This is a genomic window from Pantoea sp. RCC30.1, assembly GCF_058148845.1.
In genome coordinates this window covers 1-42,380 of sequence record NZ_JBXUHX010000031.1, presented here as the reverse complement: position 1 = coordinate 42,380, position 42,380 = coordinate 1, and the positions used below count along the sequence as shown (strand labels likewise).

Here is a 42,380-nt window from a genome sequence, read left to right as displayed (position 1 = left end):
TATTTTTTACGTCCGGAGACGCTGATATCAATCCTGCGAGTGCCCACACAGATTGTCTGATAAATTGTTAAAGAGCATGCCGCGATTTACTGCGGCGCGGGCTGCGTATATTACGCTTTCCGCATTGTAAGTCAAGCATTTATTTTCGCTTAACTCACTGGTTCGTATGATTTCGAACCTACTCAACCCGGCGCTTCGTAAACCGTTGTGCCGTGTCAGTGGAGGCGCATTATAGGGAGTTCTCGGAGGCTGACAAGAGCTAATTTCAAATAAAATTCCGAGTGCTTCTTTTTTCAGCTAAAAGCCGCTAAAGCGTCAGTTTTTCCAGCAACGGGAAGCCATAACGCTGTAAAACGGGTGATAATTGTACCGCTTCGCCATCCAGATCCGTGCAGAATGCGACGTTCTGTTGCGAAGAATTTACTTCAGGCGCGTCATGCTCCAGGAGCCAGGCAGTTCGTCGGGCAATTGCCGCACCGGAATCAATCAGACGCGTCCCTTCAGGTAACACCTGCTGCAGCTCCTCGCGCAGTAAAGGGAAGTGCGTACAGCCTAAAACAACCGTGTCCGGTGGTTCAGCCATCCGCAGCCACGGCTGAACAATACGGCGCACCTCATCCAGTGCAACCTCAGCACCGTGTAGCTTAGCTTCGGCCAGTTCCACCAGCTCCGCAGATCCCAGCATCTCGATGTTGCAGGAACCGGCAAATTGCGCCACCAGCTCATGGGTATAAGGGCGGCGCACCGTAGCCCGCGTCGCCAGCAACCCGACCACACCATTTCGCGTCAGGCGCGCGGCAGGTTTAATCGCCGGAACCACACCCACGACAGGAAACGCAAAACGTTCACGTAAAGCGGGCAATGAAACCGTGCTGGCCGTATTGCAGGCGATAATGACTAACGAGAGAGGATAGCTGCGGGTAATGGCCTCAACGATAGCGACCACCCGATCCACAATGAAGCTTTCGCTTTTCTCGCCGTAAGGGAATCCAGCGTTATCGAAGGCGTAGAGATAATGAAGATCCGGCAACAGCTGACGGACCTCATCATAGACAGAAAGCCCACCGACGCCAGAATCAAACACCAGCACGGTGGGACGCAAATCAGAAGTTGTAGCTGCCGCTGAGGTAATACTCTCGTCCTGGAGTCTGATAGCCATACACTGTCTCGTAATCTTTATCGAACAGGTTGGCAATTCTACCACGAACCGTGAGTTGTGAAGTGACAGGATATGAGACGGCGAGATCCCACAGGCTGACGCCACCTAACTCCACGCGACGGCTGGGCGTGCTGTTGAAGTCGGTATCATAACGGTCACCCAGATAGTGATAAGTCACGGACCAGTCAAACTCATACAGCGTCCAGTCGAGCTGATACTTCACCTGCTGCTTAGCCCGGCGAATAAGTGGCTGATCGGTACTGCCATCCCGCGCATCGACATAATCATACGAGAGCTGATGCGTCAGCGGCCCGGTATCGAATCCTGCCGTGGCTTCAACGCCTTTAATACGTGCCTGCTCAATGTTGTAGTAACGGGAGGTCAGCGGATCACCTTCAATCAGATTATCGATGTCGTTGCGATAGCCCGATACCCGCCAGTTCACCGGCCCGCTCAGGCCTTCAAAACCCCCTTCCCACTGCTTACTTTTTTCAGGATCGAGGTCACGATTACCGTAGTCCGGGCTGTAAAGCTGCGACAGTTTGGGTGCTTTAAAGGCGGTGCCATAAGAGGCGAACGCGCGGTAGCCGGAGATAAATTCCCAGGAGGCCGCCGTCTGCCAGGTGTTATGCCAGCCGAACTGATTGTTATCGTCACCACGTACCGCTCCTTCAAGGGTGATGCTGCCAAACTGTTGCTGACCGGTCAGGTAGAGGCCGGTATTACGCTGTTCATAGCCTTCTGATAAATAGTTCGTACCCGGTTCAGTTGTCTCTTTCTGCCAGTCAACACCCGCACTGATGGCGCCCTTCCCCACCTGCACGGTATTGCCCCACTGCAGATTGTACTGAGTGACATCATCAAAGGTCGACGCAGCACCGTAGCGGCCATTGCGCGGATCGTAGTTAATGTCTTTGGTATGGCCATAACTGGCGATGAGCTGGGTAGAATAAAAGTCGCGGTTGAAGCGTAACCCGGTGTCCCATGTCTGGCTATAGAGCTGACGGGTATCCGCCAGACCGATGATATTAGTGAAGCTGTCATCATAGGTGTATGACCCATCGTAGGCGGTACGGTTATCAAAGCCATAGCCGCGCACAAAACCACTGACCTCATCGCTGAACTGATGCTCAAGGTTGCCATACAGGGTTTTGCTCATGAAGCCGTCGCGATCGTGCTGCGCCGGACCATAGTCATTGGGATAACCCGCTACTACGTCATACCCTTTGGTATAGGTGTAGTTGCCTGCCAGGGTAAGCTTTGTCGCATCGCCCAGCATCTGTTGGGTGGAGCCGTCGTAAGATTGATAACCGTTGGACCCCATGCCCGCCGTCAGCGTGCTGCCCGATTGTGATCGACCCGTAATGATATTCACTACGCCGCCAATCGCGTCAGAACCGTAAACCGCAGAACGCGCGCCGCGAATATATTCGATGCGCTGTACCAGCGACAGGGGGATCTGACTGAGGTCCGACGAACCGGTGATACCCGCCTGATTAAGCCGGATACCATCAATCAGGATCAGCACATGACTGGACTCGGTGCCCCGAATAAACAGCGAACTCTGCTGCCCTAACCCGCCGCTTTGCGTGACATCGACACCCGGCAGACGGCGCATTACATCCGTCAGGCTTTTGGCCTGCCAGCGATCGATTTCATCACGCGTGACGACGGTAGTGGGAGCCAGCACCCCGGAAACAGGTTCGGCAAAACGGTTGGCGGTGACTATTTGCGTATCATCATTCCCCTGCGCAAAACCGTTTTGCGCCCAGAGAGAAATCGCCGTTGCGCTCAGAGCGAACAGCGATGCCGTTTTTTTTGTCATTTTTAATCGCATCCATAAGACGAAGCAGGATGCCGCAGGCCGACAATCAATAGCACGCGATGATTGTACGAGTAGCGACGTTACACCGGCAGGTCTTCGGGCTGGGAACCATAAATGATGATGACTTCCCATCCCGGAGGACAGTGTCTGCAATTGCACTCATCACGACATTCCTTACCGCTGCGCGTCAGCTCCAGATTCACACTGGATTCCCTATTAACTCGGGCTTGAGGCCGGCGTCTGCAGTCTACGGAGTGGAGATACGGAAGTCCAGACAGCCGCTGCAGGACTGGACATCAGCAAGTGAATGCCTACAATCGCCCGCTGGTAAGCTATTAATCAGGATTGCTCATGACACCCGAACATCTCCCCATTGAAGACTATGACGCACAGCTGGCGGAAAAAGTCAGTCGTTTAGAGACGATAATGACGCCGTTTGCTGCGCCCGACGTGGAGGTGTTCCGTTCGCCGGTCAGCCACTATCGGATGCGCGCCGAATTCCGCCTGTGGCATGACGGCGATGACATCTATCACATCATCTTTGATCAGCAGACACGCGAGCGGATCCGGGTTGATCAGTTCCCGGCGGCCAGCCAGTTGATCAATCAGCTGATGCCAAAGATGGTCGCCGCGATCCGTGATAACCGCACCCTGCGTCATAAACTGTTCCAGATCGACTATCTGTCGACCATGAGCAATCAGATTGTGATTTCACTGCTCTATCACCGCAAGCTGGATGATGAGTGGCAGCAGGCAGCCGCGGCGCTGCGTGACCAGCTGCGCGCGGAAGGGCTGGATGTGCAGCTGATTGGCCGTGCGACTAAGACCAAAATCTGTCTGGATCGCGACTATGTGGATGAGTGTCTGCCGGTGGCGGGTCGCGAGATTATCTATCGTCAGGTCGAGAACAGTTTTACCCAGCCTAACGCGGCGATGAATATTCAGATGCTGGAGTGGGCGCTGGATGTGACCCAGGACTCACAGGGCGACCTGCTGGAACTCTACTGCGGTAACGGCAACTTCTCGCTGGCGCTGGCGCGCAATTTCCGCCGCGTTCTGGCGACTGAAATCGCCAAGCCCTCTGTTGCGTCGGCACAGTACAACATTGCCGTGAACCAGATTGATAACGTGCAGATCATTCGCATGGCGGCGGAAGAGTTTACTCAGGCGATGAATGGCGTGCGCAGCTTCAATCGTCTGGAAGGAATTGATCTGACCAGCTACGAATGCGAGACAATATTTGTCGATCCGCCGCGCAGCGGACTGGATGAAGAGACGGTGAAAATGGTGCAGGCATATCCGCGCATCCTTTACATCTCCTGTAACCCGCAGACCCTGAGCGAAAATCTGCAGACGCTGTCAGAAACGCACGATGTGACACGGCTGGCGCTGTTTGATCAGTTCCCTTATACCCATCATATGGAATGCGGCGTTCTGCTGACGCGTAAAGCGTAAACAAAAACGGGAACCCTGAGGTTCCCGTTTTCATTTATCCCTACTGATTACGCTTGCGCTTAAACCGCGTCGCAATCCAGAACACCAGCGCCACCATCAGAACGGTGGGAACGAAGTTGGAGCCAATGTCCGGGTATTCTGCCCGCACCAGCGCGCTATAAACCAGAATCCCCAGCAGGAAAAACGCCGCCGCGAGTCCTGGCATGCCGTCCGGCATATTGGTGTTGAGATAACGCTGATGCAGAGACCAGGCCGCCAGCCCCAGCGCAATCAGCGGAAAAATCGAAAAGGGAACAAAGGCGCTAAACAGCACAGAAAACGAGCCGTTAATCGCTAAGCCGGTAATAAAAGCCAGTGCCAGAGTGCTTTTATCGCGGGTACCTGGGTGGGTCATGGACTAATCCTTACTCATTGCTCTTCGGGTTTTTCCAGGGTGACCGCCAGTCGTTCCTGCTCACGGCGGTACCAGTAATAAGCGCCTTTGGCGATCATACGCAGCTGTAACACCAGCCGATCCTCAAGCTTACGTCGCTGCTCAGTATCAACATCCAGTGCTTCTGCACCGGCGCTGAAAACAATGGTCACCATCGCTTCAGCCTGCGCTTCGGTAAAACTGCGCGGCATGCGATTTTCGACCTCAAGATAATCGGCCAGTTCAGCGATAAAGTGCTGAATTTCGCGCGCCACGGCAGCACGGAAAGCGGCAGAGGTGCCGGAACGTTCACGCAGTAACAGGCGGAAGGCGTTGGGATTGTTGCCGATGAACTCCATAAAGGTCGACACCGACGTCTTAATGATGCTGCCGCCTTTAGCGATACGCTGGCGCGCCTGGCGCATCAGCTGTCGCAGCATCAGCCCGCTTTCATCTACCATCGTCAGGCCAAGCTCATCAACATCCTTGAAATGACGATAAAAGGAGGTAGGTGCAATACCAGCTTCACGGGCAACCTCCCGCAAACTCAGACTGGCAAAACTGCGCTCGGCGCTGAGCTGACTGAAAGCTGCTTCAATCAGTGTACGTCGTGTACGTTCTTTTTGTTGCGCTCTGACGCCCATTCTCTCTGCCTTTAGCGGTGTTGTGCAGGCACTATAACAAAATTTTCAGCGTACAGATTGGCAATCTTTGTCACCGCCTGTGAACCTCACTCTTTGTCAAAATGTGATGAAAATCGCTGATAGAATTCAGAAGTGCGCGACGAGATGTTAGAATCTCGTTGTAAAAATGTATAAATAATAGGACGTATCGGTATGCAAAAGTCTTACGATTACGATGCCATTGTGATTGGCTCAGGGCCCGGCGGTGAAGGGGCGGCGATGGGGCTGGTAAAACAGGGAGCGCGCATCGCCGTGATCGAACGCTACCACAACATCGGCGGCGGTTGTACGCACTGGGGCACCATCCCTTCTAAAGCCCTTCGCCACGCTGTCAGTCGCATTATTGAATTCAACCAGAACCCGCTTTATAGCGATCATACCCGACTGCTTCGCTCCTCTTTTGCCGACATTCTCAATCACACGGAAAGCGTGATCAGCCAACAGACAGCCATGCGTCAGGGCTTCTACGAGCGTAATCGCTGTGAACTTTATCAGGGTGATGCGCATTTCGTTGATGCCAATACCGTTGAGATTGAGCAGCCTGATGGTACGCGTGAGACGCTGACGGCAGAGAAGTTTGTTATCGCGTGTGGTTCACGACCTTACCATCCTGACGATGTCGACTTTACCCATCCCCGCGTTTATGACTCCGACTCTATCCTCAACCTGCACCACGAACCAGGCCACGTCATTATTTATGGCGCTGGCGTGATTGGCTGTGAATATGCGTCGATTTTCCGTGGTCTGAACGTCAAGGTTGACCTGATTAACACCCGTGATCGCCTGCTGGCTTTCCTTGATCAGGAGATGTCAGACTCTCTCTCTTACCACTTCTGGAACAGTGGCGTGGTGATTCGTCACAACGAGGAGTTTGAGAAGATCGAAGGCGTGGAAGATGGCGTTATCATGCATCTGAAGTCGGGCAAGAAAGTCAAAGCGGACTGCCTGCTTTACGCTAACGGCCGTACCGGTAACACCGATTCGCTATCACTGGAAAATGTCGGTCTGGAAGCGGATGGTCGTGGCCTGCTGAAAGTGAACAGCATGTATCAGACGGCTCAGCCGCACATCTATGCTGTCGGTGATGTGATTGGTTATCCGAGTCTGGCCTCAGCCGCCTACGATCAGGGCCGTATTGCCGCGCAGGCGATTATCAAAGGGGAAGCCACAGCGCACCTGATTGAAGATATCCCAACCGGTATCTACACCATTCCGGAAATCAGCTCCGTAGGTAAAACCGAGCAGCAGCTGACGGCAATGAAGGTGCCTTACGAAGTGGGACGCGCGCAGTTCAAGCATCTGGCGCGGGCGCAGATCGTGGGTATGAACGTCGGCAGCCTGAAGATCCTGTTCCATCGTGAAACCAAAGAGATCCTGGGGATCCACTGCTTTGGCGAGCGTGCCGCCGAGATCATCCACATCGGTCAGGCGATCATGGAGCAAAAAAATGGTGGCAACACGATTGAGTACTTCGTGAATACCACCTTTAACTATCCGACCATGGCCGAAGCCTATCGCGTTGCGGCGTTAAACGGCTTAAACCGCCTGTTTTAACGCAGCGTCAAAATAGTGCTGCATGTGGGTCTTAATCGCCTCTGCCAGCTGTTCATAACGGCTGCGCAGAGGTGAACCCGGACGATAGACCAGCGCAATCGTGCGCTGTGGCACCGGTTTGTAGCAGGTGAGATAGCAGACACCATCGCGAATACGCTCTGGTGGAACTGCCAGCGCCGGTAACAGCGTAATGCCGCTGCCTGCCGCCACCATATTGCGCAGCGTCTCAAGGCTGGTCGCGCGGAAATGGGTATCTTCATCGGCACCCGCCTCAAAGCAGAATCCCATCGCCTGGTCACGCAGACAGTGCCCATCTTCCAGCATCAGCAATTTCTCGCCGGCCAGATCGGACATTGGCACACGGTCACGATCGCACCACGGATGATCGGCATAGACTGCCAGCTTCATCGGTTCATCAAACAGCGGCACTTCGATAAAGGCCTGGCTCTCTTTGACCAGCGCGACAATCGCACAGTCCAACTTGCCGCTGTCGAGCTGCGCCAGCAGCTGCTGCGTCTGCGCTTCGTGCAGATACATCTCCAGTTTCGGGAATGTCTGGTGCAGCGTCGGGATAATCTGTGGCAATAAGTAAGGCGCGGTAGTCGGGATGAGGCCGATATGCAGCGGACCTGACATCGCTTCCCCTTGCTGACTCGCCATCTCTTTCAGCACTTTCACTTCACGCAGCACCGTTCGCGCCTGATCCACCAGCAGCAAACCTGCCTGCGTGAACAGCACTTTACGGCTGGTGCGCTCCAGCAGCATCACACCCAGCTCATCTTCCAGCTTCCGGATCTGCCCGCTTAACGTCGGCTGACTGACATGGCACGCATCCGCAGCACGTCGGAAATGACGGTGTTCAGCAAGCGAAACCAGATATTCAAGATCACGAATATTCATTATTACCCTCCAAACCACGATAGCCCGTGGCGATAGATAGAATAGCAATGAACGATTGGCCCTATCAAGGGTGGTTAGGAATAATGCGCGCATCAAAAGGAACGTGGTATCTCAGGAGAAAAAAATGTTTGCAAGTCAGGAAGGTAAAGCTATTCCGCCAGTGATTTTTCACACGCGTCAGGGCGATCGCTGGGTCGATGTCACCACCGAAGCGCTGTTTAAAGACAAAACGGTGATTGTTTTTTCACTGCCGGGTGCCTTTACACCCACCTGCTCCTCCAGCCATCTGCCACGTTATAACGAATTAGCGAGTCTGTTTGCTCAGCAGGGCGTGGACAGTATTCTGTGCGTCTCGGTGAATGACACTTTTGTAATGAACGCCTGGAAAGCAGAACAACGCGCCGACAACATTACCTTTATCCCTGATGGCAACGGTGAATTCACCCGTGGCATGGAGATGCTGGTTGAGAAAGCCGATCTCGGCTTTGGCCCGCGTTCATGGCGCTACTCGATGCTGGTACGTAACGGCGTGGTAGAGAAAATGTTTGTGGAGCCGAACAAGCCGGGCGACCCGTTTGAGGTTTCCGATGCCGATACCATGCTGCGCTATCTGGCGCCGGAGTGTAAAGCCCAGGAGTCGGTTTCCATCTTTACTAAGCCAGGCTGCAGCTTCTGCACCCAGGCAAAACAGATGCTGATGGATCATGGCATCCAGTATGAAGAAATTGTGCTGGGACAGGATGCGACAACCGTGAGTCTGCGCGCCGTTTCAGGCCGGGCAACGGTACCGCAAGTCTTCATAGGCGGTCGTCACATTGGCGGTAGTGAGGATCTGCAACAATACTTGCTGTCAGCCTAAAAGAATCTGAGCGTCGGCCGGGAGAGCGGGCGCTTTGATGATGTGCCTATAAAAAAAGTAGTAATTCTGAAGCTAGAGGTTGGCGGGCATATAATGTGCCCGCTTTTTTTTACCTGCTGATTACGCCAGACGCTGCTTAGCGTCACCGATGGCACGCGCAACCTGCTGTGGCGAGACACCGCCCTGCGCATTACGCTTATCCAGGCAGGATTGCAGCGCCAGGATCGGATAGACATCCTCACCAATCACCGCACTGAACTGCTGCAGCTGCGCCAGCGACAATGCTTCCAGCGCCACGCCCTGCCCGATAGCGGCCACCACTACTTCACCGACGATATGGTGTGCTTCACGGAACGGCACGCCTTTGGCGACAAGATAGTCGGCCAGCTCGGTGGAGTTTGCGTAGCCCTGTTCAGCCGCTTCCTGGCAACGCGGACGTTTAACCTGCAGGCCATCCAGCACCAGCACTGACATATGCAGGCAGTCGAGCCAGGTGTCGAGCGCGTCAAACAGCCCTTCTTTGTCTTCCTGCATATCTTTATTGTACGCCAGCGGCAGACCTTTGAGGGTCATCATCATGCCGGTCAGTGCACCCTGCACCCGACCACACTTGCCGCGAATCAGCTCCAGCGCATCCGGATTTTTCTTCTGCGGCATCAGCGATGAGCCGGAGGTCACTTTATCTGACAGCTCGATAAAGCCCGCTTCGCCAGTGTTAAAGAAGATCATATCTTCGGCAAAGCGCGAAAGATGCACCATACCGATAGCCGCGTCAGAGAGCAGCTCCAGCACGTGATCGCGGTCTGATACGGTATCCAGACTGTTGCGCGTGGCGGAAGCAAAGCCCAGCCAGCCTGCCAGCTGCTGACGATCGATCTCGTAGGCAGTACCGGCCAGTGCGCCACAGCCCAGCGGGCTGACATCAAGCCGCTTCAGTGTATCCTGCAGACGGCTCTCATCACGCGCCAGCATTTCAACGTAGGCCAGACACCAGTGTGCAAACGTCACCGGCTGCGCACGCTGAAGGTGCGTGTAACCTGGCATCACGGCATCCTGATTGGCTTCAGCAGTCACCACCAGCGCCTGCTGCAGTTCACGTGAGGCACCCAGCAGCGCTTCAATTTGCACCTTGCACCACAGTTTCAGATCGGTCGCGACTTGATCGTTACGGCTACGGCCGGTGTGCAGCTTTTTACCCAGCGAGCCGACTTTGTCGATCAGCTTGCCTTCAACCCAGCTGTGAATATCTTCGGCGTCGCTCTGGAGGATCTGCTCAGGATTCTCACGTACTTCATCCAGTAACGCATTCAGAGCTGCTTCCAGTTGCTGCTGCTCATCCTGAGTCAGGACATTGACCGTCACCAGCGCTTTGGACCAGGCAACAGAGCCAATGATGTCCTGCTCTGCCAGGCGGTAATCGAAGCGCAGCGAGTCATTAAACTGTTTAAAACGCTGATCCGCTGCCTGAGTAAACCGTCCACCCCAAAGTGCCATGTGAAAACTCCTCTGAATCGTTAAACAAGAGGCGACATAAATGCCGCCCCTGAATTAAAACTGTGAGGCGAGGCGCACCCCGCCTGAAAATTACTTCTTCTGCTCGTTCAGGGCGCGGATACGCGAAGAGAGCGAGAACAGACGGATAAAGCCGCCCGCGTGACGGTGATCGTAAACTTCATCTTCACCGAAGGTGGCGAACTCTTCCGAGTAGAGGCTGTTCGCAGAACGCTTCTGGGTGGCAGTCGCCTGGCCTTTGTAGAGCTGCAGCACCACTTCACCGTTAACTTCTTCCGCCAGTGATTCGGCAGCAGCCTGAATCGACTTACGCAGCGGGGCAAACCAGCGACCGTCATAAACCACGTAAGACATCTCGTGCCCCAGCTGCTCACGCCATTTGAAGCTATCGCGATCCAGCACCAGCTGCTCAACCGCACGCAGCGCATTAACCATGATGGTGCCGCCAGGGGTTTCGTAGCAGCCGCGGGATTTAATGCCCACCAGACGGTTTTCAACGATATCGATACGGCCGACGCCATGTTTTGCGCCCAGCACATTCAGTTTTTCCAGACACTGGAACGGACTCAGTTTTTCGCCGTTAACCGCCACAACCCGACCTTTCTCTACGGTCACTGTCACCTCTTCAGGCTGGTCAGGCGCTTCCAGCGGATCGACAGTCCAGACCCAGCAATCTTTATTGGGTGCATTGGCCGGGCTTTCCAGCACGCCGCCTTCGGTGGAGATGTGCCAGGCGTTTTCGTCACGGCTGTAGATTTTTTCCAGCGATGCGGTGGTCGGGATGTTGCGCTCTTTCAGGTAGTCCAGCAGCGCTTCACGTGAACGCAGGTTCCATTCACGCCACGGTGCCACCACTTTCAGCTGTGGTGCCAGCGCGGTGTAGGTGGTTTCGAAACGCACCTGGTCATTCCCTTTACCGGTTGCGCCATGACACAGCGCATCCGCGCCCACTTTCAGCGCCAGCTCAACCTGCGCTTTAGCAATGATAGGACGCGCCATAGAGGTGCCCAGCAGATAGGTGCCTTCATAGAGTGCGCCGGTCTGCAGTACCGGATAGACGTAGTCGCTGATAAACTCTTCACGCAGGTCAACCACATGGCATTCAGATGCGCCAGACTGCAGAGCTTTCTTCTCCACACCTTCCAGATCGCCACGCTCCTGACCGATGTCCGCTACGAATGCGACCACTTCACAGCCGCCGTAGTTCTCTTTCAGCCATGGAATGATGGCCGAAGTATCAAGACCACCGGAGTAAGCCAGAACGATTTTTTTGATGTTTTGCGTATGCATTTCGTAATCCTTGAATCAGAGTCGTTAAGCGAGAATCCGGGTGCCAATCGACACGCCGTTAAACAGGTCAGGTAGCCGCTCAGCGTGACGCCAGCTGGCAATATCCACCGGACGGCCCAGCGTACGCGCCGCATCAAGCGCAGCGTGCACTTTAACAATCATGCCATCGGTAATAATGCCCTGGGTAATCAGCTGTTCAGCTTTGTCGGCGGTCATCTCTTCGATGCGCTGACCTTTGCCGTCAAGAATACCACTGACGTCTGACAACAGAACCAGATCAGCGCCCAGCGTTGAGGCCAGTGCGGTCGCCGCCTGGTCAGCGTTGACGTTCATCAGGTCGCCGCTGTCAGTAATACCAATAGAGCTCACCACCGGCATGTAACCGGCCGCCAGCAGGGTGTTCAGCAGCGCCGGATCGCCCGGCGTTGCATGGCCAACATGGCCGAGTTCTTCATCAAACGGGGCGACATTGACGATGCCCGCATCGCCCAGGCAGAGGCCGACCGCGTTGATGCCCGATTTTTTCGCCCAGGCCAGCAGTGTTTTGTTGGCGGTTCCCGCCAGCGCACCAGTAATAATGTCGATCTGGTCGGCTGGGGTGACGCGCAGGCCATTTTTCTTCATCACCGGCAGCGCCAGCTTTTTCATCAGTTCATCCACCAGGCAACCGCCGCCGTGGACAATGATCAGCGGACGCTGATGAGCGCTACGATAGTTCAGCAGCGCTTCAAACAAGCGGGCCAGCGCTTCTTCGCTGTCTAACAGCACACCGCCCAGCTTAATAATCAATGGATTGGTCATGGTTTATTCGTCCGTTAAATCAGTGACTGCGTTTCAGGGAAGCCGAACCGGATGTTCAGGCACTGTACCGCCTGCGATGCCGCGCCTTTCAGCAGGTTATCTTCGGCTGCGACGACAATCAGATGCTCGCCCTGTACTTCAAAACCGATATCACAGTAAGGCAGGCCCACCACGGCTTTCAGCGCCGGTACGCCCTTTTCATAGAGCCGCACCAGTGGCTTGTTGTCATAGGCGTGATGGAAAACGGCGGCGATATCTTCACGGCTGACACCCGCTTTCAGACGGCAGGTAATCGTCGCCAGAATACCGCGCGGGAAGTTACCCAGATGCGGTGTGAAGATCACCGGTGTACCGAGGTGCGCGACGATTTCCGGGTGATGACGGTGATTGAACAGGCCGTAAGGCTGCAGGCTCACTTCGCAGAAGCTGGTGCCGACATTGGCTTTACGTCCGGCACCGCTCACGCCGCTGGTGGCGTTGATCACTGGCCACTGCGCCTCGTTTAACAGTCCGGCATCCACCAGGGGCTTCAGTGCCAGCTGAGCAGCGGTCGGGTAGCAACCTGGCACAGCCACAAGCTGCGCCTGCTGAATTTTCTCATACTGATATTCCGCCAGGCCGTAAACGGCTTTATCCAGCCAGTCACCATGCTGATGGGTGAAGCCATAAAAGCGAGTGTAAAAATCAGCGTTATTGACGCGGAAAGCGCCAGACAGGTCGAACACCACACAACCGGCCTTGAGAAATTCCGGAGCCAGATCGTGACTGACTTCATGGGCTGTCGCCAGGAACACCACATCCACTTTATCTGCCCATTCGGCCGCGCTGCTCAGCGGCTGCAGCGGCAAATCCACCACGCCTTTCAGCTGCGGATGAAGATCGGACAGGCGCTTGCCGGCATCAGGGCTTTGCGCCGAAACCGCCAAAGCGGTTATGTTGATATGTGGATGGCGATTCAGGAAGGTGGCAAGCTCTACACCAGCATAACCACTGGCACCAACGATCAGCGTATTCAACATCAGGCTGTAACCCTTTTTACAGTCGCACGTTCCGGGTCGCGGCCTTGCCCCGTTACCCACCCTGTCATCTGCAGTGATTTATGGTTCCCTTGCAGAGGACGTTAATGTATTTTTATTCACTATTACTGCATGAATATGGATACATCCTAACCCAAGGACCGCCAACAGTGAAGACAAAATTACCGCCTTTTATTGAACTGTACCGCCAGTTAATCGCCACACCGTCGATCAGCGCAACCGATGCCGCACTGGATCAGAGTAATGAAACTTTAATCAATTTGCTGGCCGGCTGGTTCCGCGACCTTGGCTTCAGCGTTGAAGTGCAACCGGTGCCCGGCACCCGCAATAAATTTAATATGCTGGCGCGAACCGGCACCGGTGCGGGCGGTCTGCTGTTAGCCGGCCATACGGATACCGTTCCCTTTGATGATGGCCGCTGGACGCGCGATCCCTTTACCCTGACTGAGCACGACAACAAGCTCTATGGCCTGGGTACAGCAGACATGAAAGGCTTCTTCGCCTTTATTCTTGATACGCTGCGCGATGTGGATGTCAGCACGCTGAGCAAGCCGCTCTATATCCTCGCCACGGCCGATGAAGAGACCACTATGGCTGGCGCCAAATATTTCTCTGAATCGACGCAACTGCGTCCCGACTGCGCCATCATAGGTGAACCGACTTCGCTTAAACCGGTGCGCGCGCACAAAGGCCATCTGTCGAATGTGATTCGTATTGAGGGGAAATCGGGCCATTCCAGCGATCCGGCGCGCGGCGTCAACGCCATTGAACTGATGCATGAGTCGATCACCCATCTGATGCAACTGCGCACGACGCTACAGGAACGTTATCACCATGACGGCTTCGCTATCCCCTATCCAACCATGAATTTCGGCCATATTCATGGCGGAGACGCCGCTAACCGTATCTGCGCCTGCTGTGAACTGCATATGGATATCCGTCCGCTGCCGGGCCTGTCACTGAGCGATCTGGATGGGTTACTGAACGAGGCGCTGGCACCGGTGAGTGCACGCTGGCCGGGCCGTGTTACGGTGGCCGAACTGCATCCTCCGATTCCGGGCTATGAGTGTCCGGCAAACCATGAACTAGTGAGTGTGGTTGAGAAATTACTGGGGACGCCAACCGAGGTGGTGAACTACTGCACCGAAGCGCCGTTTATTCAGCAGCTCTGCCCGACGCTGGTCCTGGGTCCGGGTTCCATTAATCAGGCACATCAACCGGATGAATTTATCGATACGGCATTTATTAAGCCAACACGGGCGCTTATCAGTCAGGTTGTGCAGCATTTTTGTCACTGATTGACAGCAAATGGGGCATTTCACTGTATTAACAGCAAAATGCCCCCTCATTCTGCGGGATTTAACAATAAGAATAACTTATCCCGCTTCCTTCCCGATAAATTCTTCGAATTTCCGTTAGTTAGCTGCATCTTCAGTGCACTTTAACGCATTTGACGAACGCAACATTACGTGGCTAGATAAAAGACGATGTTATGCCCACCGGGTGATTATCCAGAACGTTTCAGAATGCGGACAGGCGGCAACGGAGCGGGTTCCCTGTAGATTATCGGGAACACAATGTTGTTGATTTTTCTGCTGCCTGAAAGGTCGGGTGTAGAAGTTTTTCAAGACGATAAGGGTGTCAGGGTCCAATGAACGAACAATATTCCGCAATGCGAAGTAATGTCAGTATGCTCGGCAAACTGCTCGGGGATACGATTAAGGATGCACTGGGAGAGAACATCCTCGACCAGGTGGAAACCATCCGTAAGCTCTCCAAGTCATCCCGTGCAGGAAATGACACTCATCGTAAAGAACTGCTCAATACGCTGCAGAACCTCTCCAACGAGGAGCTTCTGCCGGTTGCACGCGCTTTTAGCCAGTTTCTGAACCTCACCAACGTAGCTGAGCAGTATCAGACCATCTCGCAGAGTGGCGAGGGTGAAAACCATCCTGAACTGCTGAAAAAGACCTTTGATACCCTGAAGCAGCAGAAAGATATCAGCGAAAGCGACATCCTTGCGGCTATTGAGTCACTGTCACTGGAGCTGGTGCTGACTGCGCACCCGACCGAAATCACCCGTCGTACGCTGATTCACAAGCTGGTTGAAGTTAACAGCTGCCTGAAACAGCTCGATCACAGCGATGTCTCTGACTACGAACGAAACCAGATTATGCGCCGTCTGCGTCAGCTGGTGGCGCAGGCGTGGCACACCGATGAGATCCGTAAATATCGCCCGACCCCTATCGACGAAGCCAAATGGGGCTTTGCCGTCGTAGAAAACAGCTTGTGGGAAGGCGTTCCTGCTTTCCTGCGTGAGCTGAACGAGCAGGTCGAAGAGGCGTTTGGCCTCAAGCTGCCGGTCGATTTCGTGCCGGTCCAGTTCACCTCATGGATGGGTGGCGACCGCGACGGTAACCCGAACGTCACGGCGTCGATTACCCGCCATGTGATGCAGCTTAGCCGCTGGAAAGCCACAGACCTGTTCCTGCGCGATATCGGTGTGTTGATCTCCGAGCTGTCGATGTCCGAGTGCAGTGACGAGATCCGCGAACTCAGCGGCGATCCGGAAGCGCTGGAACCTTACCGTGTGATCCTGAAACGCCTGCGCAGTCAGTTAATGACGACCCAGTCCTTCCTTGAACGCCGCCTGAAAGGCGAACGTCTGCCGCGTCCGGCCGATCTGCTGGTTTCCAACGATCAGCTGTGGGACCCGCTATTTGCCATCTATCAATCACTGCAACAGTGCGGTATGGGCATTATCGCTAACGGTCAGTTGCTCGATACGCTGCGCCGCGTGAAATGCTTCGGCGTGCCGCTGGTGCGTATCGATCTGCGGCAGGAGAGCACCCGTCACAAAGAGGCGATTGCTGAAGTGACCCGCTATCTGGGCCTCGGCGATTATGAAAGCTGGTCTGAAGCGGACAAGCAGGCGTTCCTGATCCGTGAACTGAACTCCAAGCGCCCGCTGCTGCCTCGTACCTGGGAGCCCAGCGATGAGACGCGTGAAGTGCTGGAGACCTGTCGCGTCGCGGCAGAAGCTCCACAGGGTTCTATCGCCGCCTATGTTATTTCGATGGCGAAAACCCCTTCTGACGTACTGGCCGTACATCTGTTGCTGAAAGAAGCCGGTATCGGCTATGCCATGCCGGTTGCCCCGCTGTTTGAAACGCTTGATGACCTGAACAACGCGAACGACGTGATGAGCCAGCTGCTGAGCATTGACTGGTATCGCGGCCTGATTCAGGGCAAACAGATGGTGATGATTGGCTATTCTGACTCGGCGAAAGATGCCGGTGTGATGGCCGCCAGCTGGGCGCAATATCAGGCGCAGGATGCCCTGATCAAAACCTGTGAGAAGGCAGGGATTTCACTGACGCTGTTCCACGGACGCGGCGGCAGCATTGGTCGTGGCGGCGCGCCCGCCCATGCCGCACTGCTGTCACAACCGCCAGGCAGCCTGCGCGGCGGTCTGCGTGTGACTGAACAGGGTGAGATGATTCGCTTTAAATATGGCTTACCGGCCGTGACCATCGCCAGCCTGTCGCTCTACACTGGCGCGATTCTGGAAGCGAACCTGATGCCGCCGCCGGAGCCAAAACGCGAATGGCGCGACATCATGGATCAGCTCTCTGCTGACTCCTGTGCGATGTATCGTGGTTATGTGCGTGAAAATGCGGACTTCGTGCCCTATTTCCGTTCGGCGACGCCAGAGCAGGAGCTGGGTAAATTACCGCTGGGCTCACGTCCGGCCAAACGCCGGCCTACCGGCGGCGTAGAGTCGTTGCGTGCGATTCCGTGGATTTTCGCCTGGACGCAGAACCGTCTGATGCTGCCCGCCTGGCTGGGTGCCGGTGCCGCATTGCAGCAGGCGATGGCAGCCGGTCATCAGGATCAGCTGGAAGCGATGTGTCGCGACTGGCCATTCTTCTCGACCCGTCTGGGGATGCTGGAGATGGTCTTCTCGAAAGCCGACCTGTGGCTGGCGGAATATTACGATCAGCGTCTGGTCGATAAGTCACTCTGGCCGCTGGGTAAACAGCTGCGCGAACAGCTTGCTGCGGATATCAAAGCGGTACTGACCATTGCCAATGACTCACATCTGATGGCTGACCAGCCATGGATTGCTGAGTCGATTGCACTGCGTAACGTCTATACCGATCCGCTAAACGTACTCCAGGCAGAACTGCTGCATCGTTCACGTGCGCAGGAAGCGCGTGGCGATGAGCCGGATGCCCGCGTTGAGCAGGCGCTGATGGTGACGATTGCGGGTGTGGCGGCAGGCATGCGCAATACCGGTTAATCGTGGCCGGGCGCTGATCATTCTCAGCGCCACCCGTCTGCAAAAACAAAAAAGTCGGGACTTTCCCGACTTTTTCATTGGCTGACACGGAGTGATTAAGCCGCTGCTGCGGAAGGACGTACGCCTAAAGTGTGGCAGATGGCGTAACTCATTTCGGCACGGTTCAGCGTGTAAAAATGGAAATCTTTCACCCCTTCACGTGACAGGATTTTCACCATGTCCATCGCAATATTAGCGCCCACCATTTTGCGCGTTTCCGGGTCATCATCCAGACCAGCAAACATCGCGCTCATCCAGCCCGGCACACGCACATTGGTCAGCGTGGCAAAGCGTTGCAACTGTTTAAAATTAGAGACCGGCAGAATGCCCGGCACAATTTCCACGTCGATGCCGGTTGAAACACAGCGATCTCGGAAACGCAGATAGCTTTCGACGTCGAAGAAGAACTGGGTGATCGCCCGGTTGGCACCGGCATCAATTTTTCGCTTCAGGTTAATCAGATCGGCCTGGGCGCTTTTCGCTTCGGGATGGACTTCCGGATAGGCAGCGACGGAAATATCAAAATCGCCGACCTCTTTCAGCAGCGACACCAGATCGCTGCCGTACATTTCTGGCTTACCACTGCCAGGAGGCAGGTCGCCACGCAGCGCCACAATGTGACGAATACCGTTGTTCCAGTAATCCTGAGCGATGGTGCGCAGTTCATCACGCGTGGCATCGACACAGGTCAGATGAGGTGCAGCCTCCAGACCGGTGCGGTCTTTAATGCCTTTGATAATGCTGTGAGTGCGATCGCGCTCACCTGAGTTCGCGCCGTAGGTCACAGAAACAAATTTCGGCTTCAGGCTGCTCAAACGATCGATGGAGGTCCACAGGGTCTCTTCCATTTCGCTGGTACGAGGCGGGAAGAACTCAAATGAAACATTAATTTGCCCGTTCAGCTCAGCCAGGCTCTGGTTTAGCGCTTCGCGCTGATTGGCATGAAAGAAACTCATCCTGCATCCTCATCGATTAATAATCGGCCTTCGAACATCTACACGTTTAGACGTCCAGATGTTCAAAATGACGTAATCCGGGTATGCCGTCAACTTAAAAACGGTCAGCAGCCGTGATTAATTTTCAACCAACATGAAGGAGATTCAACAGGAGAGAGATAAGGCATTGAATAACAGGCGCCGAAGCGCCTGAGGAAGAGAAATTACAGCAGTTGGGCGAGGCGATTAATATCTGACTGGATGGCACCAGCGGTGACATCCCGTCCAGCACCCGGCCCACGGATCACCATCGGATTATCGCGGTACCAGCGACTCTCAATCGCAAAGACGTTGTCGCACGGCAGCAGCGAGGCCAGCGGATGTTCCGGACGCACCGCTTCCACACCCACGCGCGCCTTGCCGTTGGCATCAAAACGGGCAACGTAACGCAGCACCAGGTCCATCTCCTGCGCGGCTTCCAGTCGCTGCAGCATCTGCTCGTTCAGTTCTTCGCCATTTTCAAAGAAGTGGTCGACGGATCCCTGCTGACAGTTATTGGGCACCAGCGATTCAACCCGCACCTGATCCGGCTCGATGTTGTAGCCTGCTTCACGCGCCAGGATCACCAGCTTGCGCATCACATCCTGACCCGAAAGATCGGCGCGTGGATCAGGCTCGGTCAGGCCCTGCTGCCAGGCCTGATCCACCAGCTCGGTAAAGGGCACCGTGCCATCAAACTGCAGGAACAGCCACGACAGCGTGCCGGAGAAGATCCCGCTGATCGCCAGAATGGTATCGCCGCTGTCACGCAGATCGCGCACCGTGTAGTTGATCGGCAGGCCTGCACCAACCGTGGCGTTATAAAGCCAGTGACGCCCGGTTTTGGTAAAGGCATCACGAATCTGCCGCCAGGTCTGACTGTCTGACGCACCCGCGACCTTATTAGCGCTGATCACGTGAAAACCGTGGCTGGCGAAGTCGAGATACTGCTGCGCCAGCGGTGTGCTGGCGGTGACATCCAGCACCACCAGGTCATCAAACGGGTGAGCACGCATCCACAGGAACAGCGACTCTTCATCGCGTTCCACCGCTTCATCATCAAAGAAGGCGAGTGCCCGGCTGGCATCCAGCCCGTCATAGCTCAGCAGGCTGCGACGGCTATCCGCGACGCCCGCCAGCACAAATTCAAAGCCGGTTCGCGCTGACAGCGTTTCCTGATCGCGGGCAAACAGCTCCAGCCAGCGTGAACCGATATTGCCTTTGCCAAACAGCATCAGGCCGATGCGCTTTTCTGCCCGGAACAGCGACTGATGCAGTCCCTGAATCAGATGCTGAGTCGGGCCGACGCGCAGCACCGCGACTACGCTGATATGCTCTTCTGACTGCCAGATGAACTCAACTGGCTGATCTTTTAACTGCTGCCAGAAACGATGGGTATGCAGCGGATTGCGGGTAACGCCTGCACCCACCAGCGCCACCAGCGCCAGTCCGTCGCGCAGCTGCAGATGGCCCGGTAAACCGGCATCCTGTAGCAGCGTAAAGGCGCTGTTGACCACTTCGGAGGTATAACAGAGCTGCAGTAGTTGACGGTCAGGATGAACGCCAAACGCCAGCGGACGCAGCTGCGCGCGCTTCAGCAGCAGGTCGATCTCTTTGTGCAGGATGGCGAAGTCATGCTGCTCTGGCAGCTGAATCTCAATCAGGCAAACATCATCATGGCTGGTGACGATACGCGCGCCCGTCCCGGAGGCCAGCACGCGTTCAATTCGGGTTGAGCCCTGCTCCGGCTGATAACTGCAGCGCAGTTGCAGGTCGATATCACTGCCGGAAACCGGCTGCAGAGTACGCGTATGCAGCACCGGTGCAGCCAGACGCGCCAGCTCACTGGCTTCATCCAGCCTTAACAACGGCAGCAGACAGGCATCAGAGACCTTGCGGGGATCGGCACTGTAGACACCCGCCACATCGCTCCAGATCGTCACACGTCCGACACCCGCCAGCGCACCAATCTGCGTAGCGGAATAGTCGGAGCCGTTGCGGCCAAGCAGGACGGTTTCACCGGCGTCGTTGCGGCTGATAAATCCGGTCACCACGATGCGCTTGTGTGGATGCTGTGCCAGCAAAGTCTGCAGCAGCGGCCAGGATTTACCTTCATCCACCTGCGGTTGAGCAGCACGTTCAGCGCGCAGAAACTCACGCGCATCCAGCCAGCAGGCCTGCAGGTCACGCTGGCTCATCACCGCTGACATCAGGCGTGCCGACCAGACTTCACCGTGCCCGACCACTTCTGCATAGACCGCATCGGTGATCGGCGCATCCAGCAGGGCAGCCAGCTTTTCGAGATCGCGGATAAACGCGGTAATTAAAGGTTCGGCGATCTCAGCAGGCAGCAGCGCACTGATCAGTTCGCTCTGGTAGCGCCGTAAAGCCTGTTGCACCTGGTGCGCGGAGAGGCGATCGTTCTGGCTCAGCTTCAGCCAGCTAATCAGCTGGTTGGTGGTTGAGCCTGCCGCAGACACCACCATCAGATCGCCCGGCTGGCTATAGTCCGCCATAATGCTGGCAACGCGCTGATAGCAGCGTGCATCGGCCAGGCTGCTGCCGCCAAACTTATGCAACTGCCTGGTGTTCGGCGTTCCCGCGCCTGCTGAAATCGTCATGCTTAACCCTCGGCTGCGACCCGGAATGCATTATCCAGATCGGCAATTAAATCTTCGTGATCTTCAATACCGACAGAAACCCGTAGCAGCGTATCGGAAATGCCCGCTGCCGCACGTGCTTCTGCCGACATCCCGGCGTGCGTCATGGTGGCGGTATGGGAGATCAGACTCTCTACTCCGCCCAGCGATTCCGCCAGCGTAAATAGCCGCAACGCTTTCAGGAAGCGGCGCAGCAGCGCCTCATCACCATCAACTTCAAAACTCAGCATGGCACCAAAGCCACGCTGCTGACGTACGGCATGTTCGTGTCCGGCGTTTTCCGGCAGCGAAGGATGATACAACTTTTTCACCAGCTTCTGCTTCTTCAGATACTCAACAATCGCGAGTGCGTTGCGTTGTGCGGCTGCAATGCGTGGCGACAGCGTACGAATCCCGCGCAGCAGCAGATAACTGTCAAACGCCGCGCCGGTCACACCAATATTATTCGCCCACCAGGCCAGGTCGGTTGCCAGTTGCGGATCTTTAGCAATCACCGCACCTGCTACCACATCGGAGTGGCCATTGAGGTATTTGGTACAGGAATGGATCACCAGATCGGCACCCAGCGCCAGAGGGTTCTGCAGCGCCGGACTCATAAAGGTATTGTCCACCACGCTGATGGCACCTGCCGCGCGGGCAGCGGCGCAAATCGCGCTGATATCCACCACGCGCAGCAGCGGATTGCTGGGGCTTTCAATCAGCACCAGTTTAGGGTTTTCATCCAGTGCAGCCTGCAGCGCCACCGGGTCGCCCTGATCGACAAATTTCACCCGATACGCGCCGCGCTTGCTCAGGCTGTCAAACAGCCGATAGCTGCCGCCATAACAGTCGTGTGGCGCAACCAGCAGATCGCCAGGCTTCAGGAACACCGTCGTAACCAGGTGAATCGCCGACATCCCGGTATTAGTTAATACCGCGCCCGCTCCTCCTTCCAGTTCGGCCAGGGTACGCTGTACGACATCACGTGTGGGGTTGCCACGACGGGAGTAGTCATGCGCACGAGGCTCATTGAAATCCAGGAAGTTATAGGTCGTTGAGAGATGAATTGGCGGGACAACGCAGCCATATTGCTCGTCATCATTCAAACCGCTGCGCACTGCAATGGTTGCTGGTTTACGCGTCATGAGCAAATTGTTCCTGAAGAGTGAATAAAATGTAGGCCACAGGATATCATCCTCTAATTAGACGTCAATACATCTGGACATCTAAATGTCTTTGCGTATAGATTGAGCAAAAACGCAATAACCGCTAAAATTATGCGTCATCGCCTGGCGTTCCCCTCTGAGATGCAGAGGCAGTGAGCGAAGAAAACCCGCCATATCAGGGGTCAGGCAGGAAAAAATCAGGCATAATCCGCTGATTTCCTAACATTTAACGTTTATTAATTAAGGTAACCCATGGCTGAATGGAACGGCGAATATATCAGCCCGTACGCTGAGCACGGTAAGAAGAGCGAGCAGGTCAAGAAGATCACAGTATCTATCCCATTGAGCGTGCTGAAGATTTTAACGGATGAGCGTACCCGTCGTCAGGTGAACAACCTGCGTCACGCCACCAACAGCGAGCTGCTTTGCGAAGCTTTTTTACATGCCTTTACGGGCCAACCGCTGCCGGATGACGTCGATCTGCGCAAAGAGCGCAGTGATGAGATTCCGGAAGAAGCAAAAGCAATCATGCGCCAGATGGGTGTCGACCCGGATACCTGGGAGTATTGATCTTTCAGCCATAAAAAAACCCAGCCGAAGCTGGGTTTTTTCTTGCCGCCGAACCCGCAGGTTCAGGTGCCTTTTAATCTTATTTTTTAGCGCCTGGCACGCTGAAACGCTTGTTAAAGCGGTCAACACGGCCACCAGTTGCCACTTCACGCTGCTTACCAGTATAGAACGGGTGGCATTTGCCACAAACGTCCAGGTTCAGTTCGTGAGTCAGTGTTGAACGGGTGTGGATCTCGTTGCCGCAGGTACATTTGATAGTAACTGCTTCGTATTTCGGGTGAATACCTTGTTTCATGGGAAACCTCATAGAAGGCCGTGTCGCTCTCCGTGCCAGGCGTTAACCTGCACAGCACCACACGCGGTTGAACATTATAGGGTGTACTCCGGCCAGATCTTTCTCACCGAAGGCGGCATATTATACAGGTAAGTTTCGATTGCTGCAAATATATGCTGAGATACCCGCCATCAGGGTCAGCGTGTACACTAGCTTCCCTGATGATTGAGCCGGAAAGAGAGAGTTATGCCCGTAGTCCAGGTTGCCCTGCCCATCCCCTTGCCCCGCCTGTTTGATTATCTGCCGCCCCAGGGTGCGCAGCCGGTCATTGGCGGTCGTGTGAGTGTGCCCTTTGGCAATCGCAGGATGATCGGGATTGTGGTCGCCTTTCGTGACAGCAGCGATCTGCCGGAAGCGCAACTCAAACGCGTGATCGAGGTGCTGGATAGTGAGTCACTCTATCCACCCTCGCTGTGGCGCATTCTTAACTGGGCCGCCAGCTATTATCACTCGCCGCAGGGCGAAGTGCTGAGCCACGCGATTCCGGTGCTGCTGCGCCAGGGCAAAGCGGCGCAGGACAATCCCCTGTGGCGCTGGGAAATTACCGAGCAGGGCCGGGCGACGGCACCGGAAACGTTAAAGCGGGCACCGAAACAGCAGCAGGCGCTGGCTGCTCTACGTCAGCAACCGCTCTATCGTCATCAGGTCACTGAACATGATCTGACAGAGGCGACGCTACAGGCATTGCGGGCCAAAGGGCTATGCGAACTGCATGAGCATCAGCCGCAGATGCACGACTGGCGTACTACCTATGCCGTGAAAGGCGAACGTCTGCGACTGAATACGGATCAGGCGATGGCCGTAGGTGCGATTCGGGCAGATGATGAACATTATGCTGCGTGGCTGCTGGCGGGCATCACCGGCTCCGGAAAAACCGAAGTTTACCTTAGTGTGCTGGAAAATGTGCTGGCACGCGGTAAACAGGCGCTGGTGCTGGTGCCTGAGATTGGCTTAACCCCGCAGACTATCGCCCGCTTTCGCGAACGTTTTGATGCGCCCATTGATGTGCTGCACTCCGCCCTGAATGACAGTGAGCGGCTGGCGGTGTGGTTACGTGCGCGGCGAGGCGAAACAGCGATTGTGATTGGCACCCGATCTGCCCTGTTTACACCAATGGCACGTCCTGGCGTCATCATTATTGATGAAGAGCATGACAGCTCCTATAAACAGCAGGAAGGCTGGCGCTATCAGGCGCGCGATCTGGCCGTTTTCCGTGCGCATGAAGAGGATATCCCGATCGTGATGGGATCGGCGACACCCGCTCTGGAGACGCTGCACAATGTTCGCAGCGGCAAGTATCGCCAGCTCGACCTGACAAAGCGTGCCGGGAACGCAAAAACGGCACTGCAACAGCTTATCGACTTAAAAGGCGTGCAGCTGATCGGCGGCCTGGCACCGGGCCTGATTGGTAAAATGCGCCAGCACCTGCAGGCCGATAATCAGGTGCTGCTATTTCTCAACCGTCGCGGCTTTTCGCCTGCTCTGCTCTGTCACGATTGCGGCTGGATTGCCGAATGTACCCGCTGTGACCGCTACTACACGCTGCATCAGCATCATCGCCAGCTTCGCTGCCACCATTGCGACAGCCAGCGTCCGCTGCCTAATCAATGCCCGCAATGTGGTTCAACGCATCTGCTGCCGGTAGGCGTCGGGACTGAGCAACTGGAGCAGCAACTCGGCACACTCTTCCCTGGCGTGCCGGTGTCGCGAATCGATCGTGATACGACCAGCCGCAAAGGTGCGCTGGAGCAGCATCTGGCTGACGTCCATCGCGGTGGCGCACGTATTCTGGTCGGCACGCAGATGCTGGCCAAAGGTCACCACTTCCCCGATGTCACGCTGGTGTCGCTGCTGGATGTCGATGGCGCGCTGTTCTCAGCCGATTTTCGTGCGGCGGAACGCTTTGCTCAGCTCTATACCCAGGTCGCCGGTCGCGCTGGCCGTGCCGGCAAACAGGGCGAGGTGCTGCTGCAGACGCACCACCCGGAACATCCGTTATTGCAGACGCTGCTGCATCAGGGTTATTCAGCGTTTGCTCAGCAGGCACTGCTGGAGCGACAGGCGGTTCACCTGCCGCCCTGGACTCGCCATGCGCTGTTCCGCGCAGAAGATATGGATAACCAGCAGGCGGCGGAATTCCTGCAGCAACTTCGCAATTTGCTGGAAGCGAGCCCGCTGAATGACAAGGCGATGTGGTTTATGGGTCCGCTGCCTGCCCTGCAGCCCAAACGCAGTGGACGCTGGCGCTGGCAACTGCTGCTTCAGCATCCTTCCCGTCAGCGTCTGCAACAGCTGCTGAGCAGTTCATTGCCGCTGGTTTCCACGCTGCCCGCCGCGCGCAAAGTGAAATGGACGCTGGATATTGATCCGACAGAGAGCTGATTTTTTCTGACACTGCGAGCCAGATCGAAAAATGTCGCATAAGTCACAATTTTTATGCAAATTAAGTAACAACCAGCCGGGCAATCGTTAACAATGTTGCCCGGTTTGCTTTCAGGTCAGGCAAAAAACAGAATCGAACGCGCCATAACGCGTCAGGAGCATGTGTTGGAGCAGAATCAACAACCGCCCGCCGCCACGATGAAGGATGTCGCGGAACACGCGGGCGTCTCAACCGCCACCGTATCGCGTGCGCTGATGAATCCGGAGAAGGTTTCTGCGGCCACCCGCCAGAAAGTCGAGCTGGCGGTTGCTGCCGTCGGCTATGCGGCACATGGCCCCACGCGCAACGCGCGTCGTAATGAGACGCGTACCATCCTGGTCATTGTCCCTGACATCTGCGATCCCTTCTTTAGTGAAATCATTCGTGGCGTCGAAGTCACGGCAGCCGAAGAGGGCTATCTGGTGCTGATTGGCGACTGCGCCCATCAGAATCAGCAGGAGAGAACCTTTCTCAACCTGATGGTTACGCGACAGATCGATGGCATGGTGCTGCTCGGCTCACAACTGCCTTTTGATGCCAGCATTGACGAGCAACGCAACCTGCCACCGATGGTGATGGCGAATGAGTTTGCGCCGGAAATGTCACTGCCCACAGTCCACATCGATAACCTGACCGCCGCATTTGAAGCGGTAAATCATTTACTGCAGTTGGGTCACACGCAGATCGCCTGTATCGCCGGGCCGGAAGAGATGCCACTCTGCCAGTATCGTCTGCAGGGGTATGTGCAGGCGATGCGCCGCAGCGGGCTGACGGTCGACCCCACCTATATTGTGCGCGGTGACTTTACATTTGAGGCGGGGGTTACCGCCATGAATCAGCTGATGACCCTGCCGCAACCGCCGCGCGCCCTCTTCTGCCACAGCGATATCATGGCGCTGGGGGCGATGAATCAGGCCAGACGCTGTGGATTGCGGATACCTGAAGATCTCTCGGTGGTCGGATTCGATGACATTGAGCTATCACGTTACTGCGAGCCGCCGCTGACCACAGTCACCCAGCCACGCTACCAGATAGGCCGGGAAGCGATGCTTCTGTTACTGGATGAGTTAAATGGCAAACGAGTGATCAGCGGGTCACGGCTGCTGGATGCCGGTTTAACCATTCGTGGCAGCACAGCGCGAGCAAAAAAGCGTGAAAAATAAGCGTATTCGTCTGATCTTTTCAGTAGATTCTTAAAGCGAACACTGCTGGTCAAAGTTCCGACCCTTAAGTAACATGGCGGACTCCTTGCCGGGCGCGTAAAAATCATCATTTCGCCCATCTGGCACTATTTTTGAAGGGTATAAGAACGAGAGTGGCACAAAAAGATTACGTAGGCCGCGGGCGTTCAACAGGGACGCGTCGCAAAAAAAGCCCCAGCCGTGGCAAGAAGAGCAAAGGCGGTTCGGGAACATCTAAGCTGATGATTGTACTGGCGGTCGCAGTGTTGGTGACCTTTGCCGGTGGTTTATGGTTCCTGGCGCATCACAAGAAAGAAGACGTGCCGGTCATTACGGATCATAAAGCCAACGGCAATGGCTTACCACCGAAGCCTGAAGAGCGCTGGAAATATATTAAAGAGCTGGAGAACCGTCAGGTTACTGTGCCGACGCCTATCGAACCCTCTTCGGGTGGCGAAGTGAAGTCGCAGACACAGCTGACCGACGAGCAACGCCAGTTGCTGGAACAGATGCAGGCTGATATGCGTCAGCAGCCAACGCAGCTCAACGAAGTGCCGTGGAATGAACAGACGCCGGCGCAACGTCAGCAGACGCTGCAGCATCAGCAGCAATTGCAACAGCTGCAACGTCAACAGCAGCAGGTTCAGCAGCAACAGACACAGCAACAACAGCAACAACAGCAGCAACAACGTCAGCAGTTGCAGGCTCAGCAGCAACAGCAACGCCAGCAGCAGTTGCAGCAACAACAACAGCGCCAACAACAGCAGCAATTGCAACAACAGCAACGTCAGCAGCAGCAGCAGCAGCAAAATGTACAGCGCCAGTCGCAACCTGCGCCGATAACGCGGGAACCGGAAGTGGAGTCAAAACCGCAGGAGACCGCGAAGGCGAAACCGGCGGAGAAAGCCTCTTCGCAGCGCTGGATGGTGCAGTGTGGTTCGTTTAAAGGCACTGACCAGGCTGAATCGGTACGTGCGGGCTTAGCCTTTGAAGGGTTTGAAAGCCGCATTACCACCGGTGGCGGCTGGAATCGTGTTGTTATCGGTCCGTATAAAGATCGTGCATCCGCTGACAGCACCCTGAAACGTCTGCGCAGTTCCGGACACTCCAGCTGTATTCCGCTCTCCGTCGGGGGTTGAAACCCGTTAAACCCGCCCCATATCTGTTGCATGATACTCCGCGGCCCATGCGCGGAGTCCTTTTCCGACAGCAACAAGGGGTCTGCCCGTGACAACAATAGTAAGTGTACGACGCAACGGCCAGGTAGTGATTGGCGGTGATGGCCAGGCTACGCTCGGCAATACCGTGATGAAAGGCAACGTTAAAAAAGTGCGTCGTTTATACAACGATAAGGTGATTGCCGGATTTGCTGGCGGCACCGCAGACGCCTTCACCCTGTTTGAACTTTTCGAACGTAAACTGGAAATGCATCAGGGCCACCTGGTGAAAGCAGCGGTGGAGCTGGCCAAAGACTGGCGTACTGACCGTATGCTGCGTCGCCTTGAAGCTTTACTGGCCGTCGCAGATGAGTCAGCCTCACTGATCATCAGTGGTAACGGTGACGTCATCCAGCCTGAAAACGATCTGATCGCCATCGGCTCCGGTGGGCCTTTCGCCCAGGCAGCGGCACGTGCGCTGCTGGAGAATACCGAAATGGGCGCACGCGACATTGTCGAGAAGTCGCTGAATATCGCGGGTGATATCTGCATCTACACTAACCACAACGTTAATTTCGAAGAATTAACGTCTAAGGCGTAAGGGTATAAATATGTCTGAGATGACTCCACGCGAAATCGTCAGCGAACTGAACCGTTTTATCATCGGCCAGGATAGCGCTAAACGCGCCGTAGCTATTGCACTGCGCAACCGCTGGCGCCGCATGCAGCTCGACGAAGAGCTGCGCCATGAAGTGACCCCTAAAAACATTCTGATGATCGGTCCGACAGGTGTCGGTAAAACCGAGATCGCGCGTCGTCTGGCTAAGCTGGCCAATGCACCGTTCATCAAAGTAGAGGCGACGAAGTTTACCGAAGTCGGTTATGTCGGTAAGGAAGTGGACTCTATCATTCGTGACCTGACCGATTCGGCCATTAAGATGGTGCGCAGTCAGGCGATTGAAAAGAACAAATATCGTGCCGAAGAGATGGCCGAAGAGCGCATTCTTGATGTGCTGATTCCACCAGCGAAAAACAACTGGGGCCAGTCAGAACAGAGCGCTGAACCGTCAGCGGCGCGCCAGTCGTTCCGCAAGAAGCTGCGCGAAGGCCAACTGGACGATAAAGAGATTGAGATCGATCTGGCTGCCAGCAGTCCAGGCGTCGAAATCATGGCCCCTCCAGGCATGGAAGAGATGACCAGCCAGCTGCAGTCGATGTTCCAGAACCTCGGCGGCCAGAAGCAGAAAGCCCGCAAGCTGAAGATCAAAGAAGCGATGAAGCTGCTGATCGAAGAAGAAGCGGCAAAACTGGTTAACCCGGAAGAGCTTAAGCAGGATGCGATTGAAGCGGTCGAGCAGCACGGTATCGTGTTCATTGATGAAATCGACAAAATCTGTAAGCGTGGCGGCCAGAATGCGGGCGGCCCGGATGTTTCTCGCGAAGGCGTTCAGCGCGACCTGCTGCCGCTGGTTGAAGGCTGCACCGTCTCGACCAAGCATGGCATGGTGAAAACCGACCACATCCTGTTTATCGCCTCAGGTGCGTTCCAGGTTGCCAGCCCTTCCGATCTGATTCCGGAACTTCAGGGTCGTCTGCCGATTCGTGTTGAGCTGCAGGCGCTGACCGTCAATGATTTCCAGCGCATCCTGACCGAGCCGAATGCCTCGATTACCGTGCAGTACAAAGCACTGATGAATACCGAAGGCGTGAACATTGAGTTCACCGAAGAGGGTATTCGCCGGATAGCTGAAGCCGCATGGCAGGTTAACGAAACCACCGAAAACATTGGTGCGCGCCGCCTGCATACCGTGCTGGAGCGTCTGATGGAGGATATCTCGTATGACGCCAGCGATCGTCACGGTGAATCCTTTACCATTGATGCTGACTATGTGGCTAAACACCTGGATGAACTGGTGGCTGACGAAGACCTCAGCCGCTTCATTCTCTGATTCACTGATTCAGCTCTTTTTAGAAGCCCAGCCCACCCGGCTGGGCTTTTTTATGCATGTTCTTGATCGAACGATGCTTTTTTCATACTGATGATTTTGCCAACAATCTGCATATAGCGATATACTTACCCTTCCTGTGGCAAACAGACGAAACCCTTATGAAATACGATACATCTGAACTCTGCGATATCTACCATGAAGAAGTGAATGTTGTTGAACCGCTTTTTTCAAATTTTGGTGGGCGCACTTCATTCGGTGGTCAGATTACCACAGTGAAATGCTTTGAAGACAACGGCTTACTCTACGATCTGCTGGAAGAGAATGGCCGGGGTCGCGTACTGGTGATTGATGGTGGCGGCTCAGTGCGTCGTGCGCTGGTCGATGCGCAGCTGGCACGTCTGGCGGCCACCAACGAGTGGGAAGGCCTGGTGATTTACGGTTCGGTACGTCAGGTTGATGAACTGGAAGAGCTGGAGATTGGCATTCAGGCCATTGCCGCGATTCCGGCAGGCGCTGCAGGTGAAGGAATTGGCGAAAGCGATGTGCGCGTCAATTTCGGCGGTGTCACCTTCTTCTCCGGCGACCATCTCTATGCCGACAACACCGGTATCATTCTGTCAGAAGATGCGCTGGACCTCGAATAGGCCAGATATGAAAACGGGTGCCAGAGCACCCGTTTTTCACATCAGCTGAGGCTTCAAACCTCTTCCATTTTTCCCAGCAATGCACGCAGACGTTCCTGCCACACGTGTTGCTCTTCTTTCAGGTGCTGATTTTCGCGCATCAGCGCATCGTGGTTGCCCGCGACTTGTTGCGCATCGTTACGCAGTGAGTTGTTCTGCTCTTTCAGCTCTTCGATTTCCATCTGCAACAGGGTGATGGTATCAATCGCCTGCTGTACTTTCGCTTCAAGTTTCTCAAATACTTCAAATGACATCTTTCTGACCTCTCCTAAATTCCTGCAAGGCGTTGATGATGCCAGCTTAAGCCAGCAACGTTGTCCCGATTGTATGTAGCCTCACCCCTCAAGTCCAGCAACGCGGCCGCTACGGGCGTAGTCTGTAACACTTTTCAGCCAATCCCTGAATTTACGCTGCGCTTACGGCGGTTCCTTTCCGATACTGGTCCGTCCTCCCGATAATCAGGCGCGAATATGGGCTAAGGAAAGCCAGAATACGCGAAAACGCGCATTTTTATGACGCAGTACACAAAAAACGATTTCGCTATTTCTCGTTTATGTTCGTTAACGATAAATTCACATCAGCCCTACATTAAAGCTGGGTGCCTCATGGACTGAGAACAAAAACTGATAAAATTTAACCTCGCTTCAGGAACCACTATTATGAGTCAGACAACTAACACGCTCAAAGGTCAGTGTATTGCCGAATTTCTGGGGACAGGCTTGATTATTTTCTTTGGTGCAGGCTGCGTGGCTGCACTGAAACTCGCCGGTGCCGCCTTCGGTCAGTGGGAAATCTGTATCATCTGGGGTCTTGGCGTTTCCATGGCCGCCTACCTTACCGCAGGCATTTCGGGCGCGCACCTCAACCCGGCAATTACCGTTGCACTCTGCCTGTTTGCTAATTTTGAAGGACGTAAAGTTCTGCCTTACATCGTATCGCAGATTGCCGGTGCCTTTTGTGCCGCGGCGCTGGTATACGGTCTCTACTACAGCCTGTTTATTGATTATGAGCAGAGCCACCAGATGGTGCGCGGCACGGTTGAAAGTCTCGACCTGGCAGGCATCTTCTCAACCTACCCTAATCCACATATCGGTGTCGGCCAGGCCTTCCTGGTTGAGATGGTCATCACTGCGGTATTAATGGCGGTCATTATGGGTCTGACGGATGACGGCAACGGCATTCCACGTGGCCCACTGGCTCCACTGCTGATTGGCCTGCTGGTTGCGGTTATTGGTGGCTCAATGGGCCCTCTGACCGGCTTCGCCCTTAACCCGGCTCGTGATTTCGGACCGAAGATCTTCGCATGGCTTGCAGGCTGGGGTAACGTTGCCTTTACCGGTGGTCGTGACATCCCTTACTTCCTCGTGCCGATTTTTGGCCCGCTGGTCGGCGCCTGCCTGGGGGCAGTAGGTTATCGCACACTGATTGGCCGCTACCTGCCAGGTACCGCCCAGGAACCTGCAAGTGTTCCAGCAGAAAAACCGGTTGCACGCGCTCAGCAGCGTAAAGCGTAAGTTTCACTTTTTATCATCAGGACTGAATTTATGACTACCACAGATAAAAAATATATTGTCGCGCTCGATCAGGGCACAACCAGTTCGCGTGCCGTCGTTCTCGACCACGACTCCAATATCGTCGCGGTATCGCAGCGCGAATTCACCCAGATCTACCCGAAAGCGGGTTGGGTTGAACATGATCCGATGGATATCTGGGCTTCACAAAGCTCAACGCTGGTTGAAGTGCTGGCCCATGCCGACATCCGCTCTGATGAGATCGCGGCAATCGGTATTACCAACCAGCGCGAAACCGCTATCGTCTGGGAAAAAGAGACCGGCAAGCCGATCTACAACGCCATCGTCTGGCAGGATCCCCGCACCGCTGACTACTGTCACAAACTGAAGAAAGAGGGTCTGGAAGAGTATATCCAGCACACGACCGGTCTGGTGATTAACCCCTACTTCTCTGGAACCAAAGTGAAGTGGATCCTGGATCACGTTGAAGGCTCGCGTGAGCGTGCAAAACGTGGCGAGCTGCTGTTCGGTACCGTCGATACCTGGCTGGTCTGGAAAATGACTCAGGGACGCGTGCACATCACCGACTACACCAACGCCTCCCGTACCATGATGTTCAACATTCACAAGCTGGAGTGGGATCAGCGCATGCTGGATATCCTGGATATCCCGCGTGAAATGCTGCCAGAAGTGAAGTCCTCTTCTGAAGTCTACGGTCAGACCAACATCGGTGGTAAAGGCGGTACACGTATTCCTATCGCCGGTATCGCCGGTGACCAGCAGGCTGCGCTGTATGGCCAGCTGTGTGTACAGCCTGGCATGGCGAAAAATACCTACGGCACCGGTTGCTTCATGCTGATGAACACCGGTACTGAAGCGGTGACCTCAACCCACGGCCTGCTGACCACCATCGCCTGTGGCCCGCGCGGTGAAGTGAACTATGCGCTGGAAGGTGCCGTGTTTATCGGTGGTGCTTCTATTCAGTGGCTGCGTGATGAAATGAAGCTGATTAGTGAAGCGGCTGACTCTGAATACTTCGCGATGAAAGTGAAAGACACCAACGGCGTTTATATGGTGCCTGCTTTCACCGGCCTGGGCGCACCTTACTGGGACCCGTATGCCCGTGGCGCGATCTTCGGTCTGACGCGCGGTGCGAACTCTAATCACATCATCCGTGCGACACTGGAGTCGATCGCTTATCAGACGCGTGACGTGCTGGAAGCGATGCAGAACGATGCCAACACTCGCCTGCAGGCGCTGCGTGTGGATGGTGGTGCGGTGTCCAACAACTTCCTGATGCAGTTCCAGGCTGACATCCTCGGCACCCGTGTTGAGCGTCCGGAAGTGCGTGAAGTGACCGCGCTGGGTTCTGCGTATCTGGCGGGTCTGGCTGTTGGCTTCTGGCAGGATCTGGATGAAGTGCGCTCTAAAGCAGTTATCGAGCGTGAGTTCCGTCCAAGCCTGGAAACCACCGAGCGTAACTTCCGTTATGCTGGCTGGAAAAAAGCCGTTGCCCGCGCACAGGCGTGGGAAGAACAGGAGTAATATTAAAGCCCGCGACGCTGGCCGTCGCGGGCCTTTTCCCCGCCCTTCTGCCCCGCTGTGTTACACTGCCTGCCGGTTTTTTGTCAGGTAGATGCCATGAAACGAGAACTTGCCATTGAATTTTCCCGCGTAACCGAAGCTGCCGCTCTGGCAGGCTATCACTGGTTAGGACGCGGCGACAAAAATGCGGCTGACGGTGCGGCTGTCCATGCCATGCGTCATGTCCTGAACTCCATTGAAATTGACGGTCAGATTGTGATCGGTGAAGGCGAAATCGACGAAGCTCCAATGCTTTATATCGGTGAAAAAGTCGGTACCGGTCGCGGCGATGCGGTCGATATTGCCGTCGATCCGATTGAAGGTACCCGCATGACGGCGCTTGGCCAGGCGAATGCGCTGGCTGTGATGGCCGTGGGCGATAAAGGTAGCTTCTTGCACGCCCCCGACATGTACATGGAAAAACTGATCGTTGGCCCGGCAGCACAGGGCGCGATCGACCTCGACCTGCCGCTGGAAACCAACCTGCGTAATATCGCGATAGCGATGAACAAACCGCTGTCGCAGCTGACCGTGTCGATTCTGGCAAAGCCGCGCCATGATGCGGTGATCAGCCAGTTGCAGCAGCTGGGCGTGCGGGTGTTTACCTTCCCGGATGGCGATGTCGCCGCCTCAATTCTGACCTGCATGCCGGACAGCGAAGTGGATGTGATGTATGGCATTGGCGGCGCACCGGAAGGCGTGGTCTCTGCGGCAGTGATCCGCGCGCTGGACGGCGATATGGAGGGCCGGTTGCTGGCACGTCACCACGTTAAAGGCGATAACGCTGAAAACCGTCGGCTCGGCGAGCAGGAGTTGCAGCGATGTGCAGAGATGGGAATTGAAGCGGGTAAGAAGCTAACGCTAGGTGAGATGGCGCGCAATGACAACGTGGTGTTTGCCGCCACCGGCATTACCAGTGGCGAGTTACTGAAAGGCATTACACGTCAGGGAAATATCGCCACCAGCGAAACCCTGCTGATTCGCGGTAAATCACGCACCATTCGCCGCATCCAGTCGATTCACTATCTCGACCGTAAAGATCCGGCGCTCCATCCGTTTATCCTGTAACCGGCTGGTTGCCGCGCTCCGGCTGACGTGAGAGCGGCAACCAACAGAGCAGCATCACCAGCGCCGTGAAGAACATCAGCATGCCAAGGCTGAACTGATCGCGCTGCGGCATCATGGCTGACAGCCACGCCACCAGGCCCGATCCCAGGTTCTGCATCCCGCCAATCAGTGCTCCCGCGCTACCTGCCAGCCAGGCATACGGCTCCATTGCCCCTGAAGTCGCCAGCGGGAACAGCATGCCAGCGCCAAAGAAGAACAGCGCGGCAGGCACCAGCAGCGTCCAGATATTCATTACGCCGAACCATGCCGGGATCCACATCAGGATGCCCGCCAGCAGACAGCTATTCACGCCCCACCACATCAGGCTGTGCCATGAGCCCTGCTCGCGCCCGGCGAACCAGGCACCGAAGAACGCCGCCGGAATCGGCAGGATGAACAGGATGCTGACGGTCAGGCTGTGCAGGCCGAGCACGCCGCCGAGCAGCACGCCACAGCTCGACTCAAATACCGCAATCCCGGCCAGCGCGCCAATCAGCAGCACAATGTAGCGAACAAAATTCGCATCGCTGAGCAGGCGGGCGTAGCGTTTGAAGAACGGTGTCACTTCCGCGCTCTGTGGCCGGGTTTCCGGCAACCAGCGCGCCATAGATACGGTGACCGCCAGACAGAGCAGCAGCAGAAAAGCGAAACAGGCGTGCCAGCCAAACAGCTGGGTCAGCAGCGCGCCAATCACCGGTGCCAGCAGCGGGCTGACCAGAATACCCATATTAAGTAAGCTGTTAGCACGGCGCAGCGCGTGCCCCTCATAGAGATCACGCGGCATAGTACGAGCCATTACGCCAGCCACGCCGGTTCCAAGTCCCTGAATAGCGCTGCCGAACACCAGCATATCGAGTGAGGTCGCCATCAATGCCGTGATTGCGCCGATCATAAAGATCATCATGCCTGCCAGGATCACCGGACGCCGACCGACGCTGTCTGACAGCGGGCCGTAGATCAGTTGGGATCCGCCATAGGTCATCAGATAGGCCGCCATCACACGCTGCAGCGCGCCATCCCGCACATTCAGAGCGTCCGCCATCACCGACATCGCCGGGACGTAGATGGTCTGTGCCATCTGCCCGACAGCCACCAGCACAATGAGCATCACCAGCAGAGGGCGATTTTCCAGTTTACTAATCATGATTATGCAAAATTTCTTTCTATGAAATGAGGTTAAAACAGCGGTTCACCCGCCAGTCATCATGTTATGGCGGGCAAAATATCAGGATTAGATGACAAAGCGAGAGGCAGACCGAAAGGTCCCGGCTTGCGCCTGTCAAGTTTATGCGCCAGCCTGTAAAGACAAAGCAACAGTTTGTCGATTAGAGCCTTTGCCAGGGCGCAGGCTGGCATTCTCACCGCCTAGTCGCGAAAATAGAACCCTGCCTGAATAATCAACAACCAGGGAGTGATTATGGCTGAGTGGGTCAATGCTGAAGTAAAGGAAGTGAAAAACTGGACGGACGCGCTGTTCAGTCTGCGGGTAAAAGCGCCCATCGATCCCTTTATTGCCGGGCAATTTGCCAAGCTGGCACTGGAAATCGACGGTGAGCGGGTGCAGCGCGCTTACTCTTTCGTCAATGCGCCGAAAGATGACCTGCTGGAGTTTTACCTGGTTACCGTGCCCGATGGCAAGCTGAGTCCGCATCTGCAGGCACTTCAGCCTGGCGATAAGGTGATGGTCACTAAAGAAGCCGCGGGATTCTTTGTGCTCGATGAAGTCCCGGAGTGCAAAACCTTATGGATGCTGGCAACCGGTACCGCTATTGGCCCTTACCTTTCCATGCTGCAGCAGGGCGAAGGACTGGATCGCTTTGAAAACATCGTGCTGGTCCATGCCGCACGCTATGCGGCTGACCTGAGCTTTCTGCCACTGATGCAGCAGCTGCAGCAGCGTTATCAGGGCAAGCTGCACATCCAGACGGTGGTGAGCCGCGAAGAGATCCCCGGTTCGCTGACGGGCCGGGTTCCGGCGCTGATCGAAAATGGCGAGCTGGAGCGTGCCACAGGATTAACGCTGGATGCCGACAGCAGCCATGTGATGCTGTGCGGTAACCCGCAAATGGTGCGTGATACCCAGCAATTACTGAAAGAGACGCGCGAGATGCGGAAGCACCTGAAGCGCAAGCCGGGCCATATCACCAGCGAACATTACTGGTGAGCCGTTTGCCGGTATCGCACCGGCTGGGTCGCGGTACCAAACCGGTTAGCGCCGGGGGTGCCGCGAAAAACGCCAAGTTCGAGCAACAGGCCAGCGAGTAACACAAAGGGAATGGCGCGACCCAGCAGCCAGGGCAAAATGCCGCCCAGCATGCCCCAGTTTCCCGCCACCAGCAGCCAGGCAACAATCACCAGAAATCCCCAGTAGCCGGGACGATTGCGATCGTGCAGGCGTTTCACAATGACTGCACTGGCGGGCCACAGCAGGCAGACCACGCCAAAGGCCGCCATCTGAGTATCAACCCAGTCGTTTGCTGCCAGGGTGAATAACAGTGTCGTTGTCAGCAACCAGACCGCCTGCCAGATCCAGAAATCACGTCGTCCCAGACGGCCGCGCCAGGAAAAACACCATTGTTGTAACGTCATGCATTATCATCCAGAGAGAAGAGAATCGCCGCGCTTTTGACCTCGCGGATAAAAACCGTTTTAATTTGCGCCTGAGTTTACGGGTTAGGATCGACAAAATGAAGAATTTGCCTGGCGCACTGCTGTTATCGTTTGCGCTGACGGTTCCGGTCTTTGCCGCCGATCCGCCACCGCAGGAACGGCCCGATGCGTTGCCCACCGCGCCCTATCTGCTGGCGGGCGCTCCCACCTTTGATATGACTATCGGCCAGTTTCGCGAAAAGTATAATCTGGCCAATGCGACGCTGATGCTGCCGGAATATCGCGCCATTGATAATCGGGGTGACAAAAGTAACCTGACGCGCGCCGCCAGCAAAATCAATGAAACTCTCTATGCATCCACCGCGCTGGAACCCGGCACTGGCAAAATCAAGACGCTGCAGATTACCTGGCTGCCACTACCAGGCCCGGATCAGAACGCCTCGCAGCAAAAAGCGCTGGCCTACATGACCGCCATGCTGCGCTTCTTTGTACCGGGACTCAGCGCCGACGAGGGACGTAAAAAGCTGGAAGATTTGCTGAAGGAAGGTAAGGATTTGCCCTACTTTGCGCAGGTCGACGGCGCGCTCCGTTTTGTGGTGGCTGACAACGGCGACAAGGGGCTGACCTTCGCCGTTGAGCCGGTAAAACTGGCGCTCGCCAACCCCTGAGGATGTGGCTGAAAATGACGAAAAGCAAAGCTATCGCTACATTTGATCTCTATACTGTCTGGCAGACAACGCTGCCATCTGGCAGCGATTTTTCATGTATCGCTTTATGCGGAGGATAGAATGCGACATCCACTGGTTATGGGTAACTGGAAGTTGAATGGCAGCAAGCAGATCACAGCTGAACTGATCGCGGGTCTGCGTAAGGAACTGTCTGGCGTAGAGGGTTGTGGCGTCGCCATTGCACCGCCAGCACTCTATCTCGAGCAGGCAAAACACGCCATCTCCGGTAGCCACATCGCACTGGGTGCGCAGAACGTGGACGTTAACCTGTCTGGCGCGTTTACCGGTGAAGTTTCCGCAGAAATGTTGAAAGATATCGGCGCGAAATACATCATTATCGGTCACTCAGAACGCCGCACTTATCACAAAGAGAGCGACGAGTTCATCGCGAAGAAATACGCGGTACTGAAGTCAGTAGGTCTGATTCCAGTGCTGTGCATTGGTGAAACCGAAGCAGAAAACGAAGCGGGTAAAACCGAAGAAGTCTGCGCTCGTCAGCTGGATGCTGTTCTGGAAACTCAGGGCGCCGAAGCGTTCAAAGATGCGGTTATCGCGTATGAGCCAGTCTGGGCCATCGGTACCGGCAAATCTGCGACCCCTGCTCAGGCACAGGCCGTGCACAAATTCATTCGTGATCATATCGCGAAGAAAGATGCGGCTATCGCAGAACAGGTCATCATTCAGTATGGCGGCTCAGTGAACGACAAGAATGCTGCAGAGCTGTTCACCCAGCCTGATATCGATGGCGCGCTGGTTGGCGGTGCGTCACTGAAAGCAGATGCTTTCGCGGTAATCGTTAAAGCTGCGGCGGCTGCAAAAAGCGCCTAAGCATTAGCATTCCGGTAAGGGGCGGCGCTTAAGCCGCCTTTTTTATGGGCGCAATCAGCCCACAGGCATGATCCTGCAACTCCTCCGCCGAACCACTGTTCAGCAGCAGCCAGTTCCGCTCTATCGCCATCAGCACCAGTCGCCCATCGCTTAACTCAGCCAGTGCCAGCCCATATTTCCCCATCTCTGTGCGTGCCTCTGCCCGCTCATCGGCCAGCCGGATAAAGGCACTCTGCTGAGTCAGCTCATCTGCCGTAAGGGCTCGCAGCCAGTAGCGGTGCTTACGCAGCCTAATGTCCTGCCACTGACCGCTAAGCTGCGGCGTCAGCTGATCCAGCTGCTGACGCACATCGGGTCGCAGACAGGAGAGATGAATATGGAGCTGGTTCTGCGTACGGCCATACTGTGAATTGATCGCCAGTGACAGAACCCGATCAGCAATGGGTGAGCCGCGTCGCTGTGCAAGCAGGGTTCGTTCATGCCAGGCAAGGGCAAAGTAGTTGGGCGTAGCGGGTTGCAGTAACCGCGGGCTTTCGATGCCGGTGATTTTGTCGAGCGGGATCAGAAGATACTGTAACGGCCCATTCATATCTTTCAGCATGGCATAGCGATGCTGCTGATCGACACCCTGACAGGGCGCAGGGTCTCCGCTGCTCTGCTGATGAGGCACACATTTCTCGCTGACGATCTGCCACAGCGCATCACTGTTCTTTTTGAAATGCAGTGCGGCAACAAGTATCCCCGCAATAACCAGCATCAGCAGAACCGCAACCAGGCTGATTGCACGACGATTTGTCGGCATAACAACGCTTCCTGAATGGTTTAGCAGCCTGCATCCTCGCCTGGTGGGAAAAAAATGTCACGGGGAATTCGGGCAGATAACCCAGCAGCCGGGCAGAGAAAAGCGAAAGGCGGGGTTGTTGCGGATAAGCGGTCAGCGCAGAGAGGCACTGACCGCAATCTGTTACGGTTTCATGACCTGGTCATAGCTGCCGCCATCGGCGAAGTGGGCTTTCTGAGCCTGTGCCCAGCCACCAAACTTGTCCTGAATGGTGAACAGCTTCACAGGCGCAAACTGGCTGGCGAATTTCTTCGCGACTTCAGCATCACGCGGACGATAGTAGTTCTGCGCAGCGATAGTCTGACCTTCTGGCGAGTAGAGGTATTTAAGATAAGCGTCTGCGACTTTACGCGTTCCCTTTTCATCCACCACTTTATCGACCACTGATACGGTGGGTTCAGCCAGAATCGATTCGCTCGGGGTAACAATCTCGAACTTGTCTTTACCCAGCTTGTTAACCGCCAGATAGGCTTCGTTTTCCCAGGCGATCAGTACATCACCAATCCCGCGTTCAACGAAGGTGTTAGTTGCGCCGCGCGCACCGGAATCCTGCACTTCAACATTTTTAAACAGCGCTCTGACGTACGCCAGCGCTTTGGCCTGATCGCCATTATTATGATCCAGCGCCCAGCCCCAGGCCGCCAGATAGTTCCAGCGTGCGCCGCCGGAGGTTTTCGGGTTAGGGGTAATCACGGACACGCCGGGTTTGGTCAGGTCGCTCCAGTCATGAATGCCCTTGGGATTATCTTTACGTACCAGGAAGACAATGGTGGACGTGTAAGGCGCAGAGTTGTCTGGCAGACGCTGAATCCAGTTCTTATCAATACGACCGCGTTCTGCAATAGCATCGACATCTGATTGCAACGCCAGCGTGACCACATCCGCACGGATGCCGTTAATCACTGAGGTTGCCTGCTTGCCGGAACCGCCATGCGACTGACGGACCACGACATTATCGCCGGTTTCCTGTTTATAGTGCGCACTGAACGCTTTGTTGTACTGTTCGTACAACTCACGCGTTGGATCGTAGGAAACATTTAACAGCTGAATGTCTTTAGCCAGAACGCTGGTTGAGGCCAGCAACAGGGTAACGCCGATACTCCACTTGTTCATTACGCACTCTCCCAATGTCGTTATGGGTTGAGCGTGACATAAACCATTACAGAGCTAAAAGAATTAAAAATAAGCTGTTATAACCAAGGGGAATATAGGAGGGGTGCCGGGGCGTGCTGTGCAGCACACCCCGCAGCGGAATTAATAGAGCTTTTTCGCCGTGTCGAGCCAGTCGCGCTTGAACGGACGTTTCATGTTTTCAATCGCGTCGACGATGTCGTGATGCACCATCTTCTCATTCTGAATACCTACGCAACGGCCGCCGTAACCCTGCATCAGCAGTTCAATGGAGTAAGCGCCCATGCGTGAGGCCAGAATACGGTCATACGCACAAGGGGCACCGCCACGCTGAATATGGCCCAGAACAGTCGAACGGGTTTCACGTTTGGTTTCTGTTTCAATGAAACGCGCCAGATCGTCGATATCGCAGATGTGCTCGGTAATCGCCACAATAGCGTGCTTTTTACCTTTGGCGATGCCCGCTTTGATTTCCGCTACCAGCTCTTCGCGGGTATACGGGAACTCCGGCAGGACGATGAACTCACAGCCACCGGCAATCGCCGCCGCCAGGGTCAGATCGCCACAGTAGCGCCCCATCACTTCAACAATCGAAATACGCTGATGTGAAGATGAGGTGTCACGCAGGCGGTCAATCGCTTCAACCACGGTTTCCAGCGCAGTGAAGTACCCGATGGTGTAATCCGTTCCGGCCACATCATTGTCGATGGTACCTGGCAGACCGATGCAGGGGAAGCCCATTTCAGTCAGGCGCTTAGCACCCATGTAGGAGCCGTCACCCCCAATCACCACCAGCGCATCAATACCGCGCTTTTTCATGTTCTCAATGGCAACCTGACGCACATCTTCGTTACGGAACTCAGGGAAACGCGCTGAGCCCAGGAAAGTGCCGCCGCGGTTAATCATGTCGGAGACGCTATAGCGATCAAGATTGATCATGCGATCTTCGTACAATCCCAGATAACCGTCATAGATCCCAAAAACTTCCAGTCCTTCACTCAGCGCGGAACGAACCACTCCACGAATAGCTGCGTTCATGCCTGGGGCGTCACCGCCGCTGGTTAATACACCAATTTTTTTGATCATGACAACCTCTGGATTGTTCAAACTAAGGGTTAATCCTGCCTGTCGATCGC

The 42,380-nt window shown here is 55.4% G+C and carries 37 protein-coding genes and 1 riboswitch; of the genes, 18 read left to right on the top strand and 19 right to left on the bottom strand.

The window, feature by feature from the left end; genetic code table 11:
- Positions 1 to 307: 307 nt before the first annotated feature.
- Together murI and btuB are read right to left on the bottom strand one after the other, a co-directional pair.
- A complete protein-coding gene (murI, locus tag AC2LB6_RS20525; RefSeq protein WP_490094924.1) occupies positions 308 to 1,159 on the bottom strand; it encodes a glutamate racemase in 852 nt (283 codons plus the stop codon).
- Positions 1,104 to 2,984 (bottom strand): TonB-dependent vitamin B12 receptor BtuB, encoded by a 1,881-nt coding sequence (btuB, locus tag AC2LB6_RS20520; RefSeq protein WP_490094923.1) that lies wholly within the window; start codon positions 2,982 to 2,984, stop codon positions 1,104 to 1,106. Before btuB ends, murI begins: the two co-directional genes overlap by 56 nt.
- A gap of 70 nt (positions 2,985 to 3,054) precedes the next feature.
- A riboswitch (cobalamin riboswitch) is annotated at positions 3,055 to 3,237 on the bottom strand.
- 98 nt (positions 3,238 to 3,335) lie between these two features.
- Between btuB and trmA the strand changes: the two genes are divergently transcribed.
- Positions 3,336 to 4,439 (top strand): tRNA (uridine(54)-C5)-methyltransferase TrmA, encoded by a 1,104-nt coding sequence (gene trmA / locus AC2LB6_RS20515; RefSeq protein ID WP_490094922.1) that lies wholly within the window; start codon positions 3,336 to 3,338, stop codon positions 4,437 to 4,439.
- 40 nt (positions 4,440 to 4,479) lie between these two features.
- Here trmA and AC2LB6_RS20510 read toward each other — a convergent pair whose 3' ends face one another.
- Both AC2LB6_RS20510 and fabR read right to left on the bottom strand, forming a co-directional pair.
- Entirely contained in the window at positions 4,480 to 4,833 is a 354-nt protein-coding gene (locus AC2LB6_RS20510; RefSeq protein ID WP_490094921.1) for a YijD family membrane protein, read from the bottom strand.
- Between the two features lie 14 nt (positions 4,834 to 4,847).
- Positions 4,848 to 5,495 (bottom strand): HTH-type transcriptional repressor FabR, encoded by a 648-nt coding sequence (gene fabR / locus AC2LB6_RS20505; protein WP_490094920.1) that lies wholly within the window; start codon positions 5,493 to 5,495, stop codon positions 4,848 to 4,850.
- Positions 5,496 to 5,687: 192 nt separating this feature from the next.
- Between fabR and sthA the strand changes: the two genes are divergently transcribed.
- Positions 5,688 to 7,088, top strand: a complete 1,401-nt coding sequence (gene sthA / locus AC2LB6_RS20500; RefSeq protein WP_090967168.1) for a Si-specific NAD(P)(+) transhydrogenase — start codon at positions 5,688 to 5,690, stop codon at positions 7,086 to 7,088.
- Here sthA and oxyR read toward each other — a convergent pair.
- Positions 7,071 to 7,988, bottom strand: a complete 918-nt coding sequence (oxyR, locus tag AC2LB6_RS20495; protein WP_419140697.1) for a DNA-binding transcriptional regulator OxyR — start codon at positions 7,986 to 7,988, stop codon at positions 7,071 to 7,073. The two genes, sthA and oxyR, sit on opposite strands and share 18 nt — an antisense overlap.
- Before the next feature lie 124 nt (positions 7,989 to 8,112).
- Here oxyR and AC2LB6_RS20490 point away from each other — a divergent pair, with 124 nt between their 5' ends.
- Positions 8,113 to 8,847: a glutathione peroxidase gene (locus AC2LB6_RS20490; RefSeq protein ID WP_490094919.1), complete on the top strand. Its 735-nt coding sequence runs from the start codon at positions 8,113 to 8,115 to the stop codon at positions 8,845 to 8,847.
- A gap of 120 nt (positions 8,848 to 8,967) precedes the next feature.
- On the opposite strand, the gene argH is transcribed toward AC2LB6_RS20490, so the two are convergent.
- The 4 genes from argH to argC form a co-directional block, all read right to left on the bottom strand.
- The gene (gene argH, locus AC2LB6_RS20485; RefSeq protein WP_136197288.1) at positions 8,968 to 10,341 is read right to left on the bottom strand and encodes an argininosuccinate lyase; all 1,374 of its coding nucleotides are present in this window, start codon (positions 10,339 to 10,341) and stop codon (positions 8,968 to 8,970) included.
- A 90-nt stretch (positions 10,342 to 10,431) separates the two neighbouring features.
- Positions 10,432 to 11,649, bottom strand: a complete 1,218-nt coding sequence (locus tag AC2LB6_RS20480; RefSeq protein WP_490094918.1) for an argininosuccinate synthase — start codon at positions 11,647 to 11,649, stop codon at positions 10,432 to 10,434.
- A gap of 24 nt (positions 11,650 to 11,673) precedes the next feature.
- Positions 11,674 to 12,450 carry an acetylglutamate kinase gene (argB, locus tag AC2LB6_RS20475; RefSeq protein ID WP_098052047.1) on the bottom strand — a complete coding sequence of 259 codons (777 nt, stop codon included), beginning with the start codon at positions 12,448 to 12,450 and terminating at the stop codon, positions 11,674 to 11,676.
- Positions 12,451 to 12,464: 14 nt separating this feature from the next.
- Positions 12,465 to 13,469, bottom strand: a complete 1,005-nt coding sequence (argC, locus tag AC2LB6_RS20470) for an N-acetyl-gamma-glutamyl-phosphate reductase (protein WP_490094917.1) — start codon at positions 13,467 to 13,469, stop codon at positions 12,465 to 12,467.
- A 167-nt stretch (positions 13,470 to 13,636) separates the two neighbouring features.
- Between argC and argE the strand changes: the two genes are divergently transcribed.
- Both argE and ppc read left to right on the top strand, forming a co-directional pair.
- Complete coding sequence (gene argE / locus AC2LB6_RS20465) at positions 13,637 to 14,785, top strand: acetylornithine deacetylase (RefSeq protein ID WP_136197221.1); 1,149 nt, start codon at positions 13,637 to 13,639, stop codon at positions 14,783 to 14,785.
- A 353-nt stretch (positions 14,786 to 15,138) separates the two neighbouring features.
- Positions 15,139 to 17,790: a phosphoenolpyruvate carboxylase gene (gene ppc, locus AC2LB6_RS20460; protein WP_490094916.1), complete on the top strand. Its 2,652-nt coding sequence runs from the start codon at positions 15,139 to 15,141 to the stop codon at positions 17,788 to 17,790.
- Positions 17,791 to 17,885: 95 nt separating this feature from the next.
- Here the strand turns inward: ppc and metF are convergent, their stop codons facing one another.
- The 3 genes from metF to metB form a co-directional block, all read right to left on the bottom strand.
- Complete coding sequence (metF, locus tag AC2LB6_RS20455) at positions 17,886 to 18,785, bottom strand: methylenetetrahydrofolate reductase (protein WP_419140690.1); 900 nt, start codon at positions 18,783 to 18,785, stop codon at positions 17,886 to 17,888.
- A gap of 203 nt (positions 18,786 to 18,988) precedes the next feature.
- A complete protein-coding gene (locus tag AC2LB6_RS20450) occupies positions 18,989 to 21,424 on the bottom strand; it encodes a bifunctional aspartate kinase/homoserine dehydrogenase II (protein ID WP_490094915.1) in 2,436 nt (811 codons plus the stop codon).
- A gap of 2 nt (positions 21,425 to 21,426) precedes the next feature.
- Complete coding sequence (gene metB / locus AC2LB6_RS20445) at positions 21,427 to 22,587, bottom strand: cystathionine gamma-synthase (RefSeq protein ID WP_490094914.1); 1,161 nt, start codon at positions 22,585 to 22,587, stop codon at positions 21,427 to 21,429.
- Positions 22,588 to 22,860: 273 nt separating this feature from the next.
- On the opposite strand from metB, the gene metJ reads away from it, so the two are divergent.
- On the top strand, positions 22,861 to 23,178 hold the full coding sequence (gene metJ, locus AC2LB6_RS20440) for a met regulon transcriptional regulator MetJ (RefSeq protein ID WP_009088019.1): 318 nt from the start codon (positions 22,861 to 22,863) through the stop codon (positions 23,176 to 23,178).
- 79 nt (positions 23,179 to 23,257) lie between these two features.
- Here the strand turns inward: metJ and rpmE are convergent, their stop codons facing one another.
- Positions 23,258 to 23,473 carry a 50S ribosomal protein L31 gene (rpmE, locus tag AC2LB6_RS20435; RefSeq protein ID WP_003851227.1) on the bottom strand — a complete coding sequence of 72 codons (216 nt, stop codon included), beginning with the start codon at positions 23,471 to 23,473 and terminating at the stop codon, positions 23,258 to 23,260.
- A gap of 225 nt (positions 23,474 to 23,698) precedes the next feature.
- On the opposite strand from rpmE, the gene priA reads away from it, so the two are divergent.
- The 6 genes from priA (at position 23,699) to rraA (ending at position 30,865) form a co-directional block, all read left to right on the top strand.
- Complete coding sequence (gene priA, locus AC2LB6_RS20430; protein WP_490094913.1) at positions 23,699 to 25,894, top strand: primosomal protein N'; 2,196 nt, start codon at positions 23,699 to 23,701, stop codon at positions 25,892 to 25,894.
- Positions 25,895 to 26,059: 165 nt separating this feature from the next.
- A complete protein-coding gene (cytR, locus tag AC2LB6_RS20425) occupies positions 26,060 to 27,097 on the top strand; it encodes a DNA-binding transcriptional regulator CytR (RefSeq protein ID WP_490094912.1) in 1,038 nt (345 codons plus the stop codon).
- A gap of 152 nt (positions 27,098 to 27,249) precedes the next feature.
- Positions 27,250 to 28,254 carry a cell division protein FtsN gene (gene ftsN, locus AC2LB6_RS20420; RefSeq protein WP_490094911.1) on the top strand — a complete coding sequence of 335 codons (1,005 nt, stop codon included), beginning with the start codon at positions 27,250 to 27,252 and terminating at the stop codon, positions 28,252 to 28,254.
- Between the two features lie 88 nt (positions 28,255 to 28,342).
- The gene (gene hslV / locus AC2LB6_RS20415; RefSeq protein ID WP_003851234.1) at positions 28,343 to 28,873 is read left to right on the top strand and encodes an ATP-dependent protease subunit HslV; all 531 of its coding nucleotides are present in this window, start codon (positions 28,343 to 28,345) and stop codon (positions 28,871 to 28,873) included.
- 10 nt (positions 28,874 to 28,883) lie between these two features.
- Positions 28,884 to 30,221, top strand: a complete 1,338-nt coding sequence (gene hslU, locus AC2LB6_RS20410; protein WP_090967185.1) for an ATP-dependent protease ATPase subunit HslU — start codon at positions 28,884 to 28,886, stop codon at positions 30,219 to 30,221.
- A 158-nt stretch (positions 30,222 to 30,379) separates the two neighbouring features.
- On the top strand, positions 30,380 to 30,865 hold the full coding sequence (gene rraA, locus AC2LB6_RS20405) for a ribonuclease E activity regulator RraA (RefSeq protein ID WP_009088032.1): 486 nt from the start codon (positions 30,380 to 30,382) through the stop codon (positions 30,863 to 30,865).
- 53 nt (positions 30,866 to 30,918) lie between these two features.
- Here the strand turns inward: rraA and zapB are convergent, their stop codons facing one another.
- Positions 30,919 to 31,158 carry a cell division protein ZapB gene (zapB, locus tag AC2LB6_RS20400; RefSeq protein ID WP_003851242.1) on the bottom strand — a complete coding sequence of 80 codons (240 nt, stop codon included), beginning with the start codon at positions 31,156 to 31,158 and terminating at the stop codon, positions 30,919 to 30,921.
- Positions 31,159 to 31,563: 405 nt separating this feature from the next.
- Here zapB and AC2LB6_RS20395 point away from each other — a divergent pair, with 405 nt between their 5' ends.
- The 3 genes from AC2LB6_RS20395 (at position 31,564) to glpX (ending at position 35,067) form a co-directional block, all read left to right on the top strand.
- Positions 31,564 to 32,418 (top strand): MIP/aquaporin family protein, encoded by an 855-nt coding sequence (locus tag AC2LB6_RS20395; RefSeq protein ID WP_490094910.1) that lies wholly within the window; start codon positions 31,564 to 31,566, stop codon positions 32,416 to 32,418.
- A 30-nt stretch (positions 32,419 to 32,448) separates the two neighbouring features.
- Complete coding sequence (glpK, locus tag AC2LB6_RS20390) at positions 32,449 to 33,960, top strand: glycerol kinase GlpK (RefSeq protein WP_179899254.1); 1,512 nt, start codon at positions 32,449 to 32,451, stop codon at positions 33,958 to 33,960.
- 96 nt (positions 33,961 to 34,056) lie between these two features.
- On the top strand, positions 34,057 to 35,067 hold the full coding sequence (gene glpX / locus AC2LB6_RS20385) for a class II fructose-bisphosphatase (protein WP_490094909.1): 1,011 nt from the start codon (positions 34,057 to 34,059) through the stop codon (positions 35,065 to 35,067).
- Here the strand turns inward: glpX and emrD are convergent.
- On the bottom strand, positions 35,057 to 36,250 hold the full coding sequence (gene emrD / locus AC2LB6_RS20380; RefSeq protein ID WP_490094908.1) for a multidrug efflux MFS transporter EmrD: 1,194 nt from the start codon (positions 36,248 to 36,250) through the stop codon (positions 35,057 to 35,059). The genes glpX and emrD overlap by 11 nt on opposite strands.
- Before the next feature lie 273 nt (positions 36,251 to 36,523).
- Between emrD and fpr the strand changes: the two genes are divergently transcribed.
- Complete coding sequence (gene fpr, locus AC2LB6_RS20375; RefSeq protein WP_490094907.1) at positions 36,524 to 37,270, top strand: ferredoxin--NADP(+) reductase; 747 nt, start codon at positions 36,524 to 36,526, stop codon at positions 37,268 to 37,270.
- Here the strand turns inward: fpr and AC2LB6_RS20370 are convergent.
- Positions 37,261 to 37,695 (bottom strand): DUF805 domain-containing protein, encoded by a 435-nt coding sequence (locus AC2LB6_RS20370; RefSeq protein ID WP_490094906.1) that lies wholly within the window; start codon positions 37,693 to 37,695, stop codon positions 37,261 to 37,263. The two genes, fpr and AC2LB6_RS20370, sit on opposite strands and share 10 nt — an antisense overlap.
- Positions 37,696 to 37,793: 98 nt before the next feature.
- Here AC2LB6_RS20370 and AC2LB6_RS20365 point away from each other — a divergent pair, with 98 nt between their 5' ends.
- Positions 37,794 to 38,384, top strand: coding sequence for a DUF1454 family protein (locus AC2LB6_RS20365; protein ID WP_090967192.1), 591 nt, complete (start codon positions 37,794 to 37,796; stop codon positions 38,382 to 38,384).
- Between the two features lie 120 nt (positions 38,385 to 38,504).
- The gene (gene tpiA / locus AC2LB6_RS20360; RefSeq protein WP_090967193.1) at positions 38,505 to 39,272 is read left to right on the top strand and encodes a triose-phosphate isomerase; all 768 of its coding nucleotides are present in this window, start codon (positions 38,505 to 38,507) and stop codon (positions 39,270 to 39,272) included.
- 28 nt (positions 39,273 to 39,300) lie between these two features.
- Here the strand turns inward: tpiA and AC2LB6_RS20355 are convergent, their stop codons facing one another.
- The 3 genes from AC2LB6_RS20355 to pfkA all read right to left on the bottom strand — a co-directional run bounded on the left by AC2LB6_RS20355 (position 39,301) and on the right by pfkA (position 42,330).
- The gene (locus AC2LB6_RS20355) at positions 39,301 to 40,074 is read right to left on the bottom strand and encodes a CDP-diacylglycerol diphosphatase (protein ID WP_490094905.1); all 774 of its coding nucleotides are present in this window, start codon (positions 40,072 to 40,074) and stop codon (positions 39,301 to 39,303) included.
- Positions 40,075 to 40,236: 162 nt separating this feature from the next.
- Entirely contained in the window at positions 40,237 to 41,226 is a 990-nt protein-coding gene (locus AC2LB6_RS20350; protein ID WP_490094904.1) for a sulfate ABC transporter substrate-binding protein, read from the bottom strand.
- Between the two features lie 141 nt (positions 41,227 to 41,367).
- Complete coding sequence (gene pfkA, locus AC2LB6_RS20345) at positions 41,368 to 42,330, bottom strand: 6-phosphofructokinase (RefSeq protein WP_003851263.1); 963 nt, start codon at positions 42,328 to 42,330, stop codon at positions 41,368 to 41,370.
- Positions 42,331 to 42,380 lie beyond the last annotated feature (50 nt).

Coding starts and splice junctions, on each gene's coding strand:
- murI (WP_490094924.1), bottom strand. CDS start 1,159: ATGGCTATCAGACTCCAGGACGAGAGTATTACCTCAGCGGCAGCTACA.
- btuB (WP_490094923.1), bottom strand. CDS start 2,984: ATGACAAAAAAAACGGCATCGCTGTTCGCTCTGAGCGCAACGGCGATT.
- trmA (WP_490094922.1), top strand. CDS start 3,336: ATGACACCCGAACATCTCCCCATTGAAGACTATGACGCACAGCTGGCG.
- AC2LB6_RS20510 (WP_490094921.1), bottom strand. CDS start 4,833: ATGACCCACCCAGGTACCCGCGATAAAAGCACTCTGGCACTGGCTTTT.
- fabR (WP_490094920.1), bottom strand. CDS start 5,495: ATGGGCGTCAGAGCGCAACAAAAAGAACGTACACGACGTACACTGATT.
- sthA (WP_090967168.1), top strand. CDS start 5,688: ATGCAAAAGTCTTACGATTACGATGCCATTGTGATTGGCTCAGGGCCC.
- oxyR (WP_419140697.1), bottom strand. CDS start 7,988: ATGAATATTCGTGATCTTGAATATCTGGTTTCGCTTGCTGAACACCGT.
- AC2LB6_RS20490 (WP_490094919.1), top strand. CDS start 8,113: ATGTTTGCAAGTCAGGAAGGTAAAGCTATTCCGCCAGTGATTTTTCAC.
- argH (WP_136197288.1), bottom strand. CDS start 10,341: ATGGCACTTTGGGGTGGACGGTTTACTCAGGCAGCGGATCAGCGTTTT.
- AC2LB6_RS20480 (WP_490094918.1), bottom strand. CDS start 11,649: ATGCATACGCAAAACATCAAAAAAATCGTTCTGGCTTACTCCGGTGGT.
- argB (WP_098052047.1), bottom strand. CDS start 12,450: ATGACCAATCCATTGATTATTAAGCTGGGCGGTGTGCTGTTAGACAGC.
- argC (WP_490094917.1), bottom strand. CDS start 13,469: ATGTTGAATACGCTGATCGTTGGTGCCAGTGGTTATGCTGGTGTAGAG.
- ppc (WP_490094916.1), top strand. CDS start 15,139: ATGAACGAACAATATTCCGCAATGCGAAGTAATGTCAGTATGCTCGGC.
- metF (WP_419140690.1), bottom strand. CDS start 18,785: ATGAGTTTCTTTCATGCCAATCAGCGCGAAGCGCTAAACCAGAGCCTG.
- AC2LB6_RS20450 (WP_490094915.1), bottom strand. CDS start 21,424: ATGACGATTTCAGCAGGCGCGGGAACGCCGAACACCAGGCAGTTGCAT.
- metB (WP_490094914.1), bottom strand. CDS start 22,587: ATGACGCGTAAACCAGCAACCATTGCAGTGCGCAGCGGTTTGAATGAT.
- metJ (WP_009088019.1), top strand. CDS start 22,861: ATGGCTGAATGGAACGGCGAATATATCAGCCCGTACGCTGAGCACGGT.
- rpmE (WP_003851227.1), bottom strand. CDS start 23,473: ATGAAACAAGGTATTCACCCGAAATACGAAGCAGTTACTATCAAATGT.
- priA (WP_490094913.1), top strand. CDS start 23,699: ATGCCCGTAGTCCAGGTTGCCCTGCCCATCCCCTTGCCCCGCCTGTTT.
- hslU (WP_090967185.1), top strand. CDS start 28,884: ATGTCTGAGATGACTCCACGCGAAATCGTCAGCGAACTGAACCGTTTT.
- rraA (WP_009088032.1), top strand. CDS start 30,380: ATGAAATACGATACATCTGAACTCTGCGATATCTACCATGAAGAAGTG.
- zapB (WP_003851242.1), bottom strand. CDS start 31,158: ATGTCATTTGAAGTATTTGAGAAACTTGAAGCGAAAGTACAGCAGGCG.
- AC2LB6_RS20395 (WP_490094910.1), top strand. CDS start 31,564: ATGAGTCAGACAACTAACACGCTCAAAGGTCAGTGTATTGCCGAATTT.
- glpK (WP_179899254.1), top strand. CDS start 32,449: ATGACTACCACAGATAAAAAATATATTGTCGCGCTCGATCAGGGCACA.
- glpX (WP_490094909.1), top strand. CDS start 34,057: ATGAAACGAGAACTTGCCATTGAATTTTCCCGCGTAACCGAAGCTGCC.
- emrD (WP_490094908.1), bottom strand. CDS start 36,250: ATGATTAGTAAACTGGAAAATCGCCCTCTGCTGGTGATGCTCATTGTG.
- fpr (WP_490094907.1), top strand. CDS start 36,524: ATGGCTGAGTGGGTCAATGCTGAAGTAAAGGAAGTGAAAAACTGGACG.
- AC2LB6_RS20370 (WP_490094906.1), bottom strand. CDS start 37,695: ATGACGTTACAACAATGGTGTTTTTCCTGGCGCGGCCGTCTGGGACGA.
- AC2LB6_RS20365 (WP_090967192.1), top strand. CDS start 37,794: ATGAAGAATTTGCCTGGCGCACTGCTGTTATCGTTTGCGCTGACGGTT.
- tpiA (WP_090967193.1), top strand. CDS start 38,505: ATGCGACATCCACTGGTTATGGGTAACTGGAAGTTGAATGGCAGCAAG.
- AC2LB6_RS20355 (WP_490094905.1), bottom strand. CDS start 40,074: ATGCCGACAAATCGTCGTGCAATCAGCCTGGTTGCGGTTCTGCTGATG.
- AC2LB6_RS20350 (WP_490094904.1), bottom strand. CDS start 41,226: ATGAACAAGTGGAGTATCGGCGTTACCCTGTTGCTGGCCTCAACCAGC.
- pfkA (WP_003851263.1), bottom strand. CDS start 42,330: ATGATCAAAAAAATTGGTGTATTAACCAGCGGCGGTGACGCCCCAGGC.